General features: G+C 71.7%; 47 protein-coding genes, 2 pseudogenes and 2 riboswitches (2 of these 51 running past the window's edge). Of the genes and pseudogenes, 21 read left to right on the top strand and 28 right to left on the bottom strand.

What is annotated here, in order from left to right:
* The 7 genes from QF034_RS28585 to QF034_RS28555 form a co-directional block, all read right to left on the bottom strand.
* Window positions 1–12, bottom strand: the beginning of a protein-coding gene (locus tag QF034_RS28585) for an ABC transporter ATP-binding protein (RefSeq protein WP_307177609.1). Its footprint begins 1,071 nt before the window's first position; the window shows 12 of its 1,083 coding nt (coding positions 1–12); its start codon is at window positions 10–12; the stop codon falls past the left edge of the window.
* A complete protein-coding gene (locus tag QF034_RS28580) occupies window positions 9–1,019 on the bottom strand; it encodes an ABC transporter permease (protein ID WP_307179999.1) in 1,011 nt (336 codons plus the stop codon). The genes QF034_RS28585 and QF034_RS28580 overlap by 4 nt, the downstream gene beginning before the upstream one ends.
* Window positions 1,020–1,109: 90 nt before the next feature.
* Window positions 1,110–2,876: an ABC transporter substrate-binding protein gene (locus QF034_RS28575; RefSeq protein ID WP_307177608.1), complete on the bottom strand. Its 1,767-nt coding sequence runs from the start codon at window positions 2,874–2,876 to the stop codon at window positions 1,110–1,112.
* 8 nt (window positions 2,877–2,884) lie between these two features.
* Window positions 2,885–3,883 (bottom strand): ABC transporter permease, encoded by a 999-nt coding sequence (locus tag QF034_RS28570; protein ID WP_307177607.1) that lies wholly within the window; start codon window positions 3,881–3,883, stop codon window positions 2,885–2,887.
* A 353-nt stretch (window positions 3,884–4,236) separates the two neighbouring features.
* Window positions 4,237–5,037 (bottom strand): enhanced serine sensitivity protein SseB C-terminal domain-containing protein, encoded by an 801-nt coding sequence (locus QF034_RS28565; RefSeq protein ID WP_306963399.1) that lies wholly within the window; start codon window positions 5,035–5,037, stop codon window positions 4,237–4,239.
* 163 nt (window positions 5,038–5,200) lie between these two features.
* On the bottom strand, window positions 5,201–5,989 hold the full coding sequence (locus QF034_RS28560; protein ID WP_307177606.1) for an enhanced serine sensitivity protein SseB: 789 nt from the start codon (window positions 5,987–5,989) through the stop codon (window positions 5,201–5,203).
* 67 nt (window positions 5,990–6,056) lie between these two features.
* A complete protein-coding gene (locus tag QF034_RS28555) occupies window positions 6,057–6,725 on the bottom strand; it encodes an AAA family ATPase (RefSeq protein ID WP_307177605.1) in 669 nt (222 codons plus the stop codon).
* A 183-nt stretch (window positions 6,726–6,908) separates the two neighbouring features.
* Window positions 6,909–7,009: riboswitch (glycine riboswitch) on the top strand.
* A riboswitch (glycine riboswitch) is annotated at window positions 7,010–7,132 on the top strand. It begins immediately after the preceding riboswitch.
* Between the two features lie 76 nt (window positions 7,133–7,208).
* Here QF034_RS28555 and gcvT point away from each other — a divergent pair.
* From gcvT to QF034_RS28520, 7 genes are all read left to right on the top strand, one after another.
* Window positions 7,209–8,330 (top strand): glycine cleavage system aminomethyltransferase GcvT, encoded by a 1,122-nt coding sequence (gene gcvT, locus QF034_RS28550; protein ID WP_307177604.1) that lies wholly within the window; start codon window positions 7,209–7,211, stop codon window positions 8,328–8,330.
* 103 nt (window positions 8,331–8,433) lie between these two features.
* On the top strand, window positions 8,434–8,811 hold the full coding sequence (gcvH, locus tag QF034_RS28545) for a glycine cleavage system protein GcvH (RefSeq protein ID WP_086562694.1): 378 nt from the start codon (window positions 8,434–8,436) through the stop codon (window positions 8,809–8,811).
* Between the two features lie 14 nt (window positions 8,812–8,825).
* Complete coding sequence (gene glyA, locus QF034_RS28540) at window positions 8,826–10,088, top strand: serine hydroxymethyltransferase (RefSeq protein WP_307177603.1); 1,263 nt, start codon at window positions 8,826–8,828, stop codon at window positions 10,086–10,088.
* Window positions 10,089–10,169: 81 nt separating this feature from the next.
* The gene (locus QF034_RS28535) at window positions 10,170–11,537 is read left to right on the top strand and encodes an L-serine ammonia-lyase (RefSeq protein WP_307177602.1); all 1,368 of its coding nucleotides are present in this window, start codon (window positions 10,170–10,172) and stop codon (window positions 11,535–11,537) included.
* 80 nt (window positions 11,538–11,617) lie between these two features.
* A complete protein-coding gene (locus QF034_RS28530; protein ID WP_307177601.1) occupies window positions 11,618–13,810 on the top strand; it encodes an McrB family protein in 2,193 nt (730 codons plus the stop codon).
* Window positions 13,807–15,033: an McrC family protein gene (locus QF034_RS28525; RefSeq protein ID WP_307177600.1), complete on the top strand. Its 1,227-nt coding sequence runs from the start codon at window positions 13,807–13,809 to the stop codon at window positions 15,031–15,033. The genes QF034_RS28530 and QF034_RS28525 overlap by 4 nt, the downstream gene beginning before the upstream one ends.
* An 85-nt stretch (window positions 15,034–15,118) precedes the next feature.
* On the top strand, window positions 15,119–15,676 hold the full coding sequence (locus tag QF034_RS28520; protein WP_306963413.1) for a GH25 family lysozyme: 558 nt from the start codon (window positions 15,119–15,121) through the stop codon (window positions 15,674–15,676).
* An 8-nt stretch (window positions 15,677–15,684) separates the two neighbouring features.
* Here the strand turns inward: QF034_RS28520 and QF034_RS28515 are convergent, their stop codons facing one another.
* Both QF034_RS28515 and QF034_RS28510 read right to left on the bottom strand, forming a co-directional pair.
* The gene (locus QF034_RS28515; protein ID WP_307177599.1) at window positions 15,685–16,347 is read right to left on the bottom strand and encodes an NADPH-dependent F420 reductase; all 663 of its coding nucleotides are present in this window, start codon (window positions 16,345–16,347) and stop codon (window positions 15,685–15,687) included.
* Between the two features lie 74 nt (window positions 16,348–16,421).
* A complete protein-coding gene (locus QF034_RS28510) occupies window positions 16,422–17,114 on the bottom strand; it encodes a FadR/GntR family transcriptional regulator (protein ID WP_307177598.1) in 693 nt (230 codons plus the stop codon).
* A gap of 194 nt (window positions 17,115–17,308) precedes the next feature.
* Between QF034_RS28510 and QF034_RS28505 the strand changes: the two genes are divergently transcribed.
* Window positions 17,309–19,021, top strand: a complete 1,713-nt coding sequence (locus QF034_RS28505; protein WP_307177597.1) for a 2-isopropylmalate synthase — start codon at window positions 17,309–17,311, stop codon at window positions 19,019–19,021.
* Complete coding sequence (locus tag QF034_RS28500; protein ID WP_307177596.1) at window positions 19,018–19,809, top strand: ABC transporter ATP-binding protein; 792 nt, start codon at window positions 19,018–19,020, stop codon at window positions 19,807–19,809. Before QF034_RS28505 ends, QF034_RS28500 begins: the two co-directional genes overlap by 4 nt.
* 67 nt (window positions 19,810–19,876) lie before the next feature.
* Here the strand turns inward: QF034_RS28500 and QF034_RS28495 are convergent, their stop codons facing one another.
* Together QF034_RS28495 and QF034_RS28490 are read right to left on the bottom strand one after the other, a co-directional pair.
* Entirely contained in the window at window positions 19,877–20,089 is a 213-nt protein-coding gene (locus QF034_RS28495; RefSeq protein ID WP_020271014.1) for an EF-hand domain-containing protein, read from the bottom strand.
* 48 nt (window positions 20,090–20,137) lie between these two features.
* Entirely contained in the window at window positions 20,138–21,052 is a 915-nt protein-coding gene (locus QF034_RS28490; protein WP_307177595.1) for a helix-turn-helix domain-containing protein, read from the bottom strand.
* A gap of 47 nt (window positions 21,053–21,099) precedes the next feature.
* On the opposite strand from QF034_RS28490, the gene QF034_RS28485 reads away from it, so the two are divergent.
* Window positions 21,100–21,771 carry a GNAT family N-acetyltransferase gene (locus QF034_RS28485; RefSeq protein ID WP_307177594.1) on the top strand — a complete coding sequence of 224 codons (672 nt, stop codon included), beginning with the start codon at window positions 21,100–21,102 and terminating at the stop codon, window positions 21,769–21,771.
* On the opposite strand, the pseudogene QF034_RS41580 reads toward QF034_RS28485, so the two are convergent.
* The 6 genes and pseudogenes from QF034_RS41580 to QF034_RS28460 form a co-directional block, all read right to left on the bottom strand.
* Window positions 21,725–21,886 (bottom strand): annotated as a pseudogene (locus tag QF034_RS41580) (scabin-related ADP-ribosyltransferase); the annotation flags it as partial. The gene QF034_RS28485 and the pseudogene QF034_RS41580 sit on opposite strands and share 47 nt — an antisense overlap.
* A gap of 39 nt (window positions 21,887–21,925) precedes the next feature.
* The gene (locus QF034_RS28480; RefSeq protein WP_307177593.1) at window positions 21,926–23,104 is read right to left on the bottom strand and encodes a YncE family protein; all 1,179 of its coding nucleotides are present in this window, start codon (window positions 23,102–23,104) and stop codon (window positions 21,926–21,928) included.
* A 109-nt stretch (window positions 23,105–23,213) separates the two neighbouring features.
* Window positions 23,214–23,837, bottom strand: coding sequence for an ATP-binding protein (locus QF034_RS28475; protein WP_370880861.1), 624 nt, complete (start codon window positions 23,835–23,837; stop codon window positions 23,214–23,216).
* 153 nt (window positions 23,838–23,990) lie between these two features.
* A complete protein-coding gene (locus QF034_RS28470) occupies window positions 23,991–24,758 on the bottom strand; it encodes an enoyl-CoA hydratase/isomerase family protein (RefSeq protein ID WP_307177592.1) in 768 nt (255 codons plus the stop codon).
* Window positions 24,759–24,835: 77 nt separating this feature from the next.
* On the bottom strand, window positions 24,836–26,062 hold the full coding sequence (locus QF034_RS28465) for a L,D-transpeptidase (protein ID WP_307177591.1): 1,227 nt from the start codon (window positions 26,060–26,062) through the stop codon (window positions 24,836–24,838).
* 157 nt (window positions 26,063–26,219) lie between these two features.
* Entirely contained in the window at window positions 26,220–27,464 is a 1,245-nt protein-coding gene (locus QF034_RS28460; protein WP_307177590.1) for a L,D-transpeptidase, read from the bottom strand.
* 186 nt (window positions 27,465–27,650) lie between these two features.
* On the opposite strand from QF034_RS28460, the gene glgX reads away from it, so the two are divergent.
* Entirely contained in the window at window positions 27,651–29,903 is a 2,253-nt protein-coding gene (gene glgX, locus QF034_RS28455) for a glycogen debranching protein GlgX (protein WP_307177589.1), read from the top strand.
* A gap of 79 nt (window positions 29,904–29,982) precedes the next feature.
* On the opposite strand, the gene QF034_RS28450 is transcribed toward glgX, so the two are convergent.
* Both QF034_RS28450 and QF034_RS28445 read right to left on the bottom strand, forming a co-directional pair.
* On the bottom strand, window positions 29,983–30,666 hold the full coding sequence (locus QF034_RS28450) for a TetR/AcrR family transcriptional regulator (protein WP_307177588.1): 684 nt from the start codon (window positions 30,664–30,666) through the stop codon (window positions 29,983–29,985).
* 118 nt (window positions 30,667–30,784) lie between these two features.
* Window positions 30,785–34,645: a type I polyketide synthase gene (locus QF034_RS28445; protein WP_307177587.1), complete on the bottom strand. Its 3,861-nt coding sequence runs from the start codon at window positions 34,643–34,645 to the stop codon at window positions 30,785–30,787.
* A gap of 252 nt (window positions 34,646–34,897) precedes the next feature.
* Here QF034_RS28445 and QF034_RS28440 point away from each other — a divergent pair, with 252 nt between their 5' ends.
* Complete coding sequence (locus QF034_RS28440) at window positions 34,898–35,716, top strand: AfsR/SARP family transcriptional regulator (protein ID WP_307177586.1); 819 nt, start codon at window positions 34,898–34,900, stop codon at window positions 35,714–35,716.
* A 6-nt stretch (window positions 35,717–35,722) separates the two neighbouring features.
* Here the strand turns inward: QF034_RS28440 and QF034_RS28435 are convergent, their stop codons facing one another.
* The 4 genes from QF034_RS28435 to QF034_RS28420 form a co-directional block, all read right to left on the bottom strand.
* The gene (locus QF034_RS28435) at window positions 35,723–36,478 is read right to left on the bottom strand and encodes a thioesterase II family protein (RefSeq protein WP_307177585.1); all 756 of its coding nucleotides are present in this window, start codon (window positions 36,476–36,478) and stop codon (window positions 35,723–35,725) included.
* 113 nt (window positions 36,479–36,591) lie between these two features.
* Window positions 36,592–37,824, bottom strand: a complete 1,233-nt coding sequence (locus QF034_RS28430; RefSeq protein WP_307177584.1) for a beta-ketoacyl-[acyl-carrier-protein] synthase family protein — start codon at window positions 37,822–37,824, stop codon at window positions 36,592–36,594.
* Window positions 37,824–38,063 carry an acyl carrier protein gene (locus QF034_RS28425; protein WP_020272690.1) on the bottom strand — a complete coding sequence of 80 codons (240 nt, stop codon included), beginning with the start codon at window positions 38,061–38,063 and terminating at the stop codon, window positions 37,824–37,826. The genes QF034_RS28430 and QF034_RS28425 overlap by 1 nt, the downstream gene beginning before the upstream one ends.
* Before the next feature lie 67 nt (window positions 38,064–38,130).
* Window positions 38,131–39,141 carry a beta-ketoacyl-ACP synthase III gene (locus QF034_RS28420; protein ID WP_307177583.1) on the bottom strand — a complete coding sequence of 337 codons (1,011 nt, stop codon included), beginning with the start codon at window positions 39,139–39,141 and terminating at the stop codon, window positions 38,131–38,133.
* A 402-nt stretch (window positions 39,142–39,543) separates the two neighbouring features.
* Between QF034_RS28420 and QF034_RS28415 the strand changes: the two genes are divergently transcribed.
* The 4 genes from QF034_RS28415 (at window position 39,544) to QF034_RS28400 (ending at window position 43,725) form a co-directional block, all read left to right on the top strand.
* Window positions 39,544–40,536: an aldo/keto reductase gene (locus tag QF034_RS28415; protein ID WP_307177582.1), complete on the top strand. Its 993-nt coding sequence runs from the start codon at window positions 39,544–39,546 to the stop codon at window positions 40,534–40,536.
* A gap of 75 nt (window positions 40,537–40,611) precedes the next feature.
* Window positions 40,612–41,310: an HAD family phosphatase gene (locus QF034_RS28410; protein WP_307177581.1), complete on the top strand. Its 699-nt coding sequence runs from the start codon at window positions 40,612–40,614 to the stop codon at window positions 41,308–41,310.
* A 127-nt stretch (window positions 41,311–41,437) separates the two neighbouring features.
* Window positions 41,438–42,145 (top strand): HAD family hydrolase, encoded by a 708-nt coding sequence (locus QF034_RS28405; protein WP_086561640.1) that lies wholly within the window; start codon window positions 41,438–41,440, stop codon window positions 42,143–42,145.
* Between the two features lie 125 nt (window positions 42,146–42,270).
* Complete coding sequence (locus QF034_RS28400; RefSeq protein WP_307177580.1) at window positions 42,271–43,725, top strand: MFS transporter; 1,455 nt, start codon at window positions 42,271–42,273, stop codon at window positions 43,723–43,725.
* A gap of 73 nt (window positions 43,726–43,798) precedes the next feature.
* On the opposite strand, the gene QF034_RS28395 is transcribed toward QF034_RS28400, so the two are convergent.
* From QF034_RS28395 to QF034_RS28375, 5 genes are all read right to left on the bottom strand, one after another.
* A complete protein-coding gene (locus QF034_RS28395) occupies window positions 43,799–44,800 on the bottom strand; it encodes a ScbA/BarX family gamma-butyrolactone biosynthesis protein (RefSeq protein ID WP_307179997.1) in 1,002 nt (333 codons plus the stop codon).
* 94 nt (window positions 44,801–44,894) lie between these two features.
* Complete coding sequence (locus QF034_RS28390; protein ID WP_307177579.1) at window positions 44,895–45,563, bottom strand: response regulator; 669 nt, start codon at window positions 45,561–45,563, stop codon at window positions 44,895–44,897.
* 25 nt (window positions 45,564–45,588) lie between these two features.
* Window positions 45,589–46,839, bottom strand: coding sequence for a sensor histidine kinase (locus QF034_RS28385; RefSeq protein WP_307177578.1), 1,251 nt, complete (start codon window positions 46,837–46,839; stop codon window positions 45,589–45,591).
* Between the two features lie 26 nt (window positions 46,840–46,865).
* A complete protein-coding gene (locus QF034_RS28380; RefSeq protein WP_307177577.1) occupies window positions 46,866–47,615 on the bottom strand; it encodes an ABC transporter permease in 750 nt (249 codons plus the stop codon).
* Window positions 47,612–48,517 carry an ABC transporter ATP-binding protein gene (locus tag QF034_RS28375; RefSeq protein ID WP_307177576.1) on the bottom strand — a complete coding sequence of 302 codons (906 nt, stop codon included), beginning with the start codon at window positions 48,515–48,517 and terminating at the stop codon, window positions 47,612–47,614. The genes QF034_RS28380 and QF034_RS28375 overlap by 4 nt, the downstream gene beginning before the upstream one ends.
* 218 nt (window positions 48,518–48,735) lie before the next feature.
* Here QF034_RS28375 and QF034_RS28370 point away from each other — a divergent pair.
* The 5 genes and pseudogenes from QF034_RS28370 to QF034_RS28350 all read left to right on the top strand — a co-directional run.
* Window positions 48,736–50,554, top strand: a pseudogene (locus tag QF034_RS28370) (ABC transporter ATP-binding protein).
* On the top strand, window positions 50,551–52,446 hold the full coding sequence (locus tag QF034_RS28365; protein WP_307177575.1) for an ABC transporter ATP-binding protein: 1,896 nt from the start codon (window positions 50,551–50,553) through the stop codon (window positions 52,444–52,446). The pseudogene QF034_RS28370 and the gene QF034_RS28365 overlap by 4 nt, the downstream one beginning before the upstream one ends.
* A gap of 22 nt (window positions 52,447–52,468) precedes the next feature.
* Window positions 52,469–54,223 (top strand): ABC transporter transmembrane domain-containing protein, encoded by a 1,755-nt coding sequence (locus tag QF034_RS28360; protein WP_307177574.1) that lies wholly within the window; start codon window positions 52,469–52,471, stop codon window positions 54,221–54,223.
* The gene (locus tag QF034_RS28355) at window positions 54,220–55,992 is read left to right on the top strand and encodes an ABC transporter ATP-binding protein (protein WP_307177573.1); all 1,773 of its coding nucleotides are present in this window, start codon (window positions 54,220–54,222) and stop codon (window positions 55,990–55,992) included. The genes QF034_RS28360 and QF034_RS28355 overlap by 4 nt, the downstream gene beginning before the upstream one ends.
* 170 nt (window positions 55,993–56,162) lie before the next feature.
* Window positions 56,163–57,671, top strand: partial view of a M4 family metallopeptidase gene (locus QF034_RS28350; protein WP_307177572.1) — the 5' portion only. 552 nt of this gene lie beyond the right edge of the window; 1,509 of the gene's 2,061 nt are visible here — the first part of the coding sequence; it begins with the start codon at window positions 56,163–56,165; its stop codon lies off the right edge, out of view.

Raw genomic sequence — 57,671 nt, 5'->3', positions numbered from 1 at the left:
GAGCTTGCTCACGAGTACCTCACCCGGGGGTCGATGGCGGCGTACACCAGGTCGACGATCAGATTGCAGAAGACGATGAAGAACGCGGCGACCAGGGTCACGCCCATCACGATGGGCAGGTCGTTGTCCTTGATGGCCTGTACCGAGTATGCGCCGATGCCCTGGAGGGAGAACACGGTCTCGGTGAGCACCGCGGTGCCGACGAGAGTGCCGAAGTCCATGCCGAAGATGGTGACGATCGGGGTGAGTGCGGAGCGCAGGCCGTGCTTGGTGACGACCGTGGTCTCCTTCAGGCCCTTGGCCCTGGCCGTCCTGATGTAGTCCTCGCTCATCGTCTCCAGCATGCCCGCCCGGGTGAGCCGGGCGTACAGCGCGGAGAACAGGAAGGCGAGGCTGACCCAGGGCAGCAGCAGGTGCCAGGCCCATTCGGCCGGGTTCTGGGTGAACGGGACGTAGTCGATGCTCTCCCAGATGGGGATCTCGTAGACGAAGAGCGCGAGCAGGATCTGGCCGGTGAAGAAGATCGGGAGCGAGACGCCGGCGAGCGCGATGAACATGGAGAAGCGGTCGATCGGCTTGCCCTTGCGCAGGGCCGAGATCACACCGGTCGTCACACCGGTGACCACCCAGATCACCGCCGCACCGACGGCCAGCGAGAACGAGACCGGAATCCGCTGTTCCAACTGCGGCCACACCTCGATGTGGCTCTTGAAGGAATACCCGAAGCAGGGTGCGCTGCAGTGCGTCGCGTCAGGCCCGAACTTGTAGTCGGCGCCCACCACGAGGCCCTTGATGAAGTCCCAGTACTGGACGTAGACCGGCTGGTCCAGCCCGAGGTTCTGCTTGATCGCGGCGACGGACTCGGGGTTCGCGTCCTTGCCGACGTACTGGGTGGCCAACTGGTCGGCCGTCTGTCCCCCGAGGCGGGGGACCAGGAAGAAGATGGCGAAAGTGACTGCGCTGACCACCAGCAGCAACAGCACCGCGCCCATGACGCGTCGGAGGATGTACGCAGCCACAGCTGTGCGGCCCCGGGTGGCCGCGGCGGGATCGTCCGCCGCGGCCACCCGGTGCCTTCACCTGCCTTTCGAAAGGATCCGGCCTGCTGGTTACTTCGAGGAGCCCATCAGCAGGTAGTCGTACATACCGAGGTAGGCCTGGGTGACCGTGACGTTCGTCGCGGACGTGGGCCGGAGCAGCAGGTTCTTGCGGTAGATGACCGGGACGACCGAGGCATTGTCCTGGACCATCTTGTCGATCTCGCCCCAGGCCTTGGTACGGGCCGCGTCGTCGGTGTTGGCGATCGCGTCCGTCAGGGCCTTGTTGATCTTCGGGTCGTCCAGCTCCATCAGGTTGTTGCCGCCCGAGGGCTTGATGGCGGCGCCGTTGATGATCTGGTCGAGGAAGCCGTAGCCGGTCGGCCAGTCCGCGCCCCACGCCATCGACAGCATGCCGAGCTTGTTCTTGTGAACGTAGCTCGGGACACCGGCGAAGTTGGAGAAGTACTTACCGGCCGGGAACTGCTTGATCTCGATGTTGATGCCGATCTTCTTCAGCGACGCCTGGACGGCCGTGGCCTGCGCCACCTCGGCGGGGCGGTCGGAGCGAGCGGTCATGATCGTGCTGAAGCCGTTCGGCTTGCCGCACGCCTTCAGCTCGGCCTTGGCCTTGGCCACGTCACCCTTGTGACCCTCGGTCGCGTAGCTGTCGAACTTGGTGTAGCCGTTGACCGACGGCGGCAGCAGCGTGGTCGCCACGTCACCCTTCGGCGAACCGCCCATGGCGTCGAGCACCGACTGCTTGTCGAGGCCCCACTGCACGGCCTTGCGGCAGTGGATGTTGTCGAACGGTGCCACCTTGAGGTTCAGCGCGATGTACTGCGTCGCACCGGCGTACGAGCTGTCCGTCTGGTTGACGTACTTGCCGCGCAGGACCTTCGGCTGGGTCTGCGGCTGCACACCCGTGCCGGCCGCGTCAGCCGTGATCTTGTCGGAGAGCAGGTTGTTGTCGACCGTGACCGGGTTGACCTTGAACTTGATCGAGATCTTGTCCGGCAGGGCCTTGCGGACCGGGTCCGTCTTGGCGTCCCACTGCGGGTTGCGCACGAGGGTGGCGCCGCGGCCCTCCTCGTAGGACTGGAACTGGTACGGGCCGGTGGACTGGATCGCCTGCACGTACTTCGCACCGGTGTCCTTCGACTGCGGCACCGGCGCCGTCTGCGAGAACGTCGCCAGGTAGTCGAAGTCGGCGAACGGCTGCTTCAGCTTGAAGATGATCGTCCGGTCGTCCGGCGTCTCGATGGACTTGATGCCCTCGGCGGACTTGTCCTTGTAGGGACCCTTGTACTTGTCGCCGCCCTCCAGGTACGACTTGAAGTACGTCGGGCCGTTGGACAGGGCCTCGGGCGCGAAGTTGGAGCGCTCGATGGCGTACTTCACGTCCTTGGACGTCACCGGGGTGCCGTCCTGGAACTTCACACCCGCACGCAGCTTGTACGTCCAGGTCTTGGCGTCCGGGCTGGACTTGCCGAGTCCCTCGGCCAGGTCCGGCACGATCTGCAGGCCTTCCTTGCCCGCCGCCGGCTTGAACGACGTGAGCGTCCTGCCGTAGAGGCGGGAGAAGTTCTGCACCCAGCCGTAGTACGTGTTGCCCGGGTCGAGGGAGTCCGGCACGTCCGAGTGCTCGTACGTGACCGTCCCGCCCTTCTTGCTCGACGCGTTGACGATCGAGTTCAGCGCGGCGTCCTTCTTGCCGTTGCCTCCCCCGTCGTTGTCGTCACCTCCGCCGCCGCACGCGGCAGCACCCAGCGACAGCGCCAGGACCGACGCAACGCCGGCGGTCACCCTTCTCGTCTTCACCTGAGGAAGCCCCCTCATTCGATGGATCACTTGCTGCGAGGGTCGAGGGCGTCACGCAGCCCGTCACCCAGCAGGTTGAAGGCCAGGACGGTGACGAAGATCGCCAGTCCGGGCACGAACATGTACTGCGGATCAGCCGTGTAGAGATCCACAGCGTTGCTGAGCATGCCGCCCCAGGAGGCCTGCGGCGGAGCGATACCGACACCGAGGAAGCTCAGCGCGGCCTCGAACAGGATGTTCGTCGGGATGATCAGCGTCGAGTAGACGAGGATCGGCGCGACGAGGTTCGGGAGGAGCTCCCGGAACAGGACGTACGGGCCGCGTGCCCCGAGGCTCGTGGCGGCCTCGATGAACTCCCGCTTGCGCAGGGTCATCGTCTGGGCGCGCACGATGCGGCCGATGTACGGCCAGCTGAAGAAGCCGATCACGAAGATCAGCACGCTGATGCGCAGGGACAGCCCTTCGAGACCGAAGAAGCCGTCCTGCACGGAGGCGGAGATCGAGATGGCGAACAGCAGCAGGGGGAAGGCCAGGAAGGTGTCCATCAGCCTGCTGATGACGCTGTCGATCCAGCCGCCGTAGTACCCGGCGATGACACCGAGCACGGTGCCGATGCACACGGACAGCAGCGTGGCGCCGCCCGCGACCAGGAGGGAGACCCAGGAACCGTCGATGATGCGGGCGAGCATGTCCCGGCCGTACTGGGGGTCCACGCCGAGCGGGTGGTCCCAGCTCATTCCTCCCCAGCCGCCCTTGGGGGCGAGCAGCGCGGGGTCGATGAGGTCCTGGTTGAACTTGTTGGGATCGAGGTTGAAGATCCACTGGATCGGCTTGGAGAACACCGCCATCAGCACGAGCAGGATGACGATGACGCCTCCCGCCATCGCCACCTTGTCCCGCTTGAAGCGCATCCAGGCGATCTGGGTGAGCGAGCGCCCTTCGATCTGGCTCTTCTTGACCCCGGAGAGCACGGCCTCGGGCTGTGCTCCGGCTTCCGCCCCGGTGGTCTCGATCGGTGCGGTCACGGTGCGATTGACCCCTCTCGGGCCGGCGATCGCCGAGCCCCTGGCTGCCGCTGTAGCGGTTTGTTTGTCTCGTACACGAGACCGACCCGGCCCGTGTCTTGCGGGGAGTCTTCAACGCTTTGGCGATCAGTTGCCAGACTTGGCGGTGAAAGGATGCGTAAACGTGATGCTGTCTGCGGGGTTCCGTTATCCGGACAGTGGGTAGCGGGGGTCGGACACGCCGAGATGAGGGCATTTTAGGACAGACCTGCCGCTATCACCCCTATCTACGCGCGGAGAGCTGAGAGCGGGTCGCGTTCGGGGGTGGGGAAACAAGAACCGTCGGACGGTCCGCGGGAGGCCCGCGGAGCGGGTCAGTACCGGCCCTGGACCGGGGGGTAGCCGTAGCCCGAGGCGGGGGCCTGGACAGGGGCGGTGGCGTGGGCCTCGCGGTCGTAGAAGGGGCGGGCGCTCTCGCGCAGCCACATGGCGACCGGGTCGTGCTCGTCGGACATGGCGACGGTCGAGACGGGCAGCCCGTCCGGTACGGCACCGAGGGACTGCTGCATCATCGCGCGCACGGAATCCACGGCCGGCGGCGAGGTGTCGTACACATCCAGTCCGATGGCGAGATACGGCGCGCCCAGCGCGGGCTGCACCCAGGCCCGGCGCAGCGAGCGGACGGCCGGGGTGCGGTGGGCGTTCTGCGCGAGCAGGGCGTAGAACTGCGGGAGCTCGATGGCGGGTTCGGACAGCCGCAGCGGGCCGGCGGGCTGGCGGTCCAGGCCCGTGGCGATCCGGCGCAGGTCGAGCCAGGGGATGCCGACGCCGCCGCCCGGGGCGTGCGGGTTGAGCCAGAGGCCGTAGTGGTCGGGGTAGAGGGCGCGGGCGACGTCGACTCCGTCGATCACCTCGTAGCTGCGGTTCCAGCCGCTGGCCGAGAGCTCCTGTGCGGAGGTCACGCAGGGGGCGTAGCCGTAGCCGTCGACCTCCATGTTCCCGTACTGGGCGTCGGGGGAGCCCGCCTGGCCGTGCCAGAGGAGCATCCAGATCTGGCCGGTGTGCGGGGTCGCGAGCGCGCGCAGGAGTGCCTCGTAGGCGTCGTAACGCCCGGGCGTGACCTGGCGCAGCATGTGCTCGACCTGTCCGGCCGCGGCCGTGCCGCTCGCGCTCACCTTTACCGCCCCTTCGTACAACGCCTCGACCGTGACCTAGCTTAAGCCCGTCCGGGGGCTCGGGGATTGGTGCCGGTTTTGCGGCCGCGGGTCGTGTGTGGTCCTCGCGCCACGTGGCGGAGCCGCATGATGTCACGGCCCCGCGCCCCTTCAGGGCATTGTCCTACCGCTGGTAGAAGGGCCGGACCGTTTTGCGCAGCCAGTCCCCCACCGGGTCCTCCGCCACGTCCAGGAGGACCAGGTTGACCTGCCACGGGGCCGGGCACCGGGTCACGGCTCGGGACAGGGCCTCCAGGGGGAGGGCCCGCAGGTCGCCTTCCCACTGGGAGAGTTCGACGCCCACGAACATCACCGGGTCGGCGGTCTCGATCGCGGCGAGGCAGCGGCGGGCGGTGAGGACGACGCCGACGGCCTCGAACTCGGCGGAGGCGGCGGCGAGGAAGTCCACCGGGTCGTCCTGCCAGTCGGGCTCGAAGAGGCGGACCCGGCCGCCGCTCGCGGGGCCGTCCAGGGGGGTCCGGCCGGCCCGGCAGAGCTCGGCCACCGCGGGCGGCGGGAGCGGTATGCCGACCACGCCGCCCGGGTTGACGGCTATCCCCGCGTGCGGGGGCAGGCCACGGGCGAACTCCACGGCGGGCGCGATCGTGTACGACATGTGGGAGCCGACGACCTGGCGGAACTGCTCCTCGGAGCTGAACACCGGTACGTACGCCTGGCCCTCGATCTCGATGCCGGGCAGATCGAGGGGGCCGCTCTGCGGGCCGCCGCCGTTCGGCAGGGGCACCCAGACGAAACTCCGGCCGAGCACCTCGACGATCCGCCCGCCGGCCGACGGCCCGGCGCCGAGGGAGGCCGAGAGCACCTCCTCCAGTTCGTTGCCGGGCCACCCGCCGTGCGGGTGACCCTGCGTGTGCGCCGGGAAGTCCGCGGAGAAGTCCGCCGGGAAGTCCATTTGCCTACCGCCTGCCTGGAACCACTGCTGTGGCTCAAAAGGCTAACGGCTCCCCGGCCGCCGGCGGTCAGCCCGTGAACCCGATCCGGCGCAGGGTGCCCGCCGCGTCCCGGTCGACGAGGATCGCCGAGCCGCAGCCCGCGGGCAGTTCGCCCCGCTCCGCGGAGCGTAGCAGGCGGTTGGCCGCCGCGCGGTGGCGCAGGAACGCGTACCGCGAGACACCGCGGCCCCGGTCGCGCTGGCCGGCCAGGGCCTCCTCGGGGGTGACGTCGAGCATGAGCAGGTGCAGGGTGCCGCCCCGGCGGCGGGCCTCGCGGGCCAGCCAGCGGCGGACCCAGGCCTGGGTGCCGCAGTCGTGCACGACGACGCCCTCGCCGGTGCGCAGGGCGCGGCGCAGCCCGGCGTAGTGGGCGAGGCGGACGAGCGGGCGGTAGACCCCGTACGGCAGGAAGCGCGGCATGCGGCTGTCCCAGCGGTCGCGGGTGTCCTGGGAGTCGATGCGCCGGCCGGGCACGGTGCGCCGCATCAGCGTGGACTTGCCGCTGCCGGGCAGGCCCGTGACCACGACGAGGTCGCGGGGGCCGAAGAGCAGCGCGTGCGGGCCGCGGCCTCGGCGCTCGCGCAGATCGCGGACGACCGGCACCGGCAGCGGGCCGCAGGCCGCGCGTGCCGGAGCGGCCGGCTGCTCGGGCAGCGCGATGCCCGACGTCGTGGCGTACGCGGTGGTCCTGTTCACCGTGATCGTCCTCCCCTGGGGCCAGGTACTTCAGTCCCATCCCCGCCGAGTGTAAAGAGAAGGTAATGCCCGATGTTTCTGGTTTTAGTCCTCTTCCCGCAACAGCCCTGCTACAGGGTGGTCCCCCTGCCACCCCGCGACGATGCGTGCAATGATGTGCCCGCCAACTGCATACCGGCCGTTTGAATCCGCGCGGGAGAGTCCCCAGCACCGTCCGACGCTGGGGCGCCGAAGGAGCAAGTCCCTCCCTTGAATCTCTCAGGCCCCGTTACCGCGCGGGCGAGGCACATCTGAAAAGCGGGCCATCCCCTGTCGCCGTGGCGACGGGCGTGGCTCCACCCAAGGTGCAAGCCGTGTCCCCTGTGGTCATGGCGAACCTCTCAGGTTCCGATGACAGATGGGGAGGAACGACCTCGCCCTCCCCCACGCTCGAACGAGCTCGCGCGGGAGGTACCCCCATCGCCCCTCGGAGACGACCGACCGATGAGCAGTACAGGAGAACTCCGCCACACCGCGCTCGATGCCCTGCATCGTTCGCTCGGCGCGACGATGACCGACTTCGCCGGCTGGGACATGCCCCTGCGCTACGGCTCCGAGCGCGACGAGCACACCGCCGTGCGCACGAAGGCCGGGCTCTTCGACCTCTCCCACATGGGCGAGATCACCGTCACCGGTCCGCAGGCCGCCGCCCTGCTCGACCACGCCCTGGTGGGCAACATCGGCGGCGTCAAGCCCGGCCGCGCCCGCTACACCATGATCTGCCGGGCCGACGGCGGCATCCTCGACGACCTGATCGTCTACCGGCTGGGCGAGACCGAGTACATGGTGGTCGCCAACGCCTCCAACGCCCAGGTGGTCCTGGACGCGCTGACCGAGCGCGCCGCCGGCTTCGACGCCGAGGTGCGCGACGACCGGGACGCCTACGCGCTGATCGCCGTCCAGGGGCCGCAGTCGCCGGGGATCCTGACGTCCCTGACCGACGCCGACCTCGACGGCCTGAAGTACTACGCCGGGCTGCCCGGCACGGTCGCGGGTGTCCCGGCCCTGATCGCCCGCACCGGCTACACCGGCGAGGACGGCTTCGAACTGTTCGTGAAGCCGGAGCACGCGGTCGAGCTGTGGCAGGCCCTGACCAAGGCGGGCGAGGGCGCGGGCTTGGTCCCGTGCGGGCTGTCCTGCCGCGACACGCTGCGCCTGGAGGCGGGCATGCCGCTGTACGGGCACGAGCTGAGCACCTCCCTGACGCCCTTCGACGCCGGGCTCGGCCGGGTGGTGAAGTTCGAGAAGGAGGGCGACTTCGTGGGGCGTGAGGCTCTGCGCGAGGCCGCCGCCCGGGCCGAGCAGAACCCGCCGCGCGTCCTGGTCGGGCTCGTCGCCGAGGGCCGCCGGGTCCCGCGCGCCGGATACGCGGTCGTCGCCGGCGGCGAGGTGATCGGCGAGGTCACCTCCGGCGCCCCCTCCCCCACGCTCGGCAAGCCGATCGCGATGGCCTACGTCGACGCCGCGCACGCCGCCCCCGGTACGCCCGGCGTGGCCGTGGACATCCGGGGCAGTCACGAGCCGTACGAGGTCGTGGCGCTGCCGTTCTACAAGCGCCAGAAGTAGACACTGGCCGGGGGCCGTGGCAGCGACCCCGTTGTCCGCCTCCCAGCTCCTCAGCAGTCCCCCCTTTCCACAGCACTCCCGCGTGTACAGGAGAATCCAGGCCATGAGCAACCCCCAGCAGCTGCGTTACAGCAAGGAGCACGAGTGGCTGTCGGCCGCCGAAGACGGCGTCTCGACGGTCGGTATCACGGAGCACGCGGCCAACGCGCTCGGCGACGTGGTCTTCGTCCAGCTCCCCGAGGTCGGCGACACCGTGTCCGCGGGCGAGACCTGCGGCGAACTGGAGTCGACCAAGTCGGTGTCCGACCTCTACTCCCCCGTCTCCGGTGAGGTCACCGAGGTCAACGAGGACGTCGTGAACGACCCGTCGCTGGTGAACTCGGCCCCCTTCGAGGGCGGCTGGCTGTTCAAGGTGCGGGTCACGGACGAGCCGGGCGACCTGCTCTCCGCCGACGAGTACACCGCGTTCTCCGCCGGCTGAGGAGTCGTAGCCGTATGTCCGTCCTGAACACACCCCTGCACGAGCTCGACCCGGCCGTGGCCGCCGCGGTCGACGCCGAGCTGCACCGGCAGCAGTCCACGCTCGAGATGATCGCCTCGGAGAACTTCGCTCCGGTCGCGGTCATGGAGGCGCAGGGCTCGGTCCTCACCAACAAGTACGCCGAGGGCTACCCGGGCCGCCGCTACTACGGCGGCTGCGAGCACGTCGACGTGGTCGAGCAGATCGCGATCGACCGCGTCAAGGAGCTGTTCGGCGCCGAGCACGCCAACGTGCAGCCGCACTCGGGCGCCCAGGCCAACGCCGCCGCGATGTTCGCGCTGCTCAAGCCGGGCGACACCATCATGGGTCTGAACCTCGCCCACGGCGGGCACCTGACCCACGGCATGAAGATCAACTTCTCCGGCAAGCTCTACGACGTCGTCGCCTACCACGTGGGCGAGGACGGCCGGGTCGACATGGCCGAGGTCGAGCGGCTGGCCAAGGAGTCCAAGCCGAAGCTGATCGTGGCCGGCTGGTCGGCGTACCCGCGGCAGCTGGACTTCGCCGCATTCCGCCGGATCGCGGACGAGGTCGGCGCGTACCTGATGGTCGACATGGCGCACTTCGCCGGGCTCGTCGCGGCGGGGCTGCACCCGAACCCGGTGCCGCACGCGCACGTGGTGACCACGACCACCCACAAGACGCTGGGCGGCCCGCGCGGCGGTGTGATCCTCTCCACGGCCGAACTCGCCAAGAAGATCAACTCCGCTGTCTTCCCCGGTCAGCAGGGCGGTCCGCTGGAGCATGTGATCGCGGCCAAGGCGGTCGCCTTCAAGGTCGCCGCCTCACAGGACTTCAAGGAGCGCCAGCGCCGTACGCTGGAGGGTGCCCGCATCCTGGCCGAGCGTCTGGTGAAGGACGACGTCCGGGCCGTGGGCGTGGACGTCCTGTCCGGCGGCACGGACGTGCACCTGGTCCTGGTCGACCTGCGCCACTCGGAGCTGGACGGCCGGCAGGCCGAGGACCGCCTCCACGAGGTGGGCATCACGGTCAACCGGAACGCGATCCCCGACGACCCGCGCCCGCCGATGGTGACGTCGGGTCTGCGGATCGGCACACCGGCCCTGGCGACCCGGGGCTTCACGGCCGAGGACTTCGCGGAGGTCGCGGACGTCATCGCCGAGGCGCTGAAGCCGTCCTACGACGCCGAGGCGCTCAAGGCCCGGGTGAAGGCCCTGGCCGACAAGCACCCGCTGTACCCGGGTTCGCACACATAACGAAGAAACCTTTCAGGGCGCCCCGTCCCGCGTGGGCGGGGCCCCCTGCCCCTCGCACCACCCCCGTAGTCAGGAGTCTCCGTGGCCATCTCGGTCTTCGACCTGTTCTCGATCGGCATCGGCCCGTCCAGCTCCCACACCGTCGGCCCGATGCGCGCGGCCCGGATGTTCGCCCGGCGGCTGCGCAACGAGGAGCTGCTGGCCCCGACCGCGAAGGTCCGCGCGGAGCTCTACGGCTCGCTCGGCGCCACCGGCCACGGCCACGGCACGCCCAAGGCGGTGCTGCTCGGCCTGGAGGGCGACTCGCCGCGCACGGTGGACGTGGAGAAGGCCGACGAGCGGGTGGAGACGATCAAGGCCGGCGGCCGGCTGAACCTGCTGGGCGAGCACGAGATCGCGTTCTCCTTCGACGACGACATGGTCCTGCACCGCCGCAAGGCCCTGCCGTACCACGCGAACGGCATGACCCTGTGGGCGTACGACGCCTCGGGCGCGGAGCTGCTCGCGAAGACGTACTACTCGGTCGGCGGCGGCTTCGTCGTCGACGAGGAGGCGGTCGGAGCGGACCGCATCAAGCTCGACGACACCGTGCTGAAGTACCCCTTCCGCACGGGCGACGAGCTGCTGCGGACGGCCCAGGAGACCGGCCTGTCCATCTCGGCGCTGATGCTGGAGAACGAGCGCGCCTGGCGCACCGAGGAGGAGATCCGCGCCGGACTGCTGGAGATCTGGCGGGTCATGGAGGCGTGCGTGGCGCGCGGCATGTCCCGCGAGGGCATCCTGCCGGGCGGTCTGAAGGTGCGCCGCCGGGCCGCGAACACCGCCCGCAAACTGCGCTCCGAGGGCGACCCGAAGGCCCTCGCCATGGAGTGGATCACCCTCTACGCGATGGCGGTCAACGAGGAGAACGCGGCCGGGGGCCGGGTCGTCACCGCCCCGACGAACGGCGCGGCCGGCATCATCCCGGCCGTCCTGCACTACTACGTCAACTTCGTGCCGGGCGCCGACGAGGAGGGCGTGGTGCGCTTCCTGCTCGCCGCGGGCGCGATCGGCATGCTGTTCAAGGAGAACGCGTCCATCTCCGGCGCCGAGGTCGGCTGCCAGGGCGAGGTCGGCTCCGCCTGCTCCATGGCGGCGGGCGCGCTGGCCGAGGTCCTCGGCGGCTCGCCGGAACAGGTCGAGAACGCCGCCGAGATCGGCATGGAGCACAACCTCGGCCTGACCTGCGATCCCGTGGGCGGGCTGGTCCAGATCCCGTGCATCGAGCGCAACGGCATGGCCGCCGTGAAGGCCGTCACGGCAGCGCGCATGGCGATGCGCGGCGACGGCTCCCACAAGGTGTCCCTGGACAAGGTCATCAAGACGATGAAGGACACCGGCGCGGACATGTCGGTCAAGTACAAGGAGACGGCGCGGGGCGGGCTGGCCGTCAACATCATCGAGTGCTGACCCCGTCCCGGCCGACCGCCTGACGACTGTCACACCCCCCTCCTAAGCTGGGCCCTTCGAGCACCAGGGGGTGGGGCACAGTGGCGAGGCGGCCGGAAAGCACCGATGTCGTGGCGGCGGTGCGGCGGGTTTTCCGCGAGGGACTGCTGAGCGGCAGGTCCGCGTTCGCGCCGGAGGTGCCGGCCTGGACCGGGGCGACGGCCTCCGATCTGCGGGTCCGGTTCGTGGACCAGCCGGACGAGTCCTCGGACACCTTCCTGGTCAAGCTGCGGCGCCAGCTCGACGGCGCGCCCGACGCGACGGTCGTCCTCGCCGCCGAGCTGCTGTTCGTGAACATGGCGCCGCTGGTGCCCGAGCAGATCGGGTTGGCCAAGAAGCGGCAGATCCTCGGCGAGGTGCTGTCCTGGGCCGGCCGTCCGGTGGCGGTGCCGGAGGACCTGGAGCCGGGCCTGAAGGGCTTCCTGCACGGTGGCCAGGGGTTTCTGAACTACCGGTGGGCGCAGTTCCAGATCCTGGTCCTGCTGGTGGAGCGGCTCGCCGCGATGACGCCGGCCGGGCGGGAAGCGGCCTTCGAGGACCCCTGGGGCTTCAAGGCCCTGTGCCTGGCCATCCAGGAGTCGGTCGGGCACAAGAAGGGGCGTGCGCAGATCCACGTCCTGCTGTTCCTGCTCTTCCCGGAGACGTATCAGCCGATCGCCAGCGCCCGTCACAAGCAGGAGATCGTCACGGCGTTCGCGGACGAACTCCCCGAGCCCAGCGGCGACGCCGACCACGACCTGCTGGAACTGTGCCGGACGCTCCAGGCGCAGACCGGGCAACCGGTCGACTTCTACGACGAGCCCTGGGTGCGCAGATGGCGCACGGGTGCCGTCGAGCACGAGCAGCGCGGCTGGCTGGTGCGCGGGTACAACGTGGACGGGCGCAACTTCATCCCCGACTGGCTGCGGCGCGGTTACTGCTCGATGTCCTGGCGGGAGATCCCGGAGATCCCCGCCGGCTCCGCCAAGCAGGACGTCCAGGGGGCCGTCGCCGAGGCGATGCCGGAGGCCAGCGCCCAGTTGCGCGCGCAGGCCGCGTACCAGCTGCACGCCTTCCTCACCCTGATGCAGCCGGGCGACCTGGTCGTCACCGTCACTCCGGACGAGGTGCACGTCGGCACGGTCCAGGGCCCGGCCACGTACGACGCCTCGGACGGCCCGGACAACGCCCGGCGCCGGCCGGTGCGCTGGGCCACCGCCGAGCGGCCGCTGGTCCGCGCGGAGCTGCCCGAGCGCGTGCAGGCCCGGCTGCCCCTGCCGCCGACGGTCTACGACATCAGCAGCGTCGCGGCCGAACTCGCCGAGCGGGCGGGGCTGGAGGACGTGGTCGCCGAGGAGCTCGTCGACGTCGACGTCACCAAGGCACTGGAACTGCCGCCGGTCACCGAGGAACTGGCCGCACGGCTGCTGATGCCGCTGGAGTGGCTGCGGGAGACGGCCGAACAGCTCCGGGAACAGGGGCAGCTCGTCTTCCACGGCCCGCCCGGGACCGGGAAGACCTACCTGGCCCGCGCCCTCGCGCGGCATCTCGCCGGCCCCGACCGGGTGGAGCTCGTGCAGTTCCACCCCTCGTACACCTACGAGGACTTCTTCGAGGGGTTCCGTCCCGTCCGGGGCGAGGGCGGGTCGGTGGTGTTCGACGTCGTGCCCGGGCCGTTCCGGCTGCTCGCCGAGCGCGCCGCCAAGGACCCGGCGAACCCGTACGTGCTGATCGTCGACGAGATCAACCGGGCCAACCTGGCGAAGGTCTTCGGCGAGCTGTACTTCCTGCTGGAGTACCGCGAGGAACCCGTCACCACCCAGTACAGCCCGCACGACCCGTTCACCCTGCCGGGCAACCTGTTCCTCATCGGAACGATGAACACCGCCGACCGCTCGATCGCCCTCGTCGACGCGGCGATGCGCCGCCGCTTCGCCTTCCGCCGCCTCTCCCCCGAGAAACCGCCGGTCCGGGGCCTGCTGGACCGCTGGCTGCGTGAGCGCGGACTACCGGACACCGCGGTCCGGCTGCTGGACGAGCTCAACGACCGGCTCGGCGACGCCGACCGGGCGATCGGGCCGTCGTACCTGATGAAGCCCGCCGCGGCCCGGCCGGACGGACTCGACCTCGTCTGGCGCACCCAGATCCTGCCCCTGCTGGAGGACCAGCTCTACGGCACCGGTGTCGACGTGGAGGAGGAGTACGGCCTGCCCGCCCTGCGTGCGGCGCTCGGGCCGGACCCGGAGGACGCGTGACCGACCTCGACCTCACCGTGCGGGAGACCGGCCCCGGGACCGTGCGGGAGCTGACCGGCGACCAGATCGCCGGGCTGCTCTGCGTGCCGGACCTGGTCCGGCTCACCCCGGCGGCGGGCGGACGCTGGCGCCTGCGGGGAAACCAGAAGGTCGGCCTGGTGCGCCTGCGCACGCCGTCCGGCGGGACCGTCCAGCTGCACCTGCGCCCCAAACTCCCGGTCCGTGACCTGCTGTTCCTGCTCTCCTACTCCCCCGGCGACCCCTGGCGGCCCGAGCCGGTCACGGCGGCCGAGTCGGACGAGCTGCTGCCCGCCGTCGCCGACCTGCTCGCCCGTACCGCCCGCCGCACGCTCGACGCGGGAGCGCTGCACGGCTACCGCACGGTCGAGGAGGACCTGCCCCTGATCCGCGGCCGGATCCGCACGGCTGACCAGTTGCGCCGGGTCGGCCTGCCGCTGCCCGTCGCCGTGCGCTACGACGACCACACCCCGGACATCGCCGAGAACCGCGTCCTGCTGACGGCCCTGCACCTGGCCGCCCGGCTCCCGGGAGTCCCCCGGCGCACGGCCCTGACCCTGCGCCACCTGGCCGGCCACCTCACGGGCGTCCGCCCCCTCCACCCCGGCGCGCCGCTGCCCCGCTGGACGCCGAACCGCCTCAACGCCCGCTACAGGCGCGTCCTGCGGCTGGCCGAACTGGTGCTGTCCGCCCGCTCCGTCCAGCCGGCCGGGAATTCACCCACCGCGGCGGACGGCTTCCTGCTCGACCTGCCGGACGTCTTCGAACGGTTCCTCACCGTGGCGCTCGGCGACACCCTCGCCCGGCAGGGGATCCGGTGCGCCGGGCAGGAGGGACACCACCGCCTGGACGAGGCCCGCAGGGTGCGTCTGCGTCCGGACATCGTCCTGTACCGGGCGGGCCGCCCCGTCTCCGTCGTGGACGCGAAGTACGTCTTCCTCGACAGGCCCGCACCCTCCACCGACCACCTCGGCCAGCTGCTCGGCTACTGCACCGCGCTCGGCCTGCCGCACGGCCACCTCGTCTACGCCGCCGCCGCTCAGGACGGCCCGGCCGACCACGTCATCCGCCGCTCCGGCATCACGGTCACGGCCCATGCCCTGGACCTCGCCCGCCCACCTGCCGAACTCCTCGCGGCCGTCGCCGAGCTGGCTGCCAGGATCACCGCCACGGCGGTCGGCACCCCCGCGATCCGCCCGAGTTGACATTTCCACGTCGGTGCCACAGCAGGCCGTGCCATGGTGGTAGGCACCAACTCCCCTCCCCCACCAGCACTTCAGGGAGACCCCCATGCTGCGCGGCATCGATGTGAGCGCCTTCCAGTCCTCCTCCTACGACACCGACGGCCTCTCCTTCGTCTTCGTCAAGGCGACCGAGGGGCGTTCCTACGTCAACCCCAGACTCGCCGCCCAGACGAAGCGGGCTCGCGACGCTGGCCTGGTCGTCGGCTTCTACCACTTCCTGTGGCCCGGCAACCTCACCGCTCAGGCCGAGTACTTCCTCGCCAAGGCCCCGGACCGGCCGGGCGACATCCTCGCCGTCGACTGGGAGACGACCAGCAACGGGACGCACGCGAGCAACGCGGAGAAGGACCTGTTCATCCGGAAGCTGAAGGACCTCCGGCCGGACAACCAGGTCATCCTCTACGCGAATCGCCACTTCTGGCTGAACATCGACACGACGTCCTACGCGGGCGACGGCCTGTGGATCGCCGACTACGTCAGTGCCGGGAAGCCGCGCATCAAGGCCAAGTGGCGATTCCACCAGTACACCGACGACCCGCTGGACAAGAACGTGGCCGCCTTCGAGAGCAAGGCGGCGCTGCGGAACTGGGCCGAGGACGCCTAGACGGACACCTAGCCGCTGAACTCCGGCGTGCGCTCCGGGGACGCCTCCGCCAGGGCCTTGGTGACCGCCTCGACGCCGTCGCGCAGGCCGTAGACCGGGGTGTCGGGCTGCTGGCGCCAGGAGTCGTCGAGGCCGCCCGCGTCGACGGTGTCGAAGCCGAGTTCGTCGATCAGGTCGCGCACCTTGCGCTTGGCCGCCGCGTCGTCGCCGGCCACCGGGAGGGCGATGCGGCCGGGGTCGCCGGCCGGCAGCGGGCGGTCCAGGATGTCCTGGGCGTACGTGCCGTTGAAGGCCTTGATCACGGGATGGCCGAGCTGCCGCTCCGTCCAGCGGCTCTCGGTGAGGCCCTCGTCCTCGATCGCGGCGATCCTGCCGTCGCGCTGGCGGGGGTAGTAGTTACCGGTGTCGATGACCACGACGCCGTCGGCCGCCTCGTCGAACAGGCCGGACGGCAGGTCCGGGACCGCCTTCAGCGGAATCGTGACGACGACGATCTCGGCGCCCCGCGGGGCCTCCTCGACCGTCACGGGTGTCGCGCCGGTCTCCTCCGCGAGGCCCGTGAGCGTGTGCGGGCCGCGGGAGTTCGCGACGTACACGTCGTGACCAAGGGCGGTGAGCCGCCGGGTCAGATTGCCGCCGATGTTGCCCGCTCCGATGATGCCGATCTTCATGTCCTCGCCCTTCCAGGGGGGTCAGGAATTCCTGGCCAGCTTCGTGATCAGGGTCAACCTCCGGGGCGGAGGGGCTATTCCGGCTTCCGGGAAGGTGCGAAGGGGTCCTCCAGTTCGCCGCGCAGTACCTCCGCCGCTCCCTCCGCGTCCCCGTCCGCCACCGCCCGGACGAGTGCCTCGTGCGCCTCGTCGCCGGTGTCGGGGTCGTCGGCGCGCAGGCCGGTCAGGGACAGCAGTTCGATCAGGCCCTCGCGCAGGACCGGGCTGAACTCGGCGAACAGGTCGGCGAGCACCGGGTTGTGGGCGGCGGCGATCACCGCGGCGTGGAAGGCGATGTCCGCGTCGACGAAGGCGGCGTCGTCGGCCGTGCCGGCGGCTCGGCGGCCCTCCAGTGCGGCCCGGAGCGCCGTGACGTCCTCGGGGGTGCGGCGGCGCGCGGCGAGCCGGGCAGCGTGCACCTCGACCGCCATCCGGACCTCGTAGACGTCGGTCACGGCGGCCCGGCGCAGCCGGGTCGGCCAGTCCTCGACCGGCTCGGTCGCGATGACGAAGACACCGGCGCCCTGGCGGGACCGGACCAGCCCGGCTCCGGCCAGCGCGCGCAGCGCCTCGCGGACGGTGGAGCGGCCCACGCCCAGCTCCTTGGCCAGCGTGGTCTCCCCGGGCAGCCGGGTGCCGACCGGCCAGGCGCCGCCGGCGATCTGCTCACGCAGCCGGGCGGCGGCCTGCTCGACCAGGGGGCTGGGGCGGACGGAGCCCAGCGGCATGGCTTCACCAACTTGTCTGAGGAGTGGGAGCTTTCCACTTGTCTGAGGACCTGAGTGGTGGATAGCGTACTGCGCATGATCTTCCGCGGTCTTCTTCTCGGCTGCCGCGGCGGGGCCTGACGCGACCGGCACCCCGCCGCGGGGCGCCGTGCTGCCGGTCACCGTCCGACCGAGCCGGAAGGCCACAGCCGACGATGACCACCACCCCTGCCCCGGCCTGGAACCCCCAGCGCCCGGGCCCCATGCCCTGCCACCGCTACCGCCCCTTCCAGGAGCGCGTGCACGTGCCCGCCGCGGACCGCGACTGGCCCGCCGCCCGGATCGAGCGCGCTCCCCTCTGGGTCCCCGTCGACCTGCGCGACGGCAACCAGGCCCTGGCCGAACCGATGGACACGCCCCGCAAGCGCCGCTTCTTCGACCTGCTGACCGGCATGGGCTTCAAGGAGATCGAGGTCGGCTACCCCTCGGCGAGCCGCACCGACTTCGACTTCGTGCGGCACCTGGCGACCTCCGGTGCCGTGCCGGACGATGTCACGCCCGTCGTGTTCACCCCGGCCCGCCGGGACCTGATCGACCGCACCTTCGACGCGATCGAGGGGCTGCCGAGGGCTGTCGTGCACCTGTACATCGCGACCTCGCCGGTGTGGCGGGACGTCGTCCTGGGGCGGGACCGGGCCGAGGTGTGGCGGACCGTGCGGGAGGCCGCCGAGCACATGGCCCGCCGGGCGGACCGGGCCTCGTCCGTCCGCTTCCAGTTCTCCCCGGAGACCTTCAACCTGACCGAGCCCGACTTCGTCCTGGACCTGTGCGACGGGCTGACCGAGCTGTGGGACGCGAGCCCGGACCGGCCGGTCACCCACAATCTGCCGGCGACCGTGGAGATCGCGACGCCGAACGTCTACGCCGACCAGATCGAGTACGTCCACCGCCACCTGTCCCGGCGCGACAGCGTGATCCTCTCCGTGCACCCGCACAACGACCGCGGCACCGGCGTCGCCTGCGCCGAACTGGCCGTGCTGGCCGGTGCCCAGCGCGTCGAGGGCTGCCTGTTCGGCAACGGGGAGCGCACCGGCAACGTCGACCTGGTGACCCTGGCGCTCAACCTGTACGCCCAGGGCGTCGACCCGATGATCGACTTCCGGGACATCGACACCGTCAGGGAGACGGTCGAGCACTGCAACCGGCTGCCCGTGCACCCGCGCCACCCGTACGCCGGGGAGCTCGTCCACACCGCCTTCTCGGGCACCCACCAGGACGCGATCAGCAAGGGACTGGCCCGGCACGCCGAGCGGGCCCGGGAGCTGGGCGTGCCGGAGGGGCAGGCGCCCTGGTCGGTGCCGTACCTGCCGATCGACCCGGCCGACGTGGGCCGCTCCTACGAGGCGGTGATCCGCGTGAACTCGCAGTCGGGCAAGGGCGGCATGGCCCATCTGCTGCGCACCCACCACGGCGTCGACCTGCCCGCGCGCATGCGGCCGGACTTCTCCCGGGCCGTGCAGGAGGCGACGGACGACAGCGGGCGGGAGATGACGCCGAAGGAGCTGTACGCGCTGTTCCGGGCGACGTACCTGGTGGCGGACGGGGAGGTGGCGCTGGAGGCCTGGTCCGTGCACCGGGACGGGGCCGGCGGTCACCGCTTCGTGTGCACGCTGCGCACCGGCGACCGCACCGGCGACTACGAGGGCACGGGCAGCGGCCCGGTCTCCGCGTTCGTCGACGCGCTGGCCGGCGCCGGGATCGGCGTCGACGTCCTCGACTTCTGCGAGCAGAGCGGCGACGGGGGCACGAACGCCTTCGCCGAGTGCCGTGCCGGGGGCAGGGCCTGCTGGGGCGCGGGCCGGGACTCCTCGGCCCTGGGCGCCTCGGTGCAGGCGGTGCTGTCCGCGGTGAACAGGGCGCTGCGGTGACGCCGGTCGTCCTGCGCGCCGAGGACGTCCACGTCGTACGCGACGGCCGGCCGATCCTGGCGGAGGTGTCGCTGACCGTCCGGGCCGGGGAGCACTGGGCGCTGCTCGGGGCGAACGGCGCGGGCAAGTCGACCCTGCTCGGCCTGCTCGGCGCGCTCGTCCACCCGACCCGGGGCTCCGTGGAGGTGCTGGGCCACCGGCTGGGCCGGGTCGACCTGCGGGAACTGCGCGCGCACGTCGGGCATGTCGACCCGCGGCATCCGCTCACCTCGCCGCTGCGGGTACGGGACGTCGTCCTGACCGGCCTGACCAACTCGGTGGAGCCGCTGCCCCGGTGGCGTCCGGCGCCGGAGCAGCGGGAGCGGGCGGAGCGGCTGATCCGGACGCTGGGGCTGGCCGAGCACCGTGAGGCGCGCTGGCCCACGCTCTCCCAGGGGCAGCGCGGCCGGACCCTGATCGCCCGGGCGCTGATGCCCGAGCCCCGGCTGCTGCTCCTCGACGAGCCGGCCACCGGCCTGGACCTGCCGGGCCGGGAGCAGCTGATCGGGGCCCTCGGGGAGCTGCGCCGGGAGCATCCGCGCCTGGCGACGGTCCTGGTCACGCACCACCTGGAGGAGCTGCCGGCGCACACCACGCACGCCCTGTTGCTGCGCGAGGGGCGGCCGCTGGCGGGCGGCCCGGTCGCCGGGGTGCTGACCGCGGACCAGCTCGGCAAGTGCTTCGACCTGCCGCTGGCGCTGGAACGGCACGACGGCCGCTGGAGCGTCCGCACGGCCCGGCGGGCATGACGTGGGGGCCCGGTCCGTCCGCGGACGGACCGGGCCCCCACGCCCCGCGGCAGCTGAAGCGCCCGCGTCACTTGTTCAGGTAGGCCCAGAACTCGTCGAAGCTCAGCTTCTTGTCGCCGTCGAGGTCGCGGGTCTTGATGACGACCTCGGCGACCGACTCCGTGACGTTCCAGTCGCCGGACCGGGCCAGGGCGGTCTTGAACTCGGCAGCGGTGATGAATCCGTCACCGTCCGTATCGATCCGCTCGAACTGCTTGCGTGCTTCCTCGATGTCCGCCACCGATCCGCCCCTACTCTCGTGTTTCAGGTCTTGCTGACGCAGGTCAGATTAACTGCCCGTGCGCGCCTCCAGCGCGGCGACCACCCAGGCGAACTCCTCGTCGTAGGTCGGCTGGGGGTCGAGGCCGTTGACGACGGCCTGTAGTTCGCGGTAGCGGGCGACCCGTACGTTGGAGGCGGCCGTGAGGCGTTCGAGTACGGCGGCCCGGTCGGTGTCGCCGAGCAGGTCCCTCAGGACGTCGTCGGCTTCCGGCGCCTCGGGGGCGATGCCGCGCTGCCGTGCCTGCGACGCGAGCTGAACGAGCCGGCTCATGAACCACAGGGACGAACCGGCCGGGACGTCCGGCCCCCGGTCCGCCGCGTTGAACTCGATCATCTGCCGCATCTGCGCGCGGAAGCCGGGGTCCTGGATCAGCTCGGCGAGCTCCACCCAGGCGTCCACCTGTTCGGGCGTGGGGTCGTCGGGCAGCTGGGCCGCCGCGAAGCGCAGCCTGCGCCGGATGTCCGGGTCGGCCGTGTCGATCCCCTCGAAGATCTCCGCCATGAAGTCCTCGACGATCCGCCGCCGCTCGGCCGCCGAGAGCCGTGCCAGTCTGTTCATGAGTGTCATCTCCTCCGCACCGGAACCACGTTTGGCCACCGTCGACAGCACCGCACGGGTCACCTTGAGCGACCGGATCTGCGCGTCCAGCGCGACCACATGGGCGGCAGCGACCTGCGCGAGCGTCGTCTCGCCGGCCAGGACCCGGTGGACGTCCGCCAGGCCGAGGCCGAGTTCGCGCAGGGTGCGGATCAGCTCCAGGCGGGCCACGGACGCGGCGTCGTACAGCCGGTAACCACCCGCGGACCGGGCCACCGGGGGCAGTGCGCCCTCGTCGGACCAGTACCGGATGGTGCGCACGGTCAGTCCGGTGACCCGGGCCAGTTCGCCGATGGTGAGCAGGCCGGTGCCGTCGTCGATCATGTCTGGGAGTCTGGGCCTTCCAGTGGGTGGAGACTCAAGGAGCGCGCGTGGCGGACACTCTGAGGGACATTCTCGATGCGGCGGCCCGGGGTGTCTTCCCGCCGGCGGACGGCGGTACGACGATCGTGCCGCAGCCCTCGCCGCGGGACGCGGGGGTCCTGGCCTTCACGGCGCACTCGGTCGTCTTCACCGACGAGGATCCCGGCTGGGTGCGGCGGACGCTCGCCGTGACCGACTGCGACAGGCTCGCGGCCACGATGAACGCCCGCTTCCTGACGGCCCTCATGGACCGGACGGGACGTACGTCGGACACCGTCGACGTGCTGCTGACCGGCGCCGCGCTGCCCGGGGAGCCACCGGTCGCGCTGGTGGAGATCGACGATCCCGGCCATCCGCGCGTGGCATCCGCGCTCCGGCGGCGGGACGACGTGCGGGTGTGGGCGGCGGACGGCGGGGTGCTCGTGCTGGGCCGTGGCGTGGCCGGGCGCTGGGAGACAGCCGTCGAGGTGGACGAGGGGGCACGGCACCGGGGGCTCGGACGGCGGCTCGCGGCGGCGGGGCGGCGGCTGGCCGGGGGCGCGCCGGTGTGGGCCCAGGTGTCGGCGGGGAACGCCCGCAGTCTGCGGGCGTTCCAGGCGGCCGGCTACCGGCCTGTGGGCTCGGAGGTGCTGCTCAGTGCCAGGGCTCGTAGTGGGGGTTGCTCTCGCACTCACTCATGATCTCGGTCTTGGTCCGCTGGTCGACCGGGCAGACGCCGACGATGTACTCGCGACCGATGCCGCCGGGGAAGGTGACCTCCTGCTGGTCGGCCCACTTGTGGGTGTCGCCGATGGTCGGCGCGTCAACTGCCCCTCGGTGGACGGCTGCTGACCGTCACCGGAAGATGCCGGTGTGGCCGAGCGAGTAGCGGCCGGGCTGCGGGTAGACCGCGAGGCCGTGCGGTCCGTTGCCGACGGGGATGCGGGCGAGCTGGGTGCCGGTGCGGGTGTCGACGGCGTACACCTCGCCGTCGTAGCGGCCGGACAGCCACAGCACCTTGCCGTCGGCGGAGACACCTCCCATGTCGGGGCTGCCGCCGTCGGGCAGCCGCCACTTCTTGGTCAGCTTGTCCTGCGTGAAGTCGAAGACGGAGATCGTGCCCTCGCCCCGGTTGGACACGTACATCTCGCGGGAGTCGCGGCTGACGTACAGGCCGTGGCAGCCCTTGCCGGTGGGCATCAGGGTGGGCTCGGTGAACCTGTCGCCGTCCAGGACCCACATGCCGTGGGCCATCATGTCGGCGATGTAGAACTTCTTGCCGTCGGGCGAGACCTTCACGTCCTGCGGCATGGCTCCCTCGAACGGCAGCCGCTGTTGCCCGACGACCTTCATCTTCTCGGTGTCGACCTTGAGCAGTTCGCCGCTGAACTCGCAGGAGACGATGAAGTAGCGGCCGTCGAGGGAGAAGTCGGCGTGGTTGACGCCGTAGCAGGAGACCGGGACCGTCTTCCTGATCTCCATGGTGTGCGGGTCGCGGAAGACCAGTTCGCGGTCGAGGGAGGCCATCACGAGGGCGTACTTGCCGTGGGGCGTGAAGTAGAGGTTGTACGGGTCGTGGACCTCGACCTCCTTGCCCGCCTTGCCGGTCTTCGGGTCGATCGGGGTGAGGGTGTGGCCGCGGTTGTTGTTGACCCAGAGCGTCTTCAGGTCCCAGGAGGGGACGACGTGCTGAGGCTGGCGGCCCACCGGGATGGTCTCGATGACCTCGTACGTCTTCGGGTCGATGACGGAGACCGTGTCGGAACCGGTGTTGGGCACGTAGACCCGGGACGGGAAGTCCTTGACCACGGGCGACAGTTTGTTCGGACGGTCGGCCGCGTACACGTCCTCGGGATCGAGGACGGGCGGCATCCCGGGCAGTCCCCGCACGGGCTTCTTCTCGCGCGGCGCGGGCACGGCGGCCTTGGTGGCGCGTGCCTCGGAGGTCCGTTCCCCTCCCCCGGTGCCGCAGGCGGCGAGGACGGCGAGGGCGGCGCCCGCGACGAGGGCGCTTTTGACAAGGTGGCGGTGCATTGCACCATTCAAGGTCGGCTCCACGGGGAATCCGGTGATTCGCCCGATCGGCGGCCAGGCGAGCCGGCGCAGGTCACACCCCTCGTCGACCCGGCTGCGGCGGCCGTTCTCAGCGGTCGTTGACCCGCATCTCGAACCACGTGGTCTTGCCCCGGGGCAGCAGATCGACCCCCCAGCGGTCGGCCAGCTTGTCGACGAGGAACAGGCCCCGGCCGCTGATGTCCAGCTCCTGGACCGGCATCAGACAGGGCAGCCCCCGGGAGGGGTCGCGGACCTCGACGCGGATCCAGCCGCGGCGCCGGTGCAGACGCAGCCCGAAGACCCGGGCGCCGGTGTGGCGTACGGCGTTGCCCACCAGCTCGGAGACGAGCAGGACGGCGTCCTCCGTGGTCTTGGGGGTGAGCCCCCAGTGGCGCAGGACGACGACCTGGGTCAGCCGTCGGGCGGTGGCCGCGGACTCGGGGAGGGACGGCAGCGGCACCTCCGCCTCCGTCGGGTCGCCGTACAACTCCAGCGCCTTCAGCGCGCGTTCGTCCTCGACGGTCGGCGACCAGCGCGCCGCGGCCGCATGCGCGTGCCCCCGCGGCTGTTCCGTACCCTCCAGCCCCGCCATGCCCCCATCATGGCCGCCCGGAGCGCCCCAGGGGGCCGTTCCCGGGGAAAACGGCCCTGGGAGCGGGGTGCCGAGCGGCGAGCCGACGGCATATGCCAAAGGCGCTTCGGAGTCGCCCACGGCCCGTCCGACCTGCGGCGATGCCCCGTCGCAGGGCAAACGACCCGGACACGCGGCCGGGCACGATCAAGGCTGCCTCAAGGCCGCCCTGAACCGCCCCATCGAGGGACCCGGATCAGACGCGGCGTCAATCACAACCCCCGGAAGGGGTGTTCAGAGGAACTTCGCCTTGCCCGGCCCCTCCTCCACGAAGCTGCGCATGCCGCGCTCGCGGTCCTCGGTGGCGAACAGGCCCGCGAACCAGTTCCGCTCGACCGCCAGTCCCGTCTCGATGTCCGTCTCCAGGCCCGTGTCGACCGCCTCCTTGGCGGCGCGCAGGGCGAGGGCCGGGCCCTGGGCCAGCTTCGCGGCCCAGGCGTGCGCCTGCGCGTACACCTCGTCGGCGGGCACGACCCGGTCGACCAGGCCGATCTCCTTCGCCTCGTCGGCCTTGACCATCCGGCCGGTGAAGATCAGGTCCTTGGCTTTGGAGGGGCCGACCAGGCGGGCCAGGCGCTGGGTGCCGCCCGCGCCGGGGATCAGACCGAGCAGGATCTCCGGCTGGCCGAGCTTGGCGTTCTCGCCGGCGATGCGGTAGTCCGCGCACAGCGCGAGTTCACAGCCGCCGCCGAGCGCGTAGCCGGTCACGGCCGCGACGACCGGCTTGGGGATCCGGGCCACCGCCGTGAACGAGTCCTGCAGGGCACGGGCGCGCAGGACCATCGCGGTGTGGTCCATCGCCTGCATCTCCTTGATGTCCGCGCCGGCCGCGAACACCTTCTCGCCGCCGTAGACCACCACGGCCCGCACGTCCTCGCGGCGCGCGGCCTCCTCGGCGAGTTCCTTCAGCCGGTCCTGCGTGGCGATGTCCAGCGCGTTCATGGGCGGGCGGTCGAGACGGAGCGTGCCGACGCCTTCAGCGACTTCGAGAGAGACGGTCATGGCAGCAGGTTAACGGTGGCTAACGGGTAAGGCCCCGGTGCGGTCCGTCACACCGGGGCCTCGTCGTCAGCTCAGAGCTACTTCTTCCACTTCTCCCACGACATGTTCCAGCCGTTGAGCCCGTTGTCCGGGTCGACGATCCGGTCCTCGGAGTTCTTGACGACCACCACGTCGCCGACCATCGAGTGGTTGAAGAACCACGCGGCCGGCGTGTTCTTGTCCCAGCCGCCGCGCACGTCGCGCAGGCCGATGCAGCCGTGGCTGGCGTTGTGGTTGCCGAAGGCGCCGCCCGCCCAGTAGTTGCCGTGCAGGAAGGTGCCGGAGGTGGTGAGGCGCACGGCGTGCGGGACGTCCTTGATGTCGTACTCGCCGCCGTAGCCGACGGTCTCGCCGTTCATCCGGGTCACCGTGAGCATCTCGCTGATGACCATCTGGCCGTTCCAGGTCTCCATGCCGGGCTGGCCGGTGGTGACCGGGATGGTCTTGAAGACCTCGCCGTCGCGCATGACCTTCATCGTGAGCTTCTTGGCGTCGACGACGGAGACCTGGTTGCGGCCGATGGTGAACTCGACCTTCTTGTCCTGCTCGCCGTAGACGCCGGAGCGGCCCTCGACGCCGTCGAGGTTCAGGTCGACGGTCACCTTGGTGCCGGGCTTCCAGTACTTCTCGGGGCGGAAGTCGAGACGGTCGTTGCCGAACCAGTGGCCCTCGACGTCCACGGCCGGTTCCGTCCTGATGCGGATGGCCTTCTCGACGTCGTCCGGGTTGGTGATGCCCCGGCTGAAGCGGATGGAGAACGGCATGCCCACGCCGACCTTGGAGCCGTCCTCGGGGGTGAAGGTGCCGATGAAGGTGTTCTTCGGCGTCAGGGTCGTGAAGCCCGCGTCCTCCGCGGCCGTGCGGCCCTCGGCGTCCTTGGCGACCGCGTGCACCGTGTACTTGGTGGCGGCGGCCAGGTGGGTCGACGGCGTCCAGGTGGCGCCGTCGCCGGATATCTCGCCGTCGACCTTCTTGCCCTTGGCGTCCTTGACCACGACCTCGGTCAGCTTGCCCTTGGCGGCGGTCACCTTCAGCGTCCCGCTGGTGTCGACGGATTTGGCGCCGTCCTTGGGCGTGATGCCGACGACGGCCTCGGACTGCTTGCTCTGCGCGGCGTCCGCGCCCTGGCCGGTGCCCCCGCCGGAACCGGAGCCGGTCCCCCCGCCGCCGCACGCCGTGACGGCGAGCAGCAGCCCGCCGAGTATCAGCGCGAGCAGTCCGTTCCGGCCCCTAACCGACGCCCCCGATATCGGTCGCCCGTTCACGTCGTTCTCCCCTCCCCGGGCCTGGTCAGGCCCGCACCCCTGCGCGTGTCCCCCGCGCATCGGCGAATAGTAACCACAGGTCGCACGGCATCGGCGGCCCGTGATTGTCACCGTTCGGTCCCAACGGAACGCCGGGTCAACCCACCCCTGTGTACGGCTACTTCACCGCACTGCCCGCCTTCCATGCGTTCCAGCCCATATTCCAGCCTCCGAGCCCGTTGTCGGGAGCGACCCTTTTGTCGTTGCTGCGGACCACCTCGACGACGTCCCCGACGAGGCTGCGGTCGAAGAACCAGCCGGCCGGGGTGTCCGAGCCGCCGCCCTTCACATCGCGCAGACCGATACAGCCGTGACTGACGTTGGTCCGGCCGAAGACGGTGTGGTGGGCCCAGTAGTTGCCGTGCAGGAAAGTGCCGGAGTCGGTCAGGCGCATGGCGTGCGGGACGTCCGGGATGTCGTACTCGCCCTTGCCGTCGCGTTTCTTGAAGCCGACCGTGGCGCCGTTCATCCGGGTGACGTCGTGCATCTCGGTCACCACCATCTTGCCGTTGTACGTGGTGTTCTTGGGAGCCCCGGCCGTGACCGGCACGGTGGCGAGCACCTCGCCGTCGCGCCGCACCTCCATGGTGTGCCGGGCGGCGTCGACCACGGAGACCTGGCTGCGGCCGACGGTGAAGGAGAACGCCTTGTGCTGGAGGCCGTAGACCCCGGGCGCCCCTTCGACGTCCCGCAGGCGCAGGTCGACGGTGACCTGGGTGCCAGGTTTCCAGTAGTCCTCGGGGCGGAAGTCGAGGCGGGTCCGGCCGAACCAGTGCGGGCGGATCTCGACGGCCGGGCGGGCGGTGACCCGCACCGCGCGTTCGACGGCGGCGCGGTGGGCGATCTCCCGGTTGAACTCCAGCGAGACGATCATGCCGGTGCCGACCGTGGCCCGGTTCTCCGGACTGACGTAGCCGATGAAGCGTTCCTCCGGGACATACGTCGTGAACGTGGTGTGCCGGGCGGAGCGGCGTCCGTCGCCGTCCACGGCCACCGCGTCGATCGTGTATTCGGCGGCCAGCGCGAGCCGCTTGTCCTCGGGCTCCCAGGACAGTCCGTCGGCGGAGAGGTGCCCGGGCACCGGCGACTCCTGCGCGTCCTGGGACCGGACGACCTTCACCGACTCCAGCCTGCCGTCGGGCACACGCACCCGCAGCTTCCTCCCGGGGCGCACACCCCTGCTGCCGTCGTCGGGCGAGACCCGGATGACGTCCTCGGGCGCCGGGGGCGCGCCGAACGCCCCCGCGATCCCGCCCGCGTCGTCCGAGGTACAGCCGGTGGCCCCGGTCAGGAGCCCTGCCCATGTCACTACGGCGGCCAGCGCGGCCCTCGCGCGCCGCGCGCGCCCTTGTACGTGCCTCACGAGGTGCCCAACGACCGGCCGCGGCCCCGGGAAACGACCATGCCCGCCCCCGGGGAAACGTGAGTGCGACCCACGCTCTGGGCAGAACAGTGGGGAGGACGACGCGCAGGGGAGCCGCGACCCGGGCCGCAGCAGAGCCGCACCCCTCTGTCCCCCGTCGTCCCACGAGCCGCGGGAGGCTGACAGGTGTCCAGCGCAGCCGAGCAGGAGGCGGTGGCCGGTCATCAGGCCACCGGGAACGGGCGCCAGGCCGCCGCCGTGAACGGTGCGCGGCGGGCCGCGCCACCGCCCGCGGTGCCCGCCCGGCCGGGCGCGCCGACGCCGCTGGGCGCCCGGTTCCGGGTCGGCCCGGACGGGGTGGCGGGGACCAACTTCGCCCTGTGGGCGGGCGGTGCCGAAGGGGTCGAGCTGTGCCTCTTCGACGAGCGGGGCAAGGAGTCGCGGGTCCGGCTCGCCGAGCTGACCCACGAGATCTGGCACGGCTTCGTCCCGGGCGTGCTGCCCGGGCAGCGCTACGGCTACCGGGTGCACGGCCGCTGGGACCCGTGGACCGGCGCCCGCTGGAACCCGGCGAAGCTGCTCCTCGACCCCTACGCCCGGGCCGTGGACGGTGACTTCAGTCTGCCGCCGGAGGTCTACGGGCATGTGCGCGACTGGCCGCAGCAGCATGTCGCCGACACCGTGCGCGACGACCGGGACTCGGCGCCGTACGTCCCCAAGGGCGTCGTCGTCCACGATGACGACGACTGGGCGGACGACCGCCGCCCGAAGACGCCCTGGGCGGACTCGGTGATCTACGAGCTGCACGTCAAGGGCTTCACCCGGCTGCACCCGGGCATCCCCGAGGAACTGCGCGGCACCTACGCCGGCCTCGCGCACCCGGCGGCGATCGAGCACCTGGTGAGGCTGGGTGTGACGGCGGTGGAGCTGCTGCCGGTGCACCAGTTCGCGCACGAGGACCATCTGCTGCGCAGAGGCCTGCGCAACTACTGGGGCTACAACTCCATCGGCTACTTCGCCCCGCACGCGGCCTACGCGGCCTCCGGGACGACCGGCCAGCAGGTCGGCGAGTTCAAGCGCATGGTGCGCGCCCTGCACGCGGCCGGGATCGAGGTCATCCTGGACGTCGTCTACAACCACACGGCAGAGGCGGGCGAGCTGGGGCCGACGCTGTCGTTGAAGGGCATCGACAACCGCGGCTACTACCGCCTCCAGGACGACCCCCGCCGCTACGCCGACTACACCGGCTGCGGCAACACCCTGCACGTGGTCCAGCCGCATGTGCTGCGGCTCATCACGGACTCCCTGCGGTACTGGGTGACGGAGATGGGCGTGGACGGCTTCCGCTTCGACCTGGCGGCGGCGCTGGCCCGCTCCATGCACGACGTCGACATGCTCTCCCCGTTCCTCGCGGTCATCGCCCAGGACCCGGTGCTGCGCCGGGTGAAGCTGATCGCCGAGCCGTGGGACGTGGGGTCGGGCGGCTACCAGGTGGGCGCGTTCCCGCCGCTGTGGACGGAGTGGAACGACCGGTATCGCAACGCGGTGCGGGACTTCTGGCGGCACGCGCTGCCGGACGTACGGGAGATGGGCTACCGCCTGTCGGGCTCCAGCGACCTGTACGCCTGGGGCGGCCGCAGGCCGTACGCGTCCGTCAACTTCATCACCGCGCACGACGGTTTCACCCTGCGCGACCTCGTGAGTTACGAGCGCAAGCACAACGAGGCCAACGGCGAGGGCAACCGCGACGGCACGGACGACAACCGGGCCTGGAACTGCGGCGCCGAGGGCGAGACGGACGACGAGGGCGTACGGGCGCTCAGGCGGCGGCAGCTGCGGAACCTGCTGACCACGCTGCTGCTGTCGACCGGTGTGCCGATGCTGGTCGCGGGCGACGAGCTGGGCCGCACGCAGGGCGGCAACAACAACGCGTACTGCCAGGACAACGAGATCGGCTGGGTGGACTGGGGCCTGCTCCAGGACCCGGGCTGGAAGGCGCTGTCCGCGCTGACCTCCCGGCTGATCGGGCTGCGCCACCGGCACCCGGTGCTCCGGCGCCGGGCGTTCTTCTCGGGCCGGGCCCAGACCGCGGACGGCCTGCGCGATCTGGCCTGGTTCACGTCCCGGGGGACCGAGATGACGGAGCAGGACTGGTACGCGCCCGCCGCCACGCTGGGCATGTATCTGTCCGGCCGGGACATCCCGGGCCGGGACGAGCGCGGCGACCAGATCCTCGACGACAGCTTCCTCGCCGTCCTGCACGCGGGCGAGGAGCCGGTGAGCTTCATGCTGCCGGGGTCGCCCTGGGCGGAGCGGTACGAGGTCGTCGTCGACACGAGTCTGGAGGAGCAGGCGGAGGCGCCGGGGGTGGAGCACGCGGCGGGGACGGAGATCACCGTGCCGGCGCGGGCGGTGCTGCTGCTGCGGGTGACGGGCTGAGGCATCGTTTCGCCAGGCCCCCGCGACGGCGGCCCGCCGACCTGGTGGCCGGCGGGCCGGTCCGCACCCTGGTCGGGTTCTACGCCTGCGACGCCGGTGCGAGCCGGGTCGCGGCGGGAGTCGACGGCGCCGGGGCGCCGCGCCCGTGCTGGGAGTACGACAGGACGCCCGTGAGGACGATCCTGAGGACCTCGCGCAGTTCGATGTGGAGCGGTACCCGCCCGCCCGGGTTCTGCGACCAGCGGTAGAGCAGGCCCAGGTACGAATCACGGAGGATGTTGCCGACCCTCATCGGATCGATGTCGAAGGTGACCTCCCCGCGCTGGCGCCCGGCTTCGATGATGTCGGCGAAGACCTGGCCCGCGTAGGGCTCCTCGAGGAGCGGCTGGCCGGCCTTCACCCACGCCTGGAGCATGGCGGCGGTGATCTCCCGCTCGGACTCGTTGAACTCCGCCAGTGCGGCCATGCACCTCTCCAGATGCACCGTCACATCGTCGTTCCGGGACTTCATCGACTCTTCCATGCACAGCTCCAGGCGCCGCTTGCGGGCCTCGGCCCAGGCGGTGACCAGGTCTTCCTTGCGCTGGAAGTAGTTGAAGAAGGTGCCCCGGGCCACGTCGGCGTGCTCGGCGATCTGGTCGATCGTGGTGCGGTCGTACCCCTGCTCCGCGAAGAGGGTCAGGGCAGAGGTGTAGATGCGGTCCCGAACCCGCTGCTTGCTGCGCTCCCTGCGCCCGAGAGGCCGGGCAGGTTCAGAGGCCATGTGCTTCCTCGCCTTCTCACGTCGTTGTGCGGGCTCCCCCGGCCATGAAAAAATTATACCACGGTACATCTATGAGCCATGGTCTTCGTTTTCCTGAGAGGGCGTCAGGGCTGTGACATCAGGGCCGTGACGCGACGGAAGCGGCGATCACACCGATGGGTTCGCGGCCCAGCAGCCGTGTGGCGGGTATGTCGACACCCGCCGTGCGGTGCAGGCGCACCCTGAGCTCGGTCGCCAGCAGGGAATCCAGCCCCAGGGTCCGCAGCGGTCTGCGCGGGTCGAGCCGGGTCGCCGAGAGGCCGAGCACGGTGGCGGCCTGCTTCAGGACGTCGTCGGGCGTGGGGGCGCGCCCGGAGGTCGTGGTCGTGGGAACCGGCACCTGTACCGGCACCGGGCCTTCCGCGTCGAGCGCCTCGCCGGCGGGGCCCGCCGCCCGGCGACGCAGTCGTATGTCACGGAACTCCGCGATCACATGGCCGTCCTCGGCCGTCAGCCACACGTCACAGCGCGCGTCGTCCGTACCGTCCGAGGGGGTGAAGCGGGCCACGCACCAGTGGTCCCGGCCTACTCCCGCCTCGTCCCGGACCAGGACGCGGCCGAAGGACACCGGCACGTAGCTGTCCGGCCTGCCCCCTGCCCCCGTGGGGTGCGGCCACGCGGCGAGCATCGTCAGCAGCCCCGCTTCGAGCCCCGTCACCCCCGCGCCGGGCGAGCGGCGCATGCGAGCCACCGATTCGCCGTCGGAGCACCACAGTTGCGCCACGGTGCACAGCGCAGCGTCGATGGTGTAGCCGCGGCCCTGGGCACGGCGGTAGAACTCCGCCGCCGGCACGTACGCGGTACACCGGGTCAGGCCGGCGTCCAGCAGCTCCCGGCCGTACGGCTCAGCCGTCCCGCTCAGGCCGGTGGTGTCCTCCCCCGTGTCGGCGGCCGGGCCGGCCGTGCGGAACCTGCCGGTCATGCACAGCTCACCGTCCCGGGTGCCGTCCGCGGTGCGCAGCGCGGTGACGGTGAACACAAAACAGCCCTCCTCCGCGGCGGGCGTCAGGCCCACGCGTACCGCGGCGTCGCGGGCGTGTGCCAGCTCCCAGGGCCGGTCCCCGAACTCGACGTCCTCCAGCACGCCTGCACCGGCTCCCCCGATGCCGTCCGCCGCCCGCAGGACGGCCTTGACGTAGAGCACCGGCGGTACGACGGCCGCGCCGCCCCGGGTGCGGACGCTCTGCCCCAGGTCGGCCAGGCCCAACTCGCGCAGTTCGACCTCCCGTACGTGCTCGGCCGGCGCGGCGGGCGCCGGAGCGGCGGCCGGCTCCTTCCTGAACTGTTCCTGGTCCCAGGCGTACGTCGGCAGCGGCACCCGGGGCGCGGTCCCCTGGAAGTAACGGTTCCAGTCGACGCGTCCGCCGTGGGAGAAGAGCTGCCCGAGCGCGCGGGTGAGGTTCTCGCCGTCGTCCTGGTGGCGCTTCAAGGTGGCGACGGCTGCCGGTGCGGCGCCCTGTTCGTCGAGGACCGCCGTGACGGACTGGACGAGCAGCGGGTGCGGGCTGACCTCCAGGAACACCGTCTCCTCCTTGGCGGCCGTCCGCACGGCCTCGACGAAACGCACCCGCTCGCGGAGGTTGTCCGCCCAGTAGGCGGCGTCCAGTTCGGGTCCGTCGACCGGCTCACAGCGGGTGGTGGAGAACATCGCGACAGGGGCGGGCAGCGGCGTGAGGTGGGCGAGGGCGTCGGTCAGGTCGTCCCGCAGGTCCGCCATGTACGGGGAGTGGGACGCCACGTTGACCTTGACGGGCCGGCAGGCCACCCCTTCGGCCCGGAGGCGTTCGGCGATGCGGTGCAGAGCGTGCGCGTCCCCGGCGAGGACGGTACTCGCGGGGGCGTTCTCCGCCGCGACGCACACCGTGTCGCCGTAGGGCGCCGCCGCGGCCGCCGCGGCCGGCGCGTCGAGTTCGACGGCCAGCATCGCGCCGCGCCCCGCCCGGCTCTGCATCAGGGAGCTGCGCCGGCAGATGACGGAGGCGGCGTCCTTCAGCGACAGCGCCCCGCAGACCTGGGCGGCGGCCACCTCACCCATGCTGTGCCCGACGCACAGGCCGGGTTCGACTCCCTTGGCACGCAGGAGCGCGGCCAGTGACACCTGCACGGCCCACAGCAGGGGCTGTACCACCGCGACGTCGTCGGGGAGTTCTTGCGCCGGTGCGTCCTCGCCGGCGCCGGTCAGCAGGCCGATGACCGACCAGCCCAGCTCCTCCCGGACGGCCGCGTCGCATTCCGTCAGGGTCCGGCGGAACACCGCCTCGGAGGCCAGCAGGCGGCGGCCCATGCCGAGCCACTGCGAGCCCTGCCCGGGAAAGACGAACGCGGTCCGGCGATCGCCCGTGAATCCGGCGTCGGCCGTCCCGCCGTCCGGGGTCTCCTCGCCCTCGGCCAGGGCGCGCAGGGCGGCGGCGAGTTCGTCGTGGGTGCGGCCGACGGCCCACATGCGGTGGGGGTGGGCGTCACGTCGCGTCGCGGCGGTGTGACAGATGTCGCGCAGGGGGAACGCGCGTCCCTCGTCGCCGTCCAGGAAGCCGGCGTAGCGCGCGGCGAGCCGGCTCAGGGCGGCCGGGGTGCGGGCGCTGAGCAGCAGCAGCTGCGGCTCTTCGGGAGCGTCCGCGGCGTCGTGCGGGAGCTGCCCGGTGCGCGGCTCGGGCACGTACTCACCGACGATCACGTGCGCGTTGGTTCCGGAGAGACCGAAGGAACTGACACCCATGAGTGCGGCCCGGCCGCCGGGCACGAGCGGGGTGTTGCGGGTGACGCAGGCGAGGGTGGCGGCGTCCCCGGCAAGGACGGGGTGCGGTGTGCGCAGGTGCAGGGACGCGGGGATGGTGCGGTGCCGGGCGATGAGCACCGTCTTGATCAGGCCCGCGATCCCGGCGGCGGCTTCGGCGTGGCCGATGTTGGTCTTGACGGAGCCGATGGGCAGCGGACGGGTCCGGCACCGTCCTTCGTCTCCCACGGCCTCTGCCAGGGCGCGCAGTTCGACGTCGTCGCCGACGGGGGTGCCGGTGCCGTGTGCCTCCACGTAGTCCAACTGGTCCGGGGTGATGCCGGCGCTGCGGCAGGCGGAGCGGATCATCTCGGTCTGTCCGGGCACGGCGGGCTGAAGCAGCGATCCGCTGCCCTGGCCGTCGTTGGTGACGGCGCTTCCCCGCAGTACGGCGAGGATCTGGTCGCCGTCGCGCAGGGAGTCGGGCAGCCGCTTGAGCAGGACGGTCCCCACTCCTTCGCTGCGGACGAAGCCGTCGCCGGAGGCGTCGGCGAACTTGCAGCGTCCGTCGGGGGCGAGCATGCCGCCCTGGGAGTAGGTGATGGCGTCGGACGGCGAGAGCACGGCGTTGACTCCGGCGGCGACGGCCAGGTCGCTCTCCCCGGTCAGCAGACTCTGCCGGGCCAGGTGCACGGCCACCAGGGACGAGGAGCACGCGGTGTCGACCATCAGGCTGGGACCCCGCAGGTCGAGGGCGAAGGAGAGGCGCCCGGCGGTCATCGTCCGCAGCCGGCTGCCCGCCATCCCGTGCACGTCCTGCCGCCCGTCGGACTCCGCCAGGTCCGCGTACTCGGCGGTCGCCTGGCCCACGAAGACACCGGTGCGGCTGCCCGCCAGCGAGGACGGGAGGATGTGGGCGTCCTCCAGTGCCTCCCAGACGACCTGGAGGAGGACCCGCTGCTGAGGGTCCATGGCCAGTGCCTCGCGCGGGGCGATTCCGAAGAAGGCGGCGTCGAAGCCGTACAGGTCGTCGATGAACCCGCCGTGCCGCGAGACGGTCGTGCCCGGTTCGCCCGGCCGCGTCGAGTGGTACCGCCGCACGTCGAACCGGTCCTGGGGCACGGGTGTGACGGCGTCGGTGTTGCGCTCGAGCAGGTGCCAGAACTCCTCCACCCCGCGCGCTCCCGGAAATCTGCATCCCATCCCGACGATCGCGATGTCAGGCATGCCGCCTTGCTGCACGAAGCCCCCCTCGGTTCTGTGTATCAGGTCCAAAAGTAAACCAGAGACCAAGTTTGACTTCCAGTTGACTCGATGAACGACAAGAGAAGACTGCGTCACGGGCGCATTTCTCCCCGCTTCCTAAGGGTGTTGACCTGCCGTTTCCTTGTATAGGGCGATGAGCGGGCGCACGACACCGGTCAAAAGATGGGCTACAGTCCATTGATACACCGCTACACACCTGAGCGAGGAGGATGGATGATCGCCAGAGTGCTGGGCCCCCTGCGCGTGACCATGAACGGCGTGTCGGTGGTTCCCACGGCGCTGAAGGCCAGAAAGCTCCTCGCCGTGCTCATCCTGAACCGGGGCCGCGTGGTGCAGCGGGCCGCCATCGAGCGCGAACTGTGGGGCCTCGACGTGCCCATGAGCGCCTCGACGGGCATCCAGAACTGCGTCATGCAGATCCGCAAGAGCATCGGCCACGCCCTCGCCGGCGGCCCCTCGGACCGTCTCCCCAAGGAGACGCTGATCACCGAGGCCACCGGTTACCGGCTCGAAGTCCCCGGCGAGCAGTTCGACATCGTCGGCTACCACCGGCTCGTGTCGGTGGCCGGAGAGGCGGAGGCCAGGGGGGACCTGTCACAGGCGTCGGCGCAGCTGAACAACGCGCTGAAGCTGTGGCGTGACGCGCCCCTGGCCGATGTGCCGGCCGGGCCCGTACTGCACCCGCACGTGCTGCGGCTGGAGGAGGACCGCAAGGCGGTGCTGAGCCAGCGCGTCGGCCTGGACCTGCGGCTGCGCCGTTACGCCGAGGTCATCGGCGAACTGCACGCCCTCGTGGCGCTCAACCCCTACGACGAGGTGCTGCACGAGTACCTGATGCTGGCGCTGTACCTCTCCGGGCGTCGCAACGACGCGCTGGCGGCCTACCAGGGCGTTCGCACCGCGCTGACCGGCGGGATCGGCCTGGAACCCTCCCACCGTCTGCGTCGCCTCCAGCAGCAGATCCTGAACTGCGACGACGCGCTGGAGCACACGTTCCTGGACGACCGCTCCCCCCATCTCGTCGGGGCGTAGCGCCCGTCAGTGGACAAGGGCCCCCGTGCGGGCGGCCGTCAGGGACGCGTGGAGCTCTTCGAGCAGGACGCCCTGACCGTACGGGGTGAAGGGGAAGAAGTGCCCGCCCTGCGCGAGCCGGCAGCGGAACGGGCCCGATGTGAAGCGGGCCCACAGGGGCAGCGCGTCCCGCGGGACGAGCGGATCGTCCGTACCGGCCAGTGCCGTCACCGGCACGGTGAGCCGCAGCGGCTCCACGGCGCGCAGCGCGTCCCGCGCGAGCGCGAGGTCATGGGCCAGGACCCGCCGCGCGGGGCTGAGCGACGGGTCGTGCAGGGCGTCGGCGGGCAGACGGTGGCCGGCGAGGATCTCGGCCAGTTCGGCCGCCGAGCCCGGGAGTTGCGGGCGGGGCCGGCTTCGCGCGCCCGGTTGGGAACAGCTCACGACCAGGCCGTCGCAGTGTCCGCCCGCGTCGGCGACGGCGAGCGCCAGCAGCCCTCCCAGACTGTGGCCGTAGAAGACGGTGGGGGCGGGGTCGAGGGCGCTCAGCTCCCGGCGGATGCCCGGCACGGCAGCGGCCAGCGTCGTACCGGGTGGGAGGCTCGCGCGCCGCTCCCGCCCGGGCAGGGTGACGCCCACGACCTCCACCGTCTCCGGCAGAGCGGCCAGGACGCTCGTGTAGCGCTGCGCGCCGGCGCCCGCGTGGGGGAACACGACGACGCGGCTGCCGCGGTCTGCGGAGGGCCGCAGCATGTGCGTCCAGTCCTCGGAGGGGGAAGCCATGTTCATTCCTCGGTGGGTCGGGGCCAGCGGCGGGCCGTACTCGGGGAGCGGGCAGCGCCCGCGCCGGGCGGGGAGCGTGCTCCCCGCCCGGCGCGGACCTCGCGGCGTGGGACTCAGGCCGACGTGATGACGAGCGCGGCGTTGTGGCCGCCGAACCCCAGCGACGTGCTGACGGCGACGTCCACCGGGGCGGTGCGGGGTTCGCCGCTGACCACGTCCAGATCGATGGCGGGGTCCGGGTTCTTCAGGTTCGCCGTCGGCGGCACCGTGCCGTGCTGCACGGCCAGCACCGTGTACGCCGCCTCGATGGCGCCCGCGGCGGCCAGCGCATGGCCGGTGACCCCCTTGGTCGACGTGACCAGGGGCGTGTCGCCCAGGACACGGCGCAGCATCCTGCCCTCGACGAGGTCGTTCATCGCGGTGGCGGTGCCGTGCGCGTTGACGTGACGGACGTCGGACGGCTCGGCGCCCGCGTCCGCCAGGGCGGCGCGCAAGGCCCGCTCGATGCCCTCCCCGTCGGGGTGCGGGGCGGTGGCGTGGTGGGCGTCGGAGGAGGATCCGTAGCCGCTGACGACGGCGCGGATCCTCGCCCCTCTGGCTCGGGCGTCCGCCTCCCGTTCCAGGACCAGCACGCCGGCCGCCTCGGCAGCCACGAAACCGTCCCGTTCCGCGTCGAACGGTTTGCCGGCGTGCTCGGGCGCGTCCCCCGACTTGGACAGGGCGCCCATCTTGCACAGCCCGGCCATCACCGTCGGAGTGAGCGCGGACTCACTGGCGCCCGCCAGCACGATGTCGCACGCGCCGGAGCGCAGCAGGTCCCGGGCGGTGCCGATGGCGGTCGCCCCGGACGCGCACGCGGTGGCGGTGACCAGACTCGGTCCCCGGGCACCGACGTCGATCGCCACGTAGCCGGCGAGCATGTTCGGCATGTACTTCGTCACCAGCAGGGGCGAGACCTTGCCGGCGCCGCGCTCGCGCAGTGTGTCGTGCTGCTCCGCGAAGGTGGCGGCGCCGCCGAGCGAGTTGCCGAGCACCACGCCGACCCGGGTGCCGTCCCAGGTCGTCGAGTCCCATCCGGCGTCGGCGACGGCCATCCGGGAGGCCACGAGGGCGAGTTGGACGAAGCGCTCCAGCTGCCAGCCGGCGAAGCCGCCCAGCAGGTCACCGGCGTCAAAACCCGGTACCCGGCAGGAGAAGTCGACCGACAGCTCGGTGAGTGCGGGGTCGCGCGTGGCGCAGGAGCGTCCGGACAGCACCCGCTGCCAGTTCTCCTCCAGGCCGATTCCGGCCGGGGTCACCAGGCCCAGGCCGGTGACGGCCGTGCCGTGCGTGGAACCGTCCGCCATCAGACCGCCGCTCCCTTGGCCGACAGCAGCTGGACCAGGTCGTCCAGGGTGTGCTCCTCGGTGAGTTCACCGTCGGCTATCTCGACCCCGAACTCCTTGTCCAGGACGAGGCCGAGCTCGATCAGGACCAGGGAGTCGAAGGACAGTTTGCCGAGCGTCACCTCGGACGCGATGATCTCCGGCTTGACCTTGAACTGGTCGGAGAGAAGGACCGAGACCCGCTCCGCGATCGCCTGCATGGTGTGTCTCCTTGTGGTGCGGTGAGTGGTGAGAGGTGTGGGTGGCTGTGAGGGGAGGGGGCCGGCGTCAGGCCGCCGTGATGTCGGGCCATACGAGGGCCACCGACCCCCAGGTGAGTCCGCCGCCGAACCCGCCGAGCACGACGCGCTGGCCGGGGAGCAGTTCGCCGTCGGCCGACGCGTCGGCCAGGGCCAGCGGGATCGAGGCCGCGACGGTGTTGCCGACCCGCTCGATGTTGGCGGGGAACCGTTCGAGCGGTACGTCGATGCGTTCGGCGACCGCCGCCAGGATGCGCGCGTTGGCCTGGTGGAGGACGACCTTGTCGATGTCCTCGACCGCCCAGCCCGCGGCATCGGCCGTCGTCGTCACGGAGGCCGCCATGTGGCGCACGGCCTCCGCGAACACCGGACGGCCCTCCATGGTGAAGTAGGAGGCCTCCGGCGCGGCCGGCCGGCCCGTGGAACGCTGCCGTGAACCGCCGGCCGCCACCTGGATGAGGTCGCTCTGGCCGCCGTCGCTGCCGAGGTGGAGCCCCTTCAGGGCGCCCGGCTCCGTCGCCGCGTCGGCGCGCAGGTACACCGCTCCGGCGCCGTCCCCGAAAATGGCCCGGGTCGTACGGTCGGCCGGGTTGAGGATGGTGGAGAAGGTGTCCGCCCCGATGACCAGGACGGAGCGGGCGAAGCCCGCCTGGACGAAACCGGCCGCCGCCCCCAGCGCGTAGACGAAGCCCGTGCACACGGCGGCGATGTCGAACGCGCCGACCCCGCCGAGCCCCAGCCGGTCGGCGACCTCGGGCGCGGTGGCCGGGCAGGGGCGGTCCGGGGTGCTGGTGGCGACCACGACGATGTCGGCCCGCTCCTCGCCCGCGGACTTCAGGGCCCTGCGCCCGGCCTCCACGGCCAGGTCACCCGTCGATCCGCCCGGGTCGATGACATGCCGTCGGCGGATCCCGGTCCGACTGCTGATCCACTCGTCCGAGGTGTCCAGTTGCCGGGCGAGGTCGTCGTTGGTGACCACCGTGGGCGGGACCCAGGCGCCCAGGCCGGCGACGACCGCGGCGCGGTCCGACCCGGTCATCCGGCGTCTCCGTCACCGCGGGAGTGGTCCGGGGTGCTGCTGTCAGCCACAGCCGTTGTCGCTGTCGTAGCCGTCACTGCGTCGTTCCTCCTGGCTGCTGTCGAGGTGCACCGATGTGCTGTGGCGCCAGGGCGTGTCCGCAAAGTCCCGCCTGCCCCGCGGCGGACACGCCCTGGTCGGAGTTGTCAGCCTGGCAACGCGGGCTCCGCTTTCCCTCACGAGCGGCCCACGCAGGGGACATGTGCCGCTCACGTCGGCCGTGAGCGGCACATGAGTGGTGCGTAAGTGCGCGCTGCCAGCCTGGAATGCGTCCGGGGGCGGCCCTGTGCCGCGGTGCAGGCCGACGTGCTCCGGACACCCCTTCACACGACCCCGCTCACGACCGCGCACGAGGAGAACTGAGTGCAGCAACGCAGGATTGGCACGAACGGCCCGGTGGTCTCCGCCATCGGTCTCGGCTGCATGGGGATGTCGGAGTTCTACGGTCCGACCGACGAGGCCCAGAGCCTGGCGACCCTCCAGGCGGCCCTGGACAGCGGGGTCACGCTGCTCGACACCGCCGACATGTACGGCAAGGGCCACAACGAGCGCCTGGTGGGCCGGGCCATCGCGGGCCGCCGCGACCAGGTGGTCCTCGCGACCAAGTTCGGCATCCGGCGCGACGACAGCGACCCGCGGCAGGGCCGGAACATCGACTCCAGCCCGGAGCACTGCCGGCGGGCCGTCGACGCCTCGCTGCAGCGCCTGGGCGTCGACCACATCGACCTCTACTACCTCCACCGCAAGAGCCCCGACATCCCCGTCGAGGAGACGGTCGGGGCCATGGCGGAGCTCGTGCGGGCCGGCAAGGTCGGGCACCTGGGGCTGTCCGAGGTGACCGCGCAGACCCTGCGCAGGGCGCACACCGTCCACCCCATCGCGGCCCTGCAGACCGAGTACTCGCTGTGGACCCGCGAGGTGGAGGCGGAAGTCCTGCCCGTGGCCCGGGAGCTGGGCACGTCGCTCGTGGCGTACTCGCCGATCGGGCGGGGTTTCCTGACCGGTGCGATCAGCCGGCCCGAGGACCTGGACCCCACGGACTTCCGGCACTCGCACCCCCGCTTCCAGCAGGAGCACCTGGCGCGCAACGTCCGGATGGTCGAGCGGCTGCGCGAACTCGCGGAGCTCTACGGGTGCAGCCCCGTACAGCTGGCCCTGGCCTGGCTGCTGGCCCAGGGCGACGACATCGTGCCCATCCCGGGCACGCGCCGGATCGGTTATCTGCGCGAGAACGTCGCCGCCGCGGAACTGCGGCTCACCGACGAGCAACTGGCCGCCGTGTCGGCCGCGGTGCCCCACGACGTCGTCTCCGGCGAGCGCTACGACCCCGCGGGCATGGCGACCGTCGGCCACTGACGCCCGTCACTCTCCGCTGACTTCACTCTTCGCTCACTTCACTCTTCACTCTCTTCACCAGGTAACGAGGACTCCATGGCAGACAAGCTCAAGCAGCTCAAGCTGGCCGCCGTCAACATCGACGGCGTCCTGCTGAACGACACCTTCAGCCCCGTCATCCACAACTTCATCGTCAGTCGTGGCGGCGAGTACACCGCCGACGTGGAGCGCAGCATCTTCTCCCAGCCGCAGCTGGTCGGCGGCCAGGGCATGGCGAACGCGGCGCGCGTTCCGTGGACCGCCCAGGAGGCGATCGACGTCTACTTCAAGGAGCGCGAGGAGTACACCCGTGACCACCCGGTCGAGCTTCTCGACGGCGCGATCGACCTGCTGCGCCGGCTGCGCGGGCTGGGGCTGAAGACGGTCAGCTACGGCGGTCTCGACAAGTCGCACTTCGACCACTTCCTGGGCGAGCACGCCGACCTCTTCGACGAGCCCGGCTACGTCTGCACCAACGACTTCCGCCCCGGCCTGCGCGAGATCACCACCGAGGTCTTCGGCCTGAAGCACGACGAGGTGCTGTTCATCGACGACGTGGCCCGGGTGGCGGAGGTCGCCAAGGCCCTCGACATCCCCTTCATCGGCCACCCCAGCTCCTTCGAGCACAGCTTCCAGCCCCAGCTGATGCGCGAGAGCGGCGCCCGGCACATCGTCGACTCGCTGCACTCCATCGACGAGGAACTGCTGCGCACCCTCGACGCCGAGGCCGCCGCGCACTCCGTCTGGCGCGACTGAGCCCACGCACCGCCCCACGTGCCGGACCGCCCTTCCCCCGGCCGGTCCGGCGCCGCCGGCGCCCCTCCCCTTCCCCGCGCGGTCCCGGCCCTTCCGGCCGCGCCCCTCACACACCAGGAGTTACGCCTTGGACCGCGCCGCTTCCCCGCAGACCGTGCTGCTGGACTTCGACGGAGTGCTGAGCCTGAACGCGTCGAGCCTGCTGCTGCTCGCCCTGCACGAAGGCATCAACCGCCACACGGAGTTGCCGATCGAGGCGACGGTCACGCAGTTCAAGGCCATCAGCACCTTTCCCCAGCGGGAGAGTCTGCGCGTGCTGTTCGCGGGCCTCGGCATCGAGCAGCACCTCAGCGCCGAGATCGACGCGCTCAGGTCGCTGACCGCCGTCCGGGGCACGCCGCTGACCCTCGGCGAGGGCGTGGAGGCGTTCTGCGCCGAGCAGCGTGCGCGGGATGTGCGGTTGCGGGTCTTCTCCACGATGGACCGCACCACCGCGCGCCGCTCGCTGCTCGACGGGCTGTTCCGGCCCGAGGACTACGTGGCGCTCGACCACGCCTCCAAGGCCGATCCGGACACCTACGCGGCGCTGCTCGCGGCCGAGGGCGAGGCGGACCCGGGGCAGTGGCTGCTGGTGGACGACTCCCCGCTCGCCCTGCGCGCGGCCAAGATCGCGGGTCTGCGCACGGTGCTGATGCGCGGCGCGGTCTTCTCGGACGACGACGTGTCGGCGTTCGGGTCCTTCATCGACGCGCAGGTGACCTCGTTCGCGGAGCTCGGCGCTCTCCTCACCGCCGAGGACGACCGGCCGGCCCCGCTGCCGGCCTCCCGGCTCTGACCACGCACCCGACCCCGTTGCCCCAGGATTGATAGGTTTCGATGTCCCAGTCACTTGCTGATTCCGAGCTGTCACCACCCAGGACCGTCCCTGCGGAGACCGCCCCCAATCCCACGCGTGTGCTGGTGGCCATCGCTCTGGCCGCCGTGATGCTGCCCATCTCCGTCACGGGGCCGGGCGTCGCCCTCGCCGAGATGTCCGGCGCCCTGCACGCCTCGGCCGCCTCCACCCAGTGGGTGCTGAACGCCTACAACGTGGCGTTCACCGCCTTCATGCTCGCGGCCGGTTCCGCGGCCGACCTCTTCGGGCGCCGCCGCCTGTTCCTGAGCGGCACGGCCGTCTTCGCGCTGGCCTCGCTCGTCGCGGGCACCGCGCCCACCATCCTGCTCGTGGACCTGGCGCGCTTCGTCCAGGGCATGGGCGCGGCCGCGGTGCTGACCAGCGGTTCCGCGCTGCTGGCCCACACGTTCAGCGGGGCCGCCCGGGCCAGGGCCTTCGGCATCTTCGGCGCCTCGATCGGGTTCGGCCTGGCGATGGGCCCGTTCGTGTCCGGTCTGCTGGTGGGCGTCGCGTCCTGGCACGCCGTGTTCCTGGTCAACGTCCTGCTCGGTGCGGTCGTGCTCGTCCTGGCCCGGCCGCTGCCCGAGTCGAAGAACCCGGGTGCGCGGCGCATCGACCTGCCCGGCGTGCTGACCTTCACCCTGGCCCTCATGCTGCTCGCCCTCGGCTTCGTCGAGGGGCCCTCGCAGGGGTGGGGCGGCATCGTCACTCTCGGCTCCTTCGCGGGTGCGGCGCTGTTCCTCGCCCTGTTCGTCGTGGTCGAACTGCGCGTCGCCGAGCCGATGTTCGACCTGAGCCTGCTGCGGCGTCCCACGTTCGTCGCCATCATCTGGCAGCCGGTCAGCATCGTCTTCGCGTTCGCGGCCCTGCTCGTCTACCTGCCGCCCTACTTCCAGGGCGCGGGCGGCGCGGGATCGACGATGTCCGGAGCGATGCTGCTGCCGCTGACGCTGCCGGTCTTCGTCCTGCCGCTGTTCACCCCCACGCTGGTGCGGCTGCTGTCCGTTCGGATGCTGCTGGCCGTCGGACCGGCGGTGCTGGCCGTCGCGCTGCTGCTGATGACGTTCACCGACCCGGTGTCGTCCCGTACCGGGCTGTACGCGGCGCTGCTGCTGGCCGGTGTCGGTATCGGTCTCGCCTTCGGCGTCATGGACAACGCGGCGGTCAGCGTGGTGCCGGCCGAGCGCAGCGGTATGGCGTCGGGCATGTTCAACACCCTCCGGGTCGCCGGCGAGACGATCGGCGTGGCGTGTGTGGGCGGGCTGCTGCTCACCTCCACGCGTCAGCAACTGCCCGCGGGCGACGGCGTGATGGCCGACGACGTGGTCCAGGGCCGGCTGGCTTCCGTACGCGCGGGTGGCGGGCAGGACCTGGTGGACCGGGCGGTCCAGGGTCTCCAGCACGGCTGGAGCGTCGTCTACGTGGTGCTGGCCTGCGTGGCCCTCGCCGGGGCGATCGCCGTCTTCACCATGGTCCGTGACCGTGACCTGGACCAGTCCTCCGCCGCTCAGGAGGGATGACCCTCCCCGCTCCCCCACGGAACGAGAAGGACCGTCCGGACCCACCCCATGGGTCCGGACGGTCCTTCTTGTGTCACCGTCCCGCGCTGCCGCCGCGTTCCAGCCTGAAGGCGGCCCGGGCGACGCTGCGCCCGCCCTGTTCGAACGTCACGGGGACCGAGACGGTCCCGGCGGCGTCGGCCGCCTGCTCCTGGCCGTCGCCGACCACCGTCAGGGGCTCGTCGAGTTCCGCGTAGGCGTTGAACGAGGCCTCCAGCCCGGTGAGCGACCACGCCGCCGCCGGGGCCCCGAAGAGCTCCTCGGCGGTCAGCAGGGCCGTCTGCCGTCCCGCCTCCATCAGCACCATGCCGGGCACGTGGTCCTGGGCGTGGTCGAACAGGCTGGGGTGCCCGCCCGCCACCAGCAGCCGTGCCCGGACCTGCCGGCCCTCGGTGACCGGGTCGAGCAGCACCACGTTCTCCGGCCGCTCCCGGCCCACGCGGCCGGGCGTCACGCGGCCCTCCGTGACCGTCCGGCGGTACGACTCGGACGTCGGCGTGCTCGCGCCGTCCCGCCGGCCGCGGAGCATCCCGTACACACCGTCGGCGACGTACTTCACCCGCATGGTCACCTCGCCCACCGGACGCCCGGACACGGCGATCGCCATGCGGTAGCGCAGACCGCGCAGCGACCCCCCGACCCACTGCGCGTCGTGCGTCGTGACCGCGATCGTCACCTCGGCCGGCCCGTGGGCGCGCTCCAGCTCGGTCAGGCCCGGCAGGTCCATCGACCACTGCTGGAGGACGAACTTGGTGCCGTCCGGCGCCCCGAAGTGCGCGTGCACCGCGTGCGTCTCGGCCTGGCGGCAGCACTCCAGCAGGAACAGCGGGTCGACCGCGGTGCGGGTCGTGTGGTCGGTGTAGTAGGCGTGGGACGGCGGCAGTTGCGCTCCGGCCACGAAGTGGTCGTCGTCGACCGCCCTGCTGTCGGTCAGGAACACCTCCGACAGCGCCCGCCGGTGCACGAGTCCCTTCGCCACGGTGTGCTCGAACGTGAGCGCACGCAGCGCGGCCCCCACACGGTCCGTCTCGGCCATCACGGTCACGCGAATCCCCTTTTTCCAGACTGTCCTTGACGACGGCCACGCTCCCAGCGACGGCTCACGCACCCCTCACGTGCCCATCACGCCTCTATGAAGAGGGCTGGCCGAGGATCCCGCGGTCGTACGCCACCGCCACCGCCGCCGCGCGGTCCTTGACGCCGAGCTTGGCGTAGAGGTGGGTGAGGTGGGTCTTCACGGTCGCCTCGCTGATGAACAGCTCGCGGGCGATCTCGCGGTTGGACGTGCCCTTGGCGACCAGGGCCAGCACCTCGCGTTCGCGCGCGGAGAGCGGTTCGTTGCCGGGCGCCCTGGGAGCGCGGACGGCTAAGACCAGACGGGAGGCCACGGCCGGGGAGAGGACCGTACGGCCCTGTGCCGCCGCCCGTACGGCGGTGAACAGCTCCTCGCGGGGGGCGTCCTTCAGCAGGTATCCGGTGGCGCCCGCCTCGATCGCGGGGAGGGTGTCGGAGTCGGTGTCGTAGGTGGTGAGGACGAGGACCTTGGCACGGGCGCCGGTGCGAGTCAGGGCGCGGATGGCGTCCACTCCCCCGCCGCCCGGCATGCGCAGGTCCATCAGGATGACGTCCGGATCGAGGCCGGCGGCGAGGGAGAGCGCCTCGACGCCGTTCGACGCCTCGCCCAGGACCCGGAAGCCCGGCGCGGACTCGAACATGCCGCGCAGGCCGTCCCGTACGACGGGGTGGTCGTCGACGATGAGCAGGGTGATCGCGGCGTCACCCGCAGCGGCGTCACCCATAGCGGCGTCACCCGTAGCGGCGTCTTCAGTCATGGCGGACCAACGGTACGCGAGCGGAGACCGCCGTACCGTGGCCCGGCTCGGACTCGACGGTGAGGGAGCCGGCGATGCGTTCGGCGCGGGCACGCATGCCGTCGAGGCCGAAGCCGCCGGAGCCGGTGCGGGCGGGGACGGTGAGGGGGTCGAAGCCGTGGCCGTCGTCACGGATGTCGAGGATCACCTCGTCGCCGAGGAAGGACAGGGTGACGCCGACGCGGCCGGCGGACGCGTGCCGGGAGGCGTTGGACAGGGCCTCCTGGACGATCCGCAGGAGCGTGGCGGCGACCTCCTCGTGGAGCTGCTCGGCGGTGCCGGTGACCGTGAACTCGGCGCGTACGCCCGTCCGTTCGCCCCACTCGGCGACCGTCTTCTTCAGCGCTTCCGGCAGTCCGGCGTCGGCCAGCGCGACGGGGGCGAGGTTGTGCACGGAGCGGCGGGCCTCGCCGAGGCTGTGCCGGGCCAGGTCCGAGGCGCGTTCGAGGTGCGTGCGGGCCACGGCCAGGTCGGGCGCGTTCGCCACGACCTGGAGCTGGGCGATGATGCCGGTCAGGCCCTGGGCGATGGTGTCGTGGATCTCGGCGGCCAGCCGCCGGCGTTCGTCGGCGACACCCGCTTCCCGTGCCTGGACGAGGAGCTGGGCGTGCAGGGCGGCGTTCTCGTCGAGGGCCCGTTGCAGGGCGGCGTTGGTGCGTTCGAGTTCGGTGATGGTGACGGCCCGCTCGCGGGAGCGCTGTTCCTCCTGCTGGGAAATGTGGCCGACCACCAGCAGCAGGCCGAAGTTCGCGACCAGCAGCCCGCCGAACAGCAGCCACTGGGTCGGGCTGCGGATCGGCATCCCGCCGGACTGCGAGCCCGCCACCACGACGACGGTGGCGAGGAGACCGAGCCACTGGCGGCGCCTGCCGGGGATCAGTTCGTCGCTGTCGAAGTAGCCGGTGGCCGCGTAGAACCCGAAGAACGGGTTCAGCCAGGTGAGGGTGAAGGCGACGGCCCAGCGCATGAAGTAGTACGCGGTCCCGCGGACGGACGGGGTCCGGCGGCCGCGGCGGGGTCCGTGCCACAGCTGGAGCAGCACCGCGGCGACGACCAGCGCCCCGGCCGCGTACCACTCGGCCGGGCTCGTCATCAACTCGTGCGCGGCGACCGAGAGGAGGGTCGAGACGGCGAGCAGTCCGTAGACGCCCCAGGTGTGGAACTGGTTCTGACGGTGCTCGATCTGCTCGTCCGCCGTGGTCATCTGCCCAGTGTGCACGGCCCCTTCGCCTACTCCCAGCGGAACCAGCGCGCCGCACCGGCCGTCAGCAGCGCGGTCCAGGCCACGAGCACCCCGAGGTGTCCCCAGCCCGGCCAGTCCCCCGCGGCGGCCTGGTTCAGGGCCTCGGCCGCCGCCCCGAACGGTGTGAGGCCGACGCACCGGGCGAGGACGTCCGGCATGGTCTGCACGGGCATCCACACGCCCGCGCAGAACATCGCCGGGAAGAACACGGCCGACCCGATGGCACCGGCGATCTTCGTGGACCGGGACAGCGCGCAGATCACCGCGCCCAGCGCGAGGGCGGCCAGCACGGCCAGCAGCAGGGCGAGGGCGTATCCGAAGGCCTGCCGCGGCAGCCGTACGGCGAAGGCGAGCCGGCCGACCGTGAGGACGAGCAGCGCCGACACCAGGGCGGCCCCGCCGTACAGCAGCATCTGCGCGGACAGCAGGGCGGCGGGCCGGACCGGGGTCGTGGACATCCGGCGCAGGATGCCGCGCTCCCGGTAGCCGGTGAGGGTCTGCGGCATCGCCTGGATGCCGCCCATGATCAGGCCGAGCAGCACGCTCACCGGGTCGTAGCCGTCGACCGGGCGCAGCCCGCCGAAGGACGGGTCGGGCTCGCGCAGGGACGGGATCGAGCCGAGGATCACCAGTAGCAGGGTCGGGAACACCAGAATCCAGAAGAGGCTGCCGGGCTCCCGGCGGAACAGGCGGATCTCGGTCTTCAGTACGGCGGTGTCGACCAGGGCCGTGCTCATGCCGCTGTCTCCTTCGTGAGGTCGAGGAACGCGTCGTCCAGGGTGGCGTCGGTGACCCGGAGCTGGTGGGCCGTGACGCGGGCGCGGGCCAGGAGGGTGATGACGGCGTTGACGGTCTCGTCGGTGCCGGACAGGGTGACGCGGCCGTCCCTCAGCTCGACCGACGCGAGCGCGGGCAGCGCGTTCAGGTCACGGTCGTCCAGCGGGGCGGACGGGGTGAAGCTGATGACGGTGGAGCCGGCCGAGCGGCGGATCAGGCCGGCCGGGGTGTCCAGGGCGGCCACCCGGCCCTTGTCGATCACGGCGATCCGGTCGCACAGCCGCTGTGCCTCCTCCATGAAGTGGGTGACGAGGAGGACGGTCACGCCGTTCGCGCGGATGTCCTCGATCAGCTCCCAGGTGTCGCGGCGGGCACGCGGGTCGAGGCCGGTGGTCAGCTCGTCCAGGACGACGGCCCGGGGGTTGCCCACCAGGGCGAGCGCGATGAACAGCCGCTGCTTCTGGCCGCCGGAGAGCTTGGCGAACCGGGTCGTCAGCTTGGCCGTGAGGCCGAGGCGTTCGGCGAGGGGCCGCCAGTCGAGCGGGTTCGGGTAGAAGGCGCTGTACAGCTCCAGCGCCTCGCGGACGGTGAGCTTCGCCTGGAGTTCGCTCTCCTGGAGCTGCGCGCCGAGGACGCGGCGGGTGGCCTCGTGCTCGGTGACGGGGTCGAGGCCGGTGACGCGGACCCGGCCGGAGTCGGGGACGCGCAGCCCCTCGACACACTCCACGGTGGTGGTCTTGCCGGCGCCGTTGGGGCCGAGGATGCCGAAGATCTCGCCCTCCTCGACGGCGAAGGAGACACCGTCGACGGCCGGGCGGCCGGCGTAGGCCTTGCGCAGGTCGGTGACTTCGATGACGGACATGCGTCGAGGGTCCCGGGGCGGGCCGGTCCGGCGCATCGGCCGTCGCGCTCGAACGGGCATCAGCCGATCGGCTGATGCCGTCGTACGACCTCTCGAACGCTCCCCAAGCTCTCGGCTTCGCTCGAGGAGGTACCCCCAGGTCGTAGGACCGACGGCCGAGCCCGGTAGGGCCAAAACTCGGTGGGCAGTGTCAGTGGCGATCCGTAGGCTCGCTGCTGATGGCCACGACACCCGCCCCCGCCCAGGACCGTTCCACCGTGCGTACGCTGCTGCGCCTGTGGCCGTACGTGCGGCCCGTGCGGGTGCGGCTGTTCACCGCCGCGATCGTCGCGATACTCGCCTCCTGCGTGGGCCTGGTGATCCCGCTCGTCCTGAAGTGGATGGTGGACGGGCCGATCGCCGACCGGGAACCGGGCGGGGTCTGGCTCGGCGCGCTGTACCTGCTGCTGCTCGGCTTCGCCGAGGCCCTTCTGTTCGGGATGCGGCGGTGGCTGGTGGCCCGGCCGCTCTCCCACGTCGAAGCGTCCATGCGGGCGGCCCTGTACCGGCACCTCCAGCGGCTGCCGGTGGCCTTCCACGACCGGTGGGCCTCGGGGCAGTTGCTGTCCCGGGGGACGACGGACCTGATGCTGCTGCGCATGTTCCTCGCCTTCCCGCTGACGTTCCTGCTGGTCAACGGCGTGACGATCCTCGTCGGCGTGGTCATCATGCTGCTCCAGGACTGGACCCTGGGGCTGGTGATCCTCGGGCCCGCCGTGCCCGTCATGGTCACCTGCGTGATCTTCGAGAAGCGGTACGCCAAGGTGGCGCGGCTCGCCCAGGACCAGGTCGGCGACCTGACGACGGTCGTCGAGGAGAGCGTGCTCGGCATCCGCATCATCAAGGGCTTCGGCCGGCACCGGAGCCAGGCCCGGGCGTTCCGGGAGCTGTCGGGGACGCTGCGCGGCACGGAGCTGCGCAAGGCGCGGCTGCTGGCGGCGATCTGGGGCGTCATCGTGACGCTTCCGGAGGTCGCGATCGGGGCGGCGCTGGTGGTCGGAGTCGTACAGGTGGCCGACGGGGGGTTGTCGGCGGGGGACGCTGGTGGCGTTCCTGTCCACGGCGCTGGCGTTGCGGTGGCCGGTGGAGTCGATCGGGTTCCTGCTCGCGATGAGCCAGGAGGCGGCGACGGCGACGGAGCGGTATTTCGAGGTGATGGACGAGGGGGTGGAGGAGCGGGCGGTTGCCGGTGACCCGGCGCCGGTGCCCGCGGCTCAAGCAGGCCTGCGCTTCCACGGCGTCACGTTCCGCTACCCCGACGCCCCGCCCCACTCCCCTCCCGTCCTGGACAAGGTCGACCTCCATGTCCGCCCCGGCGAATCCATGGCCCTGGTCGGCGCGACCGGCAGCGGCAAGACGACCCTCACCGCGCTCATCCCCCGCTTCTACGAGGTGACCTCGGGCCGCATCACCCTCGACGGCGTCGACATCACGACCCTGTCCAGGCAGGAGCTGCGCGCCAAGGTCGCGGTCGCCTTCGAGGAGCCCACGCTGTTCTCGGCGTCGGTCGGCGACAACGTTCTCATGGGCGCCGACGACACGGCCGGCCCGGCCGAGCTGGAGGGCGCCCTGGCCGTCGCCCAGGCCGACTTCGTGTACGCGCTGCCGCAGGGGACGGACACCCGGGTGGGCGAGCAGGGCCACAGCCTCTCCGGGGGGCAGCGGCAGCGCCTGGCACTGGCCAGAGCTGTCGTCGGACAGCCGGAGTTCCTCGTCCTGGACGACCCGCTGTCGGCCCTGGACGTGCACACGGAGGCCGCCGTGGAGGCCGCCCTGCGCCGGGTCCTCGCGGACACCACCGCCCTGATCGTGGCGCACCGCCCGTCCACCGTGCTGCTCGCCGACCGGGTCGCCCTGCTGTCCGGCGGCCGGATCGCCGCGGTCGGCACCCACCACGAACTGCTGCGTACGAACCCCGAGTACGCGCACTTGATGTCCGGCGAACCGTCAGGGGAACAGCCGGGCGAACCGTCAGGCGAACAGGAGGGCGCACGATGACGGCGGCGACCACCGCACCGGCCGACGGGACACCCGACGACGAGAAACCCGACGGCGGCAAGCCCGACGCCGAGAAGCCCGGCGCCCGGACCCCGGCCACCGGCGACCCCTTCGACCGGGACGTCCTGCCCACACCCCCGGGCGCCACCGCCGCCCTGCTGCGCTCCCTGCTCGCGCCCATGAAGGCCCGTGTCACGGTCACGACGCTCCTGCTGCTGCTCCAGCAGGCGGTCGTGCAGGCGGGCCCGCTGCTCGTGGCGTACGCCATCGACCGTGCCGTGCCGGCGTTCCGGGCGCAGGACCACGGTCCGCTGATCGCGGTGGCCGTCGGCTACCTGTCGTGCGCGCTGGCCGCGGGCGGGCTCCAGTTCGCGTTCGTCGCCGCCGCGGCCCGCGTCAGCCAGGACGTGCTGCTGGACCTGCGCGGCCGGATCTTCCGCCACGCGCAGGCGCTGAGCGTCGACTTCCACGAGCGCTACACCTCGGGCCGGCTCATCTCCCGCTCGACCACGGACGTGGAGTCGCTGCGCGAGCTGCTGGACGAGGGCCTCCAGGAGCTCGTGACGGTCGTCCTGTCCTTCGTCTACATCTCGGCGATGCTGCTCTGGCTCGACCTGGGCCTCGGCGGTGTGGCGGTGGCGTCCCTGGTGCCCCTCTACGCGCTCGTGCGGTGGTATCAGCGGCGGGCCGGCCGGGTGTACCGGGCACGGTCGACGGCGATCGCGGCCGTCATCGTCAAGTTCGTCGAGACCATGAACGGAATCCGCCCGGTGCGCGCGTTCCGTCGCGAGGCGGCCAACGACGCGGACTTCGGCGCGCTGAACCGGCGGCACGAGCGGACCAACGGCGACGCGCTGCTGGAGATGGCCCGGTACGTCACCGGTTCCCGGCTGGTCGCCAACACGGCGGTCGCCTCGATCGTGCTGTGGGGCGCCTACCGGGTCGCGGACGGCACGCTGGCCCTCGGCGTGCTGGCGGCGGCCGTGCTGTACCTGCGGCGGCTGTACGACCCCATCGACCGGCTCGGGATGTTCCTCAACTCCTACCAGTCGGCGGCGGCCTCGCTGGAGAAGATCGCCGGGCTGCTCGCCCAGACCCCGTCGGTCCCCGAGCCGGCCACTCCCCGGCAGCTCCCGCCGCTCGAGAGCGAACACCCCGGCCGCGAGGTGGCCTTCGACGGCGTCCGGTTCGGCTACCGCACCGGCGGCGAGGTGCTGCCCCGTTTCGACCTGACGATCCCGGCCGGGCAGACGGTCGCGGTCGTCGGTTCCACGGGCGCCGGCAAGTCGACGCTGGCCAAGCTGCTGGCCCGGTTCTACGACCCGTCCGAGGGCCGGGTGCTGCTGGACGGCGTCGACCTGCGTGACCTCGCCGTGCCCGAACTGCGGCGCGGGGTGGTCATGGTGACGCAGGAGGCGTTCCTGTTCTCCGGCACGGTCGCCGACAACATCGCGATCGGCCGGCCGGACGCCTCGCGCGAGGAGATGGAGCGGGCGGCGAAGGAGATCGGCGCGCACGACTTCATCAGCTCCCTGCCCGACGGCTACGACACCGACGTACGCAAGCGGGGCGGCCGCATCTCGGCCGGTCAGCGGCAACTGGTCGCGTTCGCCCGGGCGTTGCTGGCCGATCCCGCCGTGCTGATCCTCGACGAGGCGACCAGCTCGCTGGACGTCCCGGGCGAGCGCGCGGTGCAGCGGGCGATGGCGACGGTGCTGAAGGGCCGTACGGCCGTGGTCATCGCGCACCGGTTGTCGACCGTCGAGATCGCGGACCGTGTCCTGGTGATGGAACACGGCAAGATCGTCGAGGACGGCGAACCGGCCGGACTCGTGGCGGGCACGGGCCGGTTCGCGGATCTGCACCGGGCCTGGCGGGACAGCCTGGCGTAGGACGGCGGCGGAGGGCGGGCGGATGATCGACGCGTACGAGGACCCCGGCACACCCGACCACCGGGGCGGCGCCCGATACCTGTGGTGGCTGGTCACCCGGCAGCCCTGGCGGTGCGCGGCCGGGGCGATGTTCGGCAGCGTGTGGATGGTGCTGCTGGCGGCGACGCCGTATTTGATGTCCCGGGCGATCGACGACGGTCTGGAGCCCGGCGACATGGGCGCGCTGGCGCTCTGGAGCGGCGCGCTGTTCACGGTCGGGGCGTTCAACTCCTGGCTGAGCATCATGCGCCACCGCACCATGACCCGTGTCCGGATGGACGCCAACTTCCGCACGGTGAAGGTCGTCGTCGGCCAGGCGGTGCGGCTCGGCGCCTCTCTGCAGCGGCAGATGGGGGCCGGAGAGGTCGTCACGATCGGTGTGGGCGACGTGCAGACGATCAGCCAGTCGCTGACGGTCGTCGGACCCGGCGTCGGCGCGGTCGTGGCCTATCTGGCGGTCGCCGTCCTGCTGGTCTCGGTCTCCCCGCTCATCGCCCTGGTCGTCCTGCTCGGGATCCCGGTGATCGTCCTGCTCGTCGGGCCGCTGCTCGGGCGGCTGCAGGGTTCCGAGACGGAGTACCGCGAGCGGCAGGGCGTGCTCACCGCACGGATCGGTGACCTGGCGGGCGGTCTGCGGGTCCTCGCCGGGCTGGGCGGCAAGACACTGGTCGCGGACGCCTTCCGCCGCGACTCGCAGCGGCTGCGCGAGCAGGGGTACCGGGTCGGCGCGGTGACCAGCTGGGTCCAGGCCCTCGGCATCGGCCTGCCCACCCTGTTCCTCGCCGTGGTGACCTGGCTGGCGGCCCGCCTGGCCGCCCAGGGGGACATCACCGTGGGCCAGTTGGTGTCGGTCTACGGCTATGTCGCGGTGCTGGTGGGCCCGGTGTCCTTCTGGGTCGACTGCGGCTACCAGCTCAGCCGCGGCCTGGTGTGCGCACGCCGCGTCGTCCGGTTCCTGCGCCTGGAACCGATCCCGGACACCGGCACGCAGGACGCCCCGTCCGAACCGTCGGCCCTGCACGACCCCGAGTCCGGCGTCCGCGTCCTGCCCGGCCGCCTGACGGCCCTGGTGGCGGAACACCCCGCTGACGCCACAACGGTCCTGGACCGCCTCGCCCGCTACACCCCCTCGAACGCGACCTGGGGCGGCAAGCGCCTCGACGAGATCGCCCTGGACCAGATCCGCCGACGCATCCTGCTGGCCGACCACGAGGCGGACCTGTTCGCAGGAACCCTCCAGGACATGATCGGACCGGCTCTCAGGGGCGCGGGAAACTGCGCGACATGCCACACACCACCCGCACCCGCCCACGGCGAACAAGCCGCACTTCAGGCGGCGCTCCACGCAGCCGCAGCAGAAGACATCGTCCAAGCCCTCCCCGACGGCCTGAACACCCAGATGGCCGTCCAGGCCCGCAACCTCTCCGGCGGCCAACGCCAGCGCCTCCGCCTGACCAGAGCCCTCCTCGCCGCCCCGGAGATCCTCCTCACCGTCGAGCCCACCTCCGCCCTCGACGCCCACACCGAGGCCACCGTCGCCGACCGCCTCAGAGCGGCCCGGCGAGGCCGCACCACGGTCGTGACCACCACCTCCCCCCTCGTCCTGGACCGCACGGACACCGTCCACTACCTGGTCGACGGCAAGGTCGCCGCCTCCGGCAGCCACCACGAACTGCTCGACACCACCCCCGGCTACCGCGCCCTCGTGGCCAGGGACACCGAGGAGGCGGTGCGATGAGCCGCGCACACCTGCCCGTCGCCGAACGGGCGGACGTCCGGCGCGCGTTGGTGGACCTCGTACGGGCCGACACCCGGGCCTTCACCACCGTCCTCGGCCTCAACGCCCTCGCCGCCGTGGCCGGTCTGGCAGGACCCTGGCTGCTGGGCCGGATGATCGACGACGTCCGCGCCGGACACGGGGTCGCCGCCGTCGACCGGCTGGCCCTCGTCCTCCTGGCCTGCGCCCTCGCCCAGTTGTTCCTCGCCCGCTGGGCCCGCTACGTGGGCCACCGCTTCGGCGAACGCACCCTCGCACGCGTACGCGAGCGGTTCGTCGACCGCGCCCTCGCCCTGCCCGCCTCGGTCGTGGAACGCGCCGGCACCGGCGATCTGACGGCCCGCGGCACCTCGGACGTCACGACCGTGGGCAACACCCTGCGGGACGCCGGCCCGGTCCTGCTCGTCAACCTCGTGCAGTGCCTGTTCCTGGTCGGCGCGGTGTTCCTGCTGGACCCGCTGCTCGGTGTGCTCGGCGTGCTCGGGCTGACGCCGATCTGGCTGGCGTTGCGCTGGTATCTGCGCCGGGCCCGGGACGGGTATCTCGCCGAGGGCGCGGCCACCTCGGACGTCGCGGAGATCCTCGCGGCGACCGCGGCCGGAGCGCGCACGGTGGAGGCGTTCCGGCTCGGGAAGCAGCGCACCGCGGCGAGCCGGGAGGCCCTGGAGACGTCCCGCCGTACGCGTTTCCACACGCTGTTCCTGCGCTCGGTGTTCTTCCCGGCGGTGGAGGTGTCGTACGTCCTGCCGGTGGCCGGGGTGCTGGTGATCGGCGGGGCGCTGCACACCTCGGGCGCGATGAGTCTCGGGGCGGTGGTGGCGGCGGCCCTGTATCTGCACCAGTTGAGCAATCCGCTGGACGAGATCCTGGTCCGGGTCGAGCAACTGCAGAGCAGCGGGGCCTCGTTCGCCAGGGTGGAGGGACTGGCCCGGGCGCCGCGGACCGCCGGGGAGGGCGACAGTCCCGATCCGGACGGCGACCGTATCGACGTCACCGGCGTGCGCTACGCCTACGACGGGGGCGTCGAGGTCCTGCGCGGCGTCGATCTGACGGTGACGCCCGGGGAGCGGCTGGCCATGGTCGGGCCGTCGGGCGCCGGCAAGACCACGCTGAGCCGGCTGATGGCGGGCATCGACGCGCCGACCGCCGGCTCGGTGACGGTCGGCGGAGTGCCCGTCGTTGGGCTCGGACCGGAGCGGCTGCGCCGCCAGGTCGTCCTGGTCACCCAGGAGCACCATGTGTTCCTCGGCACGGTCCGCGACAATCTGTGGATCGCCGAACCGTCCGCCGGGGACGAGGAGTTGTGGACGGCGCTGTCGGTGGTCGGCGCCGACGTGTGGGTGCGGGAGCTGCCCGACGGCCTGGACACCCTCCTGGGCCAGGGCGGTTGCCGGACCGACGGCTCGCAGGCCCAGCAACTCGCCCTGGCCCGCGTGGTGCTGGCGGACCCGCACACGCTGATCCTCGACGAGGCGACCGCGCTGCTCGACCCGACGACGGCCCGGCACACCGAGCGCGCTCTGGCCGCCGTGCTCGAAGGGCGCACGGTCATCGCCGTCGCGCACCGGCTGCACACCGCGCACGACGCCGACCGGGTGGCCGTGATGGAGGACGGCCGGCTGACCGAACTCGGCACGCACGACGAGCTGGTGGCGGCGGGCGGGGCCTACGCGGCGCTGTGGCACTCCTGGCACGGGGACCTGCCCGACACCCGGAAACCGTCCGTATAGCGAACATGAATTTCCGGTCAACGAACCGTTTCCGGCCATACCTTTGACGCGCTCCTGACAGAAAGCGCACTCGCCTGCCACGCTTCCCACGACTGCTCCACAGCAACCCCACAGCAACACCTCCACCTCCCCAGGCCGGGCGACCCCCGGCCCCGCAGAAGGAGTCAGTGTTGAGAAGCAGTTCCTCGCGAAGAAGCACCTCCCACAGACGCACGTCCCACGCTCCCCGCCGCACCGCGGCCGTGGCCCTCGCCGGCGTCGCCGCGCTGATCGCCGCCGCCGTGCAGAGCGGCACCGCCACCGCGGCCCCCACGACGGCACCGTCGGCCGCGGCCAAGGCGAACCCCGGCTCGGAGTCGGTCAGGCTCACCCCCGCCCAGCGCGCCGCGCTGATCCGCGAGGCCGACGCCGGCACGGCGCGGGCCGCGAAGGACCTGGGCCTCGGCGCCAAGGAGAAGCTGGTCGTCCGCGACGTCCTCAAGGACCGCGACGGCACCGTGCACACGCGCTACGAGCGCACCTACGACGGCCTGCCGGTCCTCGGCGGCGACCTGGTCGTCGAGAGCACGAAGACGGACGCCACCGCGTCCGTCGTGAAGGCCACCCGCGCCGCCATCAAGCCGGCCACGACGAAGGCCTCGGTGCCCGCCGCGCGGGCCCGGCAGCAGGCCCTGGCCGCGAGCAAGGCCGAGAAGGCCAAGAGCCCGGACGTCAACCGCGAGCCCCGCAAGGTGATCTGGGCCGGGAACGGCAAGCCGGTCGTGGCCTACGAGACGGTCGTCGGCGGTTTCCAGCACGACGGCACCCCGCAGGAACTGCACGTCGTCACCGACGCCACCACCGGCGCGAAGTTGTACGCGTGGGAGGCGATCGAGACCGGCACCGGCAACACCGTGTACTCCGGCACGGTCGACCTCACCACCACCCAGTCCGGGTCGGCGTACAACCTCACCGACGGCGCCCGCGGCGGCCACAAGACGTACAACCTCAACCGCGGCACCTCCGGCACCGGCACGCTCTTCTCCGGCCCCGACGACGTCTGGGGCAACGGCAGCCCGTCCAACGCGGAGTCGGCCGCCGCCGACGCCCACTACGGGGCGGCACTGACCTGGGACTACTACAAGAACGTGCACGGCCGCAGCGGCATCCGCGGCGACGGCACGGGCGCGTACTCGCGGGTCCACTACGGCAACAACTACGTCAACGCGTTCTGGTCGGACAGCTGCTTCTGCATGACGTACGGCGACGGCTCGGGCAACGCGAACCCGCTGACGTCGATCGACGTGGCCGCGCACGAGATGACCCACGGGCTCACCTCGGCCACGGCCGGCCTCAACTACAGCGGCGAGTCCGGCGGCCTGAACGAGGCGACCAGCGACATCTTCGGCTCGACCGTCGAGTTCTACGCGAAGAACTCCTCCGACGTCGGTGACTACCTCATCGGCGAGGAGATCGACATCAACGGCGACGGCACGCCGCTGCGCTACATGGACAAGCCCAGCAAGGACGGCGCGTCCAAGGACGCCTGGTACTCGGGCATCGGCTCGATCGACGTGCACTACTCCTCGGGCCCCGCGAACCACTTCTTCTACCTGCTGAGCGAGGGCAGCGGCACCAAGACCATCAACGGTGTCACCTACGACTCGCCCACCTCGGACGGCCTTCCGGTCACCGGCATC

The organism is Streptomyces africanus, from assembly GCF_030816955.1.
Taxonomy (GTDB): Bacteria; Actinomycetota; Actinomycetes; order Streptomycetales; family Streptomycetaceae; genus Streptomyces; species Streptomyces africanus.
This window is presented reverse-complemented; position numbering and strand designations above follow the sequence as displayed.

Coding starts and splice junctions, on each gene's coding strand:
- QF034_RS28575 (WP_307177608.1), bottom strand. CDS start 2,876: ATGAGGGGGCTTCCTCAGGTGAAGACGAGAAGGGTGACCGCCGGCGTT.
- QF034_RS28560 (WP_307177606.1), bottom strand. CDS start 5,989: ATGGACTTCCCGGCGGACTTCTCCGCGGACTTCCCGGCGCACACGCAG.
- gcvT (WP_307177604.1), top strand. CDS start 7,209: ATGAGCAGTACAGGAGAACTCCGCCACACCGCGCTCGATGCCCTGCAT.
- gcvH (WP_086562694.1), top strand. CDS start 8,434: ATGAGCAACCCCCAGCAGCTGCGTTACAGCAAGGAGCACGAGTGGCTG.
- glyA (WP_307177603.1), top strand. CDS start 8,826: ATGTCCGTCCTGAACACACCCCTGCACGAGCTCGACCCGGCCGTGGCC.
- QF034_RS28520 (WP_306963413.1), top strand. CDS start 15,119: ATGCTGCGCGGCATCGATGTGAGCGCCTTCCAGTCCTCCTCCTACGAC.
- QF034_RS28515 (WP_307177599.1), bottom strand. CDS start 16,347: ATGAAGATCGGCATCATCGGAGCGGGCAACATCGGCGGCAATCTGACC.
- QF034_RS28510 (WP_307177598.1), bottom strand. CDS start 17,114: ATGCCGCTGGGCTCCGTCCGCCCCAGCCCCCTGGTCGAGCAGGCCGCC.
- QF034_RS28505 (WP_307177597.1), top strand. CDS start 17,309: ATGACCACCACCCCTGCCCCGGCCTGGAACCCCCAGCGCCCGGGCCCC.
- QF034_RS28490 (WP_307177595.1), bottom strand. CDS start 21,052: ATGATCGACGACGGCACCGGCCTGCTCACCATCGGCGAACTGGCCCGG.
- QF034_RS28480 (WP_307177593.1), bottom strand. CDS start 23,104: ATGCACCGCCACCTTGTCAAAAGCGCCCTCGTCGCGGGCGCCGCCCTC.
- QF034_RS28470 (WP_307177592.1), bottom strand. CDS start 24,758: ATGACCGTCTCTCTCGAAGTCGCTGAAGGCGTCGGCACGCTCCGTCTC.
- QF034_RS28450 (WP_307177588.1), bottom strand. CDS start 30,666: ATGGCCTCTGAACCTGCCCGGCCTCTCGGGCGCAGGGAGCGCAGCAAG.
- QF034_RS28445 (WP_307177587.1), bottom strand. CDS start 34,645: ATGCCTGACATCGCGATCGTCGGGATGGGATGCAGATTTCCGGGAGCG.
- QF034_RS28440 (WP_307177586.1), top strand. CDS start 34,898: ATGATCGCCAGAGTGCTGGGCCCCCTGCGCGTGACCATGAACGGCGTG.
- QF034_RS28435 (WP_307177585.1), bottom strand. CDS start 36,478: ATGGCTTCCCCCTCCGAGGACTGGACGCACATGCTGCGGCCCTCCGCA.
- QF034_RS28430 (WP_307177584.1), bottom strand. CDS start 37,824: ATGGCGGACGGTTCCACGCACGGCACGGCCGTCACCGGCCTGGGCCTG.
- QF034_RS28425 (WP_020272690.1), bottom strand. CDS start 38,063: ATGCAGGCGATCGCGGAGCGGGTCTCGGTCCTTCTCTCCGACCAGTTC.
- QF034_RS28420 (WP_307177583.1), bottom strand. CDS start 39,141: ATGACCGGGTCGGACCGCGCCGCGGTCGTCGCCGGCCTGGGCGCCTGG.
- QF034_RS28410 (WP_307177581.1), top strand. CDS start 40,612: ATGGCAGACAAGCTCAAGCAGCTCAAGCTGGCCGCCGTCAACATCGAC.
- QF034_RS28395 (WP_307179997.1), bottom strand. CDS start 44,800: ATGGCCGAGACGGACCGTGTGGGGGCCGCGCTGCGTGCGCTCACGTTC.
- QF034_RS28390 (WP_307177579.1), bottom strand. CDS start 45,563: ATGGGTGACGCCGCTGCGGGTGACGCCGCGATCACCCTGCTCATCGTC.
- QF034_RS28385 (WP_307177578.1), bottom strand. CDS start 46,839: ATGACCACGGCGGACGAGCAGATCGAGCACCGTCAGAACCAGTTCCAC.
- QF034_RS28380 (WP_307177577.1), bottom strand. CDS start 47,615: ATGAGCACGGCCCTGGTCGACACCGCCGTACTGAAGACCGAGATCCGC.
- QF034_RS28375 (WP_307177576.1), bottom strand. CDS start 48,517: ATGTCCGTCATCGAAGTCACCGACCTGCGCAAGGCCTACGCCGGCCGC.
- QF034_RS28365 (WP_307177575.1), top strand. CDS start 50,551: ATGACGGCGGCGACCACCGCACCGGCCGACGGGACACCCGACGACGAG.
- QF034_RS28360 (WP_307177574.1), top strand. CDS start 52,469: ATGATCGACGCGTACGAGGACCCCGGCACACCCGACCACCGGGGCGGC.
- QF034_RS28355 (WP_307177573.1), top strand. CDS start 54,220: ATGAGCCGCGCACACCTGCCCGTCGCCGAACGGGCGGACGTCCGGCGC.